The 57,671-nt window shown below is 42.8% G+C and carries 54 protein-coding genes, 2 tRNA genes and 1 other RNA gene (2 of these 57 cut by a window edge); 31 read left to right on the top strand and 26 right to left on the bottom strand.

What is annotated here, in order from left to right; genetic code table 11:
* The 3 genes from O8C65_02195 to O8C65_02185 form a co-directional block, all read left to right on the top strand.
* A protein-coding gene (locus O8C65_02195; protein ID MCZ7355719.1) for a hypothetical protein crosses the window boundary here: on the top strand, positions 1–495 show its 3' portion. It extends 399 nt beyond the left edge of the window; the window shows 495 of its 894 coding nt (coding positions 400–894); its start codon lies off the left edge, out of view; its stop codon occupies positions 493–495.
* Positions 479–832: a hypothetical protein gene (locus O8C65_02190; GenBank protein MCZ7355718.1), complete on the top strand. Its 354-nt coding sequence runs from the start codon at positions 479–481 to the stop codon at positions 830–832. Before O8C65_02195 ends, O8C65_02190 begins: the two co-directional genes overlap by 17 nt.
* Before the next feature lie 120 nt (positions 833–952).
* Positions 953–2,092, top strand: a complete 1,140-nt coding sequence (locus tag O8C65_02185) for a pyridoxal phosphate-dependent aminotransferase (GenBank protein MCZ7355717.1) — start codon at positions 953–955, stop codon at positions 2,090–2,092.
* A gap of 33 nt (positions 2,093–2,125) precedes the next feature.
* Here O8C65_02185 and mmp10 read toward each other — a convergent pair whose 3' ends face one another.
* A complete protein-coding gene (mmp10, locus tag O8C65_02180) occupies positions 2,126–3,352 on the bottom strand; it encodes a methyl coenzyme M reductase-arginine methyltransferase Mmp10 (protein ID MCZ7355716.1) in 1,227 nt (408 codons plus the stop codon).
* A 201-nt stretch (positions 3,353–3,553) separates the two neighbouring features.
* Between mmp10 and O8C65_02175 the strand changes: the two genes are divergently transcribed.
* Positions 3,554–3,736, top strand: a complete 183-nt coding sequence (locus O8C65_02175; protein ID MCZ7355715.1) for a hypothetical protein — start codon at positions 3,554–3,556, stop codon at positions 3,734–3,736.
* Positions 3,737–4,161: 425 nt separating this feature from the next.
* Here the strand turns inward: O8C65_02175 and O8C65_02170 are convergent, their stop codons facing one another.
* A complete protein-coding gene (locus O8C65_02170) occupies positions 4,162–4,716 on the bottom strand; it encodes a type IV pilin (protein ID MCZ7355714.1) in 555 nt (184 codons plus the stop codon).
* 628 nt (positions 4,717–5,344) lie between these two features.
* Here O8C65_02170 and O8C65_02165 point away from each other — a divergent pair.
* The 6 genes from O8C65_02165 (at position 5,345) to O8C65_02140 (ending at position 13,257) form a co-directional block, all read left to right on the top strand.
* Positions 5,345–6,316: a hypothetical protein gene (locus O8C65_02165; GenBank protein MCZ7355713.1), complete on the top strand. Its 972-nt coding sequence runs from the start codon at positions 5,345–5,347 to the stop codon at positions 6,314–6,316.
* A gap of 50 nt (positions 6,317–6,366) precedes the next feature.
* Positions 6,367–6,825: a hypothetical protein gene (locus tag O8C65_02160; protein ID MCZ7355712.1), complete on the top strand. Its 459-nt coding sequence runs from the start codon at positions 6,367–6,369 to the stop codon at positions 6,823–6,825.
* Positions 6,813–7,265, top strand: coding sequence for a hypothetical protein (locus O8C65_02155; GenBank protein ID MCZ7355711.1), 453 nt, complete (start codon positions 6,813–6,815; stop codon positions 7,263–7,265). The genes O8C65_02160 and O8C65_02155 overlap by 13 nt, the downstream gene beginning before the upstream one ends.
* Entirely contained in the window at positions 7,262–7,705 is a 444-nt protein-coding gene (locus tag O8C65_02150) for a hypothetical protein (GenBank protein ID MCZ7355710.1), read from the top strand. Before O8C65_02155 ends, O8C65_02150 begins: the two co-directional genes overlap by 4 nt.
* On the top strand, positions 7,689–8,420 hold the full coding sequence (locus O8C65_02145) for a hypothetical protein (GenBank protein MCZ7355709.1): 732 nt from the start codon (positions 7,689–7,691) through the stop codon (positions 8,418–8,420). The genes O8C65_02150 and O8C65_02145 overlap by 17 nt, the downstream gene beginning before the upstream one ends.
* A 151-nt stretch (positions 8,421–8,571) precedes the next feature.
* On the top strand, positions 8,572–13,257 hold the full coding sequence (locus O8C65_02140; GenBank protein MCZ7355708.1) for a VWA domain-containing protein: 4,686 nt from the start codon (positions 8,572–8,574) through the stop codon (positions 13,255–13,257).
* A gap of 194 nt (positions 13,258–13,451) precedes the next feature.
* Here the strand turns inward: O8C65_02140 and O8C65_02135 are convergent.
* The 5 genes from O8C65_02135 to trpD form a co-directional block, all read right to left on the bottom strand.
* A tRNA-Glu gene (locus O8C65_02135) sits at positions 13,452–13,558 on the bottom strand.
* A 162-nt stretch (positions 13,559–13,720) separates the two neighbouring features.
* On the bottom strand, positions 13,721–14,308 hold the full coding sequence (locus tag O8C65_02130) for an aminodeoxychorismate/anthranilate synthase component II (protein ID MCZ7355707.1): 588 nt from the start codon (positions 14,306–14,308) through the stop codon (positions 13,721–13,723).
* A complete protein-coding gene (trpE, locus tag O8C65_02125) occupies positions 14,305–15,882 on the bottom strand; it encodes an anthranilate synthase component I (protein MCZ7355706.1) in 1,578 nt (525 codons plus the stop codon). Before trpE ends, O8C65_02130 begins: the two co-directional genes overlap by 4 nt.
* Positions 15,879–16,523 carry a phosphoribosylanthranilate isomerase gene (locus O8C65_02120; GenBank protein MCZ7355705.1) on the bottom strand — a complete coding sequence of 215 codons (645 nt, stop codon included), beginning with the start codon at positions 16,521–16,523 and terminating at the stop codon, positions 15,879–15,881. Before O8C65_02120 ends, trpE begins: the two co-directional genes overlap by 4 nt.
* A gap of 240 nt (positions 16,524–16,763) precedes the next feature.
* Entirely contained in the window at positions 16,764–17,792 is a 1,029-nt protein-coding gene (gene trpD, locus O8C65_02115; GenBank protein ID MCZ7355704.1) for an anthranilate phosphoribosyltransferase, read from the bottom strand.
* Between the two features lie 100 nt (positions 17,793–17,892).
* Here trpD and O8C65_02110 point away from each other — a divergent pair, with 100 nt between their 5' ends.
* The 7 genes from O8C65_02110 to O8C65_02080 all read left to right on the top strand — a co-directional run bounded on the left by O8C65_02110 (position 17,893) and on the right by O8C65_02080 (position 22,613).
* The gene (locus O8C65_02110) at positions 17,893–18,789 is read left to right on the top strand and encodes a hypothetical protein (GenBank protein ID MCZ7355703.1); all 897 of its coding nucleotides are present in this window, start codon (positions 17,893–17,895) and stop codon (positions 18,787–18,789) included.
* Positions 18,790–18,881: 92 nt separating this feature from the next.
* Positions 18,882–19,250, top strand: coding sequence for a 50S ribosomal protein L7Ae (gene rpl7ae / locus O8C65_02105; protein MCZ7355702.1), 369 nt, complete (start codon positions 18,882–18,884; stop codon positions 19,248–19,250).
* Between the two features lie 4 nt (positions 19,251–19,254).
* Entirely contained in the window at positions 19,255–19,470 is a 216-nt protein-coding gene (locus O8C65_02100; protein ID MCZ7355701.1) for a 30S ribosomal protein S28e, read from the top strand.
* A 4-nt stretch (positions 19,471–19,474) separates the two neighbouring features.
* Positions 19,475–19,669, top strand: coding sequence for a 50S ribosomal protein L24e (locus O8C65_02095; protein ID MCZ7355700.1), 195 nt, complete (start codon positions 19,475–19,477; stop codon positions 19,667–19,669).
* A 9-nt stretch (positions 19,670–19,678) separates the two neighbouring features.
* Positions 19,679–20,128, top strand: coding sequence for a nucleoside-diphosphate kinase (gene ndk, locus O8C65_02090; protein ID MCZ7355699.1), 450 nt, complete (start codon positions 19,679–19,681; stop codon positions 20,126–20,128).
* A gap of 55 nt (positions 20,129–20,183) precedes the next feature.
* Entirely contained in the window at positions 20,184–21,947 is a 1,764-nt protein-coding gene (gene infB / locus O8C65_02085) for a translation initiation factor IF-2 (GenBank protein ID MCZ7355698.1), read from the top strand.
* A gap of 423 nt (positions 21,948–22,370) precedes the next feature.
* The gene (locus O8C65_02080) at positions 22,371–22,613 is read left to right on the top strand and encodes a hypothetical protein (protein ID MCZ7355697.1); all 243 of its coding nucleotides are present in this window, start codon (positions 22,371–22,373) and stop codon (positions 22,611–22,613) included.
* A 179-nt stretch (positions 22,614–22,792) separates the two neighbouring features.
* Here O8C65_02080 and O8C65_02075 read toward each other — a convergent pair whose 3' ends face one another.
* The 3 genes from O8C65_02075 to O8C65_02065 form a co-directional block, all read right to left on the bottom strand.
* Positions 22,793–24,628, bottom strand: a complete 1,836-nt coding sequence (locus tag O8C65_02075) for an HD domain-containing protein (GenBank protein MCZ7355696.1) — start codon at positions 24,626–24,628, stop codon at positions 22,793–22,795.
* A 130-nt stretch (positions 24,629–24,758) separates the two neighbouring features.
* Entirely contained in the window at positions 24,759–25,094 is a 336-nt protein-coding gene (locus O8C65_02070) for a nucleotidyltransferase domain-containing protein (protein ID MCZ7355695.1), read from the bottom strand.
* Positions 25,095–25,132: 38 nt separating this feature from the next.
* Positions 25,133–25,276: a hypothetical protein gene (locus O8C65_02065; GenBank protein MCZ7355694.1), complete on the bottom strand. Its 144-nt coding sequence runs from the start codon at positions 25,274–25,276 to the stop codon at positions 25,133–25,135.
* Positions 25,277–25,395: 119 nt separating this feature from the next.
* On the opposite strand from O8C65_02065, the gene O8C65_02060 reads away from it, so the two are divergent.
* Positions 25,396–28,224: a tetratricopeptide repeat protein gene (locus O8C65_02060; GenBank protein MCZ7355693.1), complete on the top strand. Its 2,829-nt coding sequence runs from the start codon at positions 25,396–25,398 to the stop codon at positions 28,222–28,224.
* Here O8C65_02060 and rnpB read toward each other — a convergent pair.
* Positions 28,219–28,526, bottom strand: an RNA gene (gene rnpB / locus O8C65_02055) — RNase P RNA component. The two genes, O8C65_02060 and rnpB, sit on opposite strands and share 6 nt — an antisense overlap.
* 87 nt (positions 28,527–28,613) lie before the next feature.
* On the opposite strand from rnpB, the gene O8C65_02050 reads away from it, so the two are divergent.
* Complete coding sequence (locus O8C65_02050) at positions 28,614–28,796, top strand: methytransferase partner Trm112 (protein ID MCZ7355692.1); 183 nt, start codon at positions 28,614–28,616, stop codon at positions 28,794–28,796.
* On the opposite strand, the gene asd is transcribed toward O8C65_02050, so the two are convergent.
* Together asd and O8C65_02040 are read right to left on the bottom strand one after the other, a co-directional pair.
* Positions 28,797–29,825, bottom strand: coding sequence for an aspartate-semialdehyde dehydrogenase (gene asd, locus O8C65_02045; GenBank protein ID MCZ7355691.1), 1,029 nt, complete (start codon positions 29,823–29,825; stop codon positions 28,797–28,799). It abuts the gene before it with no gap.
* Between the two features lie 25 nt (positions 29,826–29,850).
* A complete protein-coding gene (locus O8C65_02040) occupies positions 29,851–30,024 on the bottom strand; it encodes a 4Fe-4S binding protein (protein ID MCZ7355690.1) in 174 nt (57 codons plus the stop codon).
* Positions 30,025–30,195: 171 nt separating this feature from the next.
* Between O8C65_02040 and O8C65_02035 the strand changes: the two genes are divergently transcribed.
* From O8C65_02035 to O8C65_02025, 3 genes are read left to right on the top strand one after another with little or no spacing between them, the layout of a single operon-like run.
* Positions 30,196–31,341, top strand: a complete 1,146-nt coding sequence (locus O8C65_02035) for an aminotransferase class I/II-fold pyridoxal phosphate-dependent enzyme (GenBank protein ID MCZ7355689.1) — start codon at positions 30,196–30,198, stop codon at positions 31,339–31,341.
* A 17-nt stretch (positions 31,342–31,358) separates the two neighbouring features.
* Positions 31,359–31,970, top strand: a complete 612-nt coding sequence (gene hisH / locus O8C65_02030) for an imidazole glycerol phosphate synthase subunit HisH (protein ID MCZ7355688.1) — start codon at positions 31,359–31,361, stop codon at positions 31,968–31,970.
* Positions 31,960–33,285, top strand: coding sequence for an AIR synthase-related protein (locus O8C65_02025; protein ID MCZ7355687.1), 1,326 nt, complete (start codon positions 31,960–31,962; stop codon positions 33,283–33,285). Before hisH ends, O8C65_02025 begins: the two co-directional genes overlap by 11 nt.
* Positions 33,286–33,402: 117 nt before the next feature.
* Here the strand turns inward: O8C65_02025 and O8C65_02020 are convergent, their stop codons facing one another.
* Entirely contained in the window at positions 33,403–33,549 is a 147-nt protein-coding gene (locus O8C65_02020) for a hypothetical protein (GenBank protein MCZ7355686.1), read from the bottom strand.
* 165 nt (positions 33,550–33,714) lie between these two features.
* Complete coding sequence (locus tag O8C65_02015; GenBank protein ID MCZ7355685.1) at positions 33,715–34,548, bottom strand: DUF4349 domain-containing protein; 834 nt, start codon at positions 34,546–34,548, stop codon at positions 33,715–33,717.
* Positions 34,549–34,754: 206 nt separating this feature from the next.
* Between O8C65_02015 and O8C65_02010 the strand changes: the two genes are divergently transcribed.
* The 5 genes from O8C65_02010 (at position 34,755) to O8C65_01990 (ending at position 40,712) form a co-directional block, all read left to right on the top strand.
* Positions 34,755–35,426, top strand: coding sequence for a PGF-CTERM sorting domain-containing protein (locus O8C65_02010; protein MCZ7355684.1), 672 nt, complete (start codon positions 34,755–34,757; stop codon positions 35,424–35,426).
* Between the two features lie 146 nt (positions 35,427–35,572).
* Complete coding sequence (locus O8C65_02005; GenBank protein ID MCZ7355683.1) at positions 35,573–37,111, top strand: PGF-CTERM sorting domain-containing protein; 1,539 nt, start codon at positions 35,573–35,575, stop codon at positions 37,109–37,111.
* Positions 37,108–38,640, top strand: a complete 1,533-nt coding sequence (locus O8C65_02000; protein ID MCZ7355682.1) for a hypothetical protein — start codon at positions 37,108–37,110, stop codon at positions 38,638–38,640. Before O8C65_02005 ends, O8C65_02000 begins: the two co-directional genes overlap by 4 nt.
* Positions 38,615–39,931 carry a hypothetical protein gene (locus O8C65_01995; protein MCZ7355681.1) on the top strand — a complete coding sequence of 439 codons (1,317 nt, stop codon included), beginning with the start codon at positions 38,615–38,617 and terminating at the stop codon, positions 39,929–39,931. Before O8C65_02000 ends, O8C65_01995 begins: the two co-directional genes overlap by 26 nt.
* Before the next feature lie 43 nt (positions 39,932–39,974).
* Positions 39,975–40,712 carry a hypothetical protein gene (locus O8C65_01990; GenBank protein ID MCZ7355680.1) on the top strand — a complete coding sequence of 246 codons (738 nt, stop codon included), beginning with the start codon at positions 39,975–39,977 and terminating at the stop codon, positions 40,710–40,712.
* A 592-nt stretch (positions 40,713–41,304) separates the two neighbouring features.
* Here the strand turns inward: O8C65_01990 and O8C65_01985 are convergent.
* Positions 41,305–41,691: a hypothetical protein gene (locus tag O8C65_01985; protein ID MCZ7355679.1), complete on the bottom strand. Its 387-nt coding sequence runs from the start codon at positions 41,689–41,691 to the stop codon at positions 41,305–41,307.
* A gap of 164 nt (positions 41,692–41,855) precedes the next feature.
* Positions 41,856–42,620, bottom strand: a complete 765-nt coding sequence (locus O8C65_01980) for a 50S ribosome-binding GTPase (protein MCZ7355678.1) — start codon at positions 42,618–42,620, stop codon at positions 41,856–41,858.
* Positions 42,621–42,993: 373 nt separating this feature from the next.
* Here O8C65_01980 and O8C65_01975 point away from each other — a divergent pair, with 373 nt between their 5' ends.
* Positions 42,994–46,221, top strand: a complete 3,228-nt coding sequence (locus O8C65_01975) for a PAS domain S-box protein (protein MCZ7355677.1) — start codon at positions 42,994–42,996, stop codon at positions 46,219–46,221.
* Complete coding sequence (locus O8C65_01970) at positions 46,218–47,012, top strand: response regulator (GenBank protein ID MCZ7355676.1); 795 nt, start codon at positions 46,218–46,220, stop codon at positions 47,010–47,012. Before O8C65_01975 ends, O8C65_01970 begins: the two co-directional genes overlap by 4 nt.
* A gap of 362 nt (positions 47,013–47,374) precedes the next feature.
* On the opposite strand, the gene O8C65_01965 is transcribed toward O8C65_01970, so the two are convergent.
* From O8C65_01965 to O8C65_01940, 6 genes are all read right to left on the bottom strand, one after another.
* Positions 47,375–47,578 (bottom strand): hypothetical protein, encoded by a 204-nt coding sequence (locus O8C65_01965; protein MCZ7355675.1) that lies wholly within the window; start codon positions 47,576–47,578, stop codon positions 47,375–47,377.
* A 462-nt stretch (positions 47,579–48,040) separates the two neighbouring features.
* The gene (locus tag O8C65_01960; GenBank protein ID MCZ7355674.1) at positions 48,041–49,057 is read right to left on the bottom strand and encodes a class I SAM-dependent methyltransferase family protein; all 1,017 of its coding nucleotides are present in this window, start codon (positions 49,055–49,057) and stop codon (positions 48,041–48,043) included.
* Positions 49,054–50,052, bottom strand: a complete 999-nt coding sequence (locus O8C65_01955) for a homoserine dehydrogenase (protein ID MCZ7355673.1) — start codon at positions 50,050–50,052, stop codon at positions 49,054–49,056. The genes O8C65_01960 and O8C65_01955 overlap by 4 nt, the downstream gene beginning before the upstream one ends.
* The gene (locus tag O8C65_01950) at positions 50,049–50,561 is read right to left on the bottom strand and encodes an amino acid-binding protein (protein MCZ7355672.1); all 513 of its coding nucleotides are present in this window, start codon (positions 50,559–50,561) and stop codon (positions 50,049–50,051) included. Before O8C65_01950 ends, O8C65_01955 begins: the two co-directional genes overlap by 4 nt.
* Before the next feature lie 32 nt (positions 50,562–50,593).
* Positions 50,594–51,067 carry a hypothetical protein gene (locus O8C65_01945; GenBank protein MCZ7355671.1) on the bottom strand — a complete coding sequence of 158 codons (474 nt, stop codon included), beginning with the start codon at positions 51,065–51,067 and terminating at the stop codon, positions 50,594–50,596.
* Positions 51,068–51,349: 282 nt separating this feature from the next.
* On the bottom strand, positions 51,350–51,673 hold the full coding sequence (locus O8C65_01940; GenBank protein ID MCZ7355670.1) for a DUF5658 family protein: 324 nt from the start codon (positions 51,671–51,673) through the stop codon (positions 51,350–51,352).
* 548 nt (positions 51,674–52,221) lie between these two features.
* Between O8C65_01940 and O8C65_01935 the strand changes: the two genes are divergently transcribed.
* On the top strand, positions 52,222–52,836 hold the full coding sequence (locus O8C65_01935; protein MCZ7355669.1) for a hypothetical protein: 615 nt from the start codon (positions 52,222–52,224) through the stop codon (positions 52,834–52,836).
* A 131-nt stretch (positions 52,837–52,967) separates the two neighbouring features.
* Here the strand turns inward: O8C65_01935 and O8C65_01930 are convergent, their stop codons facing one another.
* The 3 genes from O8C65_01930 to O8C65_01920 form a co-directional block, all read right to left on the bottom strand.
* Positions 52,968–54,134: a hypothetical protein gene (locus O8C65_01930; protein MCZ7355668.1), complete on the bottom strand. Its 1,167-nt coding sequence runs from the start codon at positions 54,132–54,134 to the stop codon at positions 52,968–52,970.
* A gap of 710 nt (positions 54,135–54,844) precedes the next feature.
* Positions 54,845–54,958, bottom strand: a tRNA-Gly gene (locus O8C65_01925).
* A gap of 183 nt (positions 54,959–55,141) precedes the next feature.
* Positions 55,142–56,431, bottom strand: coding sequence for an ArsB/NhaD family transporter (locus O8C65_01920; GenBank protein MCZ7355667.1), 1,290 nt, complete (start codon positions 56,429–56,431; stop codon positions 55,142–55,144).
* A 389-nt stretch (positions 56,432–56,820) separates the two neighbouring features.
* Between O8C65_01920 and O8C65_01915 the strand changes: the two genes are divergently transcribed.
* Positions 56,821–57,671 carry the beginning of a S8 family serine peptidase gene (locus O8C65_01915; GenBank protein ID MCZ7355666.1) on the top strand. 2,602 nt of this gene lie beyond the right edge of the window, so only the first 851 of its 3,453 coding nucleotides appear in the window; it begins with the start codon at positions 56,821–56,823; its stop codon lies off the right edge, out of view.

The following is a 57,671-nucleotide window of genomic DNA, read 5'->3' as shown; positions in this document are numbered from 1 at the left end:
GAAAAGGAGAAAAGAAAATCCCTTAGTACCATTTTCCAGGAATTACGCAGGCTCGGAACCGCCGTGATCGTCCTTGAAGAACCCGTGGATGGAAATCACATACCCGAAGGTTCAGCAATGCCTCTGTATTTAGCCGATACGGTAATATACCTTCAAAACCTGGGTTTCGGCGAAATGTATGACAGGACATTGAGGATAATGAAACACAGGGGTTCCAAGCACGGCGACGGACTATATCCGTATTCTATAGAGACCGGGCTTGGTATTGTAATTCAGGCGTCGGAAAAACAGATATATCGAATAAAGCCGAAAAACAAATTCGATGCCGAATTTAAAGAGTTTATAAAAGAAACAAAATCCATGGGTAATTTAGGGAAAATCCTGTCATCAAGGATTGAAACTTTAAAGAAAAATTGGACGCGGGAAGAAGACCCATCACAGATCCTCAAACTTGTTATTAATGAAGAGAAGAAGGGGCATGGCAAAAGGACTTGAGGAGACCCTCGATGAGCTTTATGAAATCGAAGGGGTAGAGGCATGTATTCTCTACAGGATAGATGGAGTGCCAATAACTCTCAGGACCCCCGGATACAGAGAGCATCTTTTGGCGACCATGTTCTGGCTGGAGAAACATATCAGAGATGTGCTTGAAGAGATGAACCGGGAAGGATTGAAGGAGTCGATCTTTTATTTCAGGAAAAACAGGATCCTCATAGCTCCTTCCTCAAGATCAACCGTACTTGTGACAATTACGGAAGCAGAGGCAAATCAACAGCTCACTTCGCTTGAAACTCTTCGTGCCACAAAAATCATCGGGGAATGTGTGGCCTAATGTCTTCGAAAATATTCACTGCTCATTCCTGATCCTGGACTGCGTTTTAACTCAACAATATTTTCATGGACACTTTTCCAATAGTTTATGTGAACTATGATACTCTAGACCGCAGAAAGTATGTTCTCTAAGAAATCCCAAAACCTTCCACCTTTCCATGTGATGGAAGTCCTCGAACGAGCTCAGGAACTTGAATACGCAGGTAAGAACATAATACATCTTGAGATCGGCGAACCCGATTTCCCTACAGCACCACATATCTGCGAAGCTGCGATAGATGCACTGAAAGCCGGTGAAACAAAATATACACACAGCTTGGGCCTGCCGCAGTTGCGGGAAGCAGTAACGGATCATTACAACCAGAAGTTCGACCTCGATCTAAACCCCGGGCAGGTGATCATCACGTCAGGAACAAGCCCGGCACTGCTCCTGCTCTTCATGGGCCTTCTGGAGCAAGGCGATGAAGTTGTGATGTCCAACCCCTATTACGCCTGCTACCCCAACTTCGTGGAATATCTGGGGGGAAAACCAGTCTTCGCATATACGCATGAAGATAAAGGGTTTGACATGGAACCCGGGGCAGTAGCAAGCGAAATTTCCCGAAAAACGAAGGCTATTCTGATTAACTCACCATGCAATCCCACAGGTTGTGTGATGAATTCCGAAGTATTGCGAGGTATCTCTGAAATAGCAGGCGACATACCCATAATCTCGGATGAGATATACCAGGGCTTGATCTATGAAGGCAAAGACCACTCCATCCTTGAACATACCACCAACGCTTTTGTCCTGAACGGCTTCTCCAAGCTGTATGCCATGACAGGATGGCGCCTTGGATATATGATCGCCCCGCCTGAGTACATGAGGCCGCTCCAGAAGTTACAGCAGAACTTCTTCATCTGCGCCAACAGCTTCGTGCAGCATGCCGGTGTGGCTGCGCTTCTGGGTCCGCAGGAGCATGTTAAGGAGATGGTCGCCACGTACGATAACCGCAGGAAGTATATCTTAAAAAAGCTCATAGATATTGGCTTTGGCCTGAAAAGCGAGCCCAAAGGTGCCTATTATGTCCTTGCCAATGCAAGCGATTTTAATCCTGATTCCCTTGAGTTCAGCAGATGCATCCTTGAAGATGCGGGAGTGGCAGTGACCCCCGGGATCGACTTTGGGGATGGAGCCGAAGGATACATTCGGTTCTCGTACGCCAACAGCCTCGAAAATATCAGAGAAGGGCTGAACAGGATCGAGAATTATCTCAAATGAGACCGTATGTAAGATCTTTCGAAGATGGACATGTCACTTCGGGACGGTTCCAAGCACATTTATCATCTGGATAAATTCAGTGAACGCCTCTAACTCTCTGGCAAGGACTTCGTCCCTCGTCATTGAAATGCTCATTTCTCCATCCACGGTGAGCATATCCGGACCCCTGCGAACAATCCTATCGATTCCATCGCTTGTAAGTACTTTCTTGATCTCGGGATCATGGACGAAAGCCCTGCCCGGGAAGAAAACAGTTTCCTTTATTTGTTCGATATCCAGTGCTTTTATATCTTCGATAGTGATCAGGCAGCCAATATCTTTTTTCACGGGGATTACGTTTACCAGCCCGCCAAGCTTATCAAAAATTTCCCCAAGTAATGGCGCTGCGACTTCACCCGTTATCACAGTTGCTTCTTTCGTCACAGCCGGGAGCCTTGAAAGTGAAGCCTTGTCATTTCTTATAGCGAACGGTGAGCCGGTTTCTGGGTCATACAATGGCGTTCCTGTGACACGGAACGGGAATTTATTGTCAATGTCATCCACGATTGATTTGAACTCAGAAAGAGTATGGGGGACTACACCTTCGATTACCTGGGCGTTCCCGAGGATCAAGCCCTGCTCCGGTTCATTGGCAAAGCGCATCAATATGAGACCTTTGACCCCCATTACCCCAAGGTCAGAACAGGTTTTTAAAAGTACAGCGCCATCGTTCACTCCCGGAATAAGTACCGTAGCAGCATAAACATCGCATCCTCCTGCCAGGGTGCGAAGGGCTTCAAGCGAATCTTCGGCTGTTTTATCATTCATGTATTTTCGGCGAAGTTCCGGGTCGGTTGCGAAAACTGTAAAAGTTACCTCGGTAACACCATGATCTATGAAGAAAAGTGCATCTTCCTTACTAAGCCCTTTCCCGCTTGTATAACCAAGATGTATTGGTTTTTTAAACTGTGAGAGGAATTTCACTAGGGATTTAAGCTCCGGATAACAGCTCACATCTCCGCCACCGCTCACATTGAATTTTGATACGTTCTTATTAAAAAAAACTGCCTGGTTCACTTCCTGTGCAACCACGGCTAAAGGTTTAAAGCCCGAATAAATTTCTCTTACGCTTTTCGTGCAGTAGTTGCAACCTTTCTGGAATGGGGGACAGTGCTTGCATCCAAATGCAGGCAGGTCTTTAACCCCCTTGAAATAGCAGTACCTGCAGAAACCGCGGCAATCATGCCCCGGGCGACCTCCTATGTCCGCGAGTAATTCCATGCATGTACGAAATGTATGAGAGTCTAATAAATCTATTGCAAAAAAATGTGTGCTCGATAAAATCGATACTTTTATGTACTTGGATATGTATACAAATGGTCACAATGATACTAATGATTATGATACTAATCATAATTATTAGCAACATTCGAACTGAAACGGAAAATTGAACAAACAAAGAAAAACGTGGAGGTTGAATGTATGAAATATTCTATAGGTGACATCGTCAAATTTAAACTTGAATCGGGTGAAATTGAAAAGGGTGATGTTCAATTCATCGAAAAGAAACGCCGCGAAAGAATATTGTATATTAACGGTTTCAGCAGGTGGGCGTATAAAGTCCCCGAAAAAAGGATCATATCCAGGGTACGTGTAAAGAAGTGACTTCCAACCTTTTTGAATTTGGTAAAGAAGTACTCCGATCGGGAGCCTACAAGAAAGGCATATACTCCTATAACTCATATTTAGGAGGTGATGACTCAAAAAGTGGATGATATTCACGGCCACGATAGTGGTTTTACAAAGGCAATGGGGCGCTTAGAAGCTGTAGCGACTTCTCAAGGTTTTACTGGATACGATGGTAGGTTGCTTTGAAGATGCTCTTAACAACTGATCGTTATCTGGAAGAGCAGGGATTAACGGGAAAAAAATGCCTGTCTCTGAAAGAAATGGTTGGTTAAGTAGTTTAATACTATGCCAAATTGATTATTATTTTTTAATTTTTTAAAAAAAAGTTGGTGACAACAATTCCCGAAGGAAATACCTAAATCCCAAGCTTTAGAAGTAAATCTTTTGATTAAATTATAAAGCTATCTTTTAAACTTGGGTAGAACTGTGTCAAGTACCATAGTTTTGGAGGGGTAGACCATAATTTTGACATCGTATTCCTGGCCAAATGATAATCTCGCAGCAGGACTATCGCCACTAATGATATTAACGCCAGTATTGGTCACATTATAAGTGGCTCCAGGAAAATCTGTTACATATGCGGTTATTATCTGGTTTCCTTCCACAAAATCGCTGCCCGGACTCGAAGCGATATAGGCGGGTGGATGTCCGACAGGAACAATGGATATCTTCCAGTCCCCACCTGCTAGTCTATCTCCACCTCTGTGTACTATTTTCATGTCAGCGATTCCTATGGTACCGGGAATGTTTGCTACGGTTATACTCGCAGTAGGTACTTTTAATTCTGTGATACTAAATCCGAATGCAACTGTAGCAATCACGGTTGACAGTATTGCGATTACTGCCACAATAATGATTCTCATAAGAGTCGACGTTGCACTTTCATTTTTACTTAGCCTGTTAAATCTTCCGCTGTTCCAGGCTCTAATATTTCCATCCTTGATTTTTTCCATCATATTGCTTTGCCTCCAGAAATTATTATTCTTAAATCATCTATCGGGTACACAAAAGGATAGTTCAAGTTGTCACAAAAGTTATCAACATTAAATTGACGTTTGTGCATCAAGATTATTAAAATCTGAATGAAACTCATTTAAGCGATCAAGATAGTCAAATGCGAGAAATAAGTGAACGAGACGTTAATTTATGTATCACATCCAGATATCACCACCAAACCTACCCATTTATCCACACCTATATTGAATCATTTTTTCTTAAGATAGGAATCAGTACGTAATCAATGCTTTTCGAGAGATGAAAGAAAAGCTGATTTCTAATTACCCACAACAATGCTAAAGAGGTTTTCGTATATAACATAATAAGCAAGGATACGAAGTGGGGCAAATTCTTGACGTGCTCTGAAAAGCTCTTTATTATGAGAGATGCTTTGGGGTTTCACACAATCAGGCGTACAAAACGTCAATGGGCCTGTGGGCGCGTAATAATGAAAAAGGGTATTTTCCCCCATTTAGTATGAACATCTATGATAAAATGAACTACTGGATGAACTTTTTTAAAAAATTGTAATGCAAAAACGATGAATAGTTTTATATATAACAGAATCTTATTATCATAATAATAATCATGATTTTGACTGATGAAGGGCAAATTAGTGTTGACTTTCTAATGGGGATTAGTCTATTTCTTCTCACATTTGCGTTCGTAATACAGTTCATTCCGAGTCTTTTTATATCAGTGTCAGAAGAAGGAAGTCTAAACTCAGTTGCCTATCGAACAGCCAACATACTCTCAGAAGACCCTGGGTGGTGGGAAAATAGTACTCTAAACGGTACGGACTGGGAGATGCACACGGAAAATATAAGCAGAATAGGCCTGGCTGCGGATATAACACCCGGCACAAGGCAGACAGAGACACCAAGAATGCTGAATAAGACAAAAATACAGCATGCTTTAAGATTGAATGAAATCGTTCTCACAAGAAAACTTGGCTTATACGACAAAATAAGCGGCTCTCAAGTGGATTACGGCTACAACATAACCCTTCAACAAAGTGGCAATATTATGGTCATGAACGGTTCCGTTATATCTTTTGGAGAGGAACCCCCCGTATCACAGGACATAATCAAAATAACAAGACAGGTACTGGTGGAAACAGGCAATATAGCAAGCATCAGATTTGATGAATTAACTAATGAACCACCGATAGCGGATGACAACGCACTTATTAACATCAGTGGACCCCAGAGTGAGGATGTGATAATACAGATAATAGATTTTAATATAGCAGATCCTATTACTGCCAGTTTCAAAAGGGCAAAATTGAATGGCAGCGACCTCAACATAACCTCTGATTACATCGCGTACAAGAGAACAAATATCAGTGATTTTTTTACCTACTCAGATCCATTGAACCATACAGATACGTTACGCTTAATCTTCAACCACACCTTGTTTCCATTCAATACTACTTATCAGTTAGAGCTCAACTTCGCTCAAATGAGCTTCATTCGAACAGGGCCTCCATATATCGAATATACAGCCAAAGTCGAACCGCTATATGAGCCGGCGTCTCTCGTGCTGGAGGTGTGGAAATGAACGAGGAAGCTCAGATTCACACTATTGAAGGATTTTTTGCCGCATCTCTGATGGTTTTAACAGTAGCGCTTATAGCTAAAAGTTCAGTTATCGTCACTCCTCAAAGCGGGCTTGCCATGGATGTACAGCTTAAACAGATTGCAGCGGATACCCTGGCGATGCTTGACATGGCGCCAGGAACAGCCCTCCAGTTCAACTTGACAGAACTCGTGGCAGGGTGGAATATGACAGAAGCAACGCCGCAAAGCAACAGCCTCCTGGCACTCGACACTGAGATAGACAAACAGCTAAATGGTGTTATTTACAATATTGATTTTGCATACGCCGAAAACGGTACCCTTGCAGTAAAGCATGCTATAATACACGGTGCACCTGTTGAGAATTCCGTGGTTACCACCCGCCTTGTAACGCTATACAACTCTACGGTGATACAGGCTGGCGGTGCATGGAACGTATCATCAGATGATCTAAAAGTGGTAGAGGTGAGACTTATAGCATGGCGAGTGTAATTGATGATACTGATGGTCAATGGATAGCGCTTTCGGGTCTCGCAACATCCCTATCGCTGGTTCTGGTTGCAGTGCTTATCAACCAGGCTGCGGTAACAGACTACTACTCATCCTACGCGGCCCTTGAATTCCCCAAAGAAACGATAAGAGAGATCACAGCGCAAACACAAGAAAGTGCGAAAAGTCTTGCACAACTTGCATGGGAGCTTAACCATACAGGCAATGAGACTGTACTCTCCAACTTCACTGTGCTTCTCAGCAGTTACAATGCACAAGTGAGCATGATTTACGCCATCCACGGTGAAACAGTAGACATCACCTTATCAAAAGCCGTATTCAATTCCAACCACAATATCGACCTAATATGGTTGAACATAAGCTACAATGACGGTATTACACGTTACGCTTCAGAGCCTGAAATAATAGAGATGAAACAATGAAATCATTTACCAAAGGCGAAGATGCTGTTTCTATGACTTTGGCATACATCCTGTTTTCTGGAATATTCATGGTTTTTAGCGTAATAGTTCTTCTAAATGCGAATGATATATTGATAAAAGGTCCAAGCAACATTGTGGTGAAAGAACAATACAGGGGCATAGGCAATCTGATAAGTTCCACAATTACGGACATGTATCTGATAGCTCCAGAGAACGGATATATTGAAACAGAATATAAAATCCCGTCAGAGATCGGAAGAGAAACATACATAATTAACGCCGATTTGGCGGGAACAGACGAGATTATTGATGTCAACTCTACAACAACAGAGAAAAGTGTTAGTGTTACAATAAACGGTATTGCAAGTTCAATGCTTATAAACGGCACTGCATATAGCAGCAATTCAACTCACTGGATAAGCTATGATTCAAGAAGATGACAAAAAGGAAGCCGCCGTGGTTGAAACCATAGGATTCGTCTACATATTTGCAATAGTGATACTTTCCATGAGCCTGATATATGTAGCAGGCTACCCTATGCTTCAATCAAGTATGGATTCGAGTATATTCGAAAGTACAGAGCAGAGCTTCATACTCCTCCAAAGTGACATTAAAATGGTGGCGTTTGATCATATACCAGTGAAAAACCTGCAAATTCAACTCCAAGGAGCAGCCCTCTTGGCAACAGAGAATTCAAACATCACTATAGAGTATGCTGATGAAACTCTACACCTGGTTAGCGGAGAGATAGAGTACCAGAGAAATGATAAGTTTCTAACCTATGAAAATGGAGGCGTATGGAAACGATACCCTGATGGAAGTGTAATTGTTTCAAGTCCACGCATTTATACGAGCTCGATGAACGGAACCAATATAACCACCATAGGCGTTGTTTTGATACAAGGAGATTCAGTAGTAAGCGGCAATGGTATTGTCACCCTCAACTTGAGATACAACGAAAGCATTATTAATAAAACCTCAAGCTTGGTGAATGTAACGCTTAAAATCAACAGTACTTATGCATCAGAATGGAGAAGCTATCTTGAAAACATAGGTTTTACCACAACAAATTCCACAGACTCTAGCCTTATAGCAAGCCGAAACAACACCATGCTAGTCGTAGGACGGCACTTGGTAGACGTAGATATTACCTGATTAAAATAAACCTAGGTTTGGTTTGATATTATCAATATGATTATTTATGATAATGCTTATTATGAGCATGCAAAAGTATTTATGAGCACAAGGTAACAGTAAAAGAAGGAGACTATGTGTTAAAATAAATCCCAGATAGAGGGTATTGTCCATGCATACTATTAAAAATCTCTTTTTCACGCTCACTTTAACAATAATGCTCACTGGATTGGCTGCAGGCGTAGATGTGGAAATCTCATCTTACCCTTCCCAGACAACAGTGGATGAGAGTGTGAACATATCTGTACAAGTCCTGGATAACTCCACTCCCCAGGACAACACCCTTATCAACTTCACCACAACTCTCGGCAGTCTAGGCACGACATCGGCATATACCGATTCGTCAGGTATGGCCACGACAAGGATTAATTCAACTATTTCCGGTGTAGCTACTATAAACGCAAGTGTTGGAGCTGTGTATAATACCACAAATGTGACTTTCTTTCCAGGAGAGCCCGCTTTCATAGCTGTTAATGTCACTCAAAACCCGCTTGTAGTAGGCAATGCCACAGTAGTGAATCTATCTGCATACGACCAATACAATAACACAAATTCTACTGCGAATATGACACTTAATATTCAGATATTTGACATTCTTGGAGAAACAATAAACCAGGTGAACATTACAAGGGCATCCTTTGCACTGACGCACCTTGTTGCTGACCGGAGCAGTGTGACCCTTGTAAATTCCACATCTAACTCCTCAAGCATACTTCTGAACATCAATTCCACGGTAGCTGGGAATATTACCATTACAGCAAAGGTGGGGAACACAACAAACACTTTCAATATAACATTCACGCCGGCTGCGCTTTCCTACATATCAGTGGATTATTATAAGGAATGCACGGTGAATACATCTTCAATAATAACTGTGGGTGCATGGGATATGTATGACAACCCCATAGGAGATGCTGCTGTGATCTTCAATGCTACGCCACCCCCTGCTACAAAATATAATAGCCCAATTGAATATAATTCACTAAATCTCACTCCCGAAATCAATATCACCAATCTAAATGGGTTTACTTCGACCGTTTTTAGAGCAGATAAGCGTGCGGGCGAAAACCTCATAAATATAACAGTCGGGAACATTAATACATTTATTACCATCGAAGGAATTGCAGATGATGCTACAGAAATTCTTCTTAGCCATACTCCTGATGCGGTTCATGCCAATAACAAAGATGCATACAGGCTCACAGCACAGGTCGTTGATGAGTTCCTCAATCCCGTATTTCCAAGGAGCGTTCCAATTACAAAACAGGTACTTTTCACCACTTCATTAGGTTCCGTTATAATACCCTTGAATAATAATGGGGCTGCTGTAACTCTTATAGGACCAACACCCTATGTAGAAATTGTAACTGTCACAGCCCGTTATGAGGATGAGACCGGCCCCACCAATATAACCGGTAGTATCAACTTGAGTTTTGTTGAAGGAGACCTTAATAGAATTGTTATTTATTCTTCCCCGGATACCTTGCTCTCCCAGAATATTAAAGGCAACCATAACGCTTCTATTATTCTTACATCACTTGATGAATGGGGGCACTCCATTCCGGGCATAAATGTAACACTTAACAACACCATCCCAGCCCTTGGAAACCTCACGGTTGCAGGTATTAACGCCACGGATATAATCAATTCAACAACTGATGCAAATGGTATGATTCAGGCTGTTTTTACAAGCAAAACCCTAGTTGGAAATGCGACTATTATCGCGTCCAATGGCACTGTAAACTTTTCGGTGAATATAGGCATAAAAGATGTGCCATTCCTGAGCGTTAACATAACTTTTGAGCCTACAAGCATAAACTCGGGCGGTAATGTCAATGTTACCACTATTATCTCTGTCGAGGGCGAGCTGCCTTTTTCACGACCTGCCGCAAATGCCATGCTTGTACTTGACACATCAGGAAGCATGGATCCTGATTATTATGCAGGAACTCCATTGGATATCATGCTCGTAAGCGATACTTCGGGAAGCATGGATGATCCTATTGTCAATACGACTAAAAAAATAGATGCCGTTAAAACAGCAGCAAAACAATTCAATAGTAATATGATAAGCAATGACAGGGTCGGGCTGCTCACATTTAGCGGAACTACTACTAAACTATACGATTTAACATATGACATGACCAGCATAAATCAAAAAATAGATGCCCAAAGTGCAAGCGGCGGGACACCGACAGCGCTGGCGATAAGGAATGCAGCGAACTATCTTAAGAACAATACTCGTCCGGGCGCCCGTCCATACATAATCCTGCTATCAGACGGGTTACCAACATACGATCTTAAAGGGAACTATTGCGATGACAGTTACCCTTCCTGTTCAAGTCCAACATACGATGCATTAAAAGAAGCAAATACGGCCAAGACCACATTCATCAATAATAATTCTTTTATCAAGATATACACTATTGGTTTCGGCAGAGATGCCGATAACGCAACTATGTCGGCGATAGCCAGCCCGGGCAGCTACTATTATGCGGCAACGCCCGGCCAGTTACAGGACATCTATAATAATATCGCCCAGCAAATAAGTGATTTTGATATCACTACAAGGCAATACGGAACGGATGGATTCACATCATATAGTTATGCGGCCAGTGGAATTGCAAACAGCACAGTAAATTGGACAGATACCATAACGCTCAACGACATTGTTACGGATTTCAAAGTTTTTATTGATAATGTGAATTTGAATTTTACTCTAACATCTCCAAATGGCACAAAATATCCCAAATCTATCGAGTCGGGTTTTGTCAATCGTACCGGTTATTACAATTCAGGCATCGGTAAATATGTCTGGATTGCACCAGTCCCGGGGGTATATGACCCGGTGGAGGACAACAACAACACGATTCTAACGGGAAACTGGATCATATCAGTCAATGGATCAGGCGCATTTAATATAACTACCTATATCGATAAGAAAAGTGCTGTCAAATTAGCTTCCCATTCATTTATCTCAAGTTTTGATCCAATTAGAGGAGATAGAGTAGGTCTTGCTGCATACAGTAGCGACCCTAATCCACCCAATATTACCAATAGTGGCAATCAGACCAGCTACATCCGCAACGGTAGCACGTGGGTGGGGTATTTCACAGGCGGCAACACCATGAGCACATCCTGGGCTGTGAAATATCCAAGTTCAGGTAACTATCCAGATAATCAAAATTTAACCTGGAATAAAACAGTTCCTGGCGCAAGTCAAATTCGAGTGCATTTTACAAAAATTGACGTAGAGGGGGATCATGATTTTGTAAATATTTCAGATGGAAAAAATAATCTGATAGCCAGTTATACTAACTATGGTACATGGCCTGGAGCTAATATTAGTGACGTCTGGAGTCCATGGGTAAAAGGAGATACTATTAAAATAAGATTTACCTCAGATGCATCATATCATGTATCAGGTTTTCAAACGGATACCGTTGAAACACTAACCAACTATACCTTCAATCTTACATGGCCAGATGCTAATGATAAACTTGCACTGTATTTATTCCAGAGTGCAACTCTGATCAACCAATCCCACAACCATTCTGGATTTGAAACATTAAGTGCTCCAATTTATTCTGGAACGGATTACAATATAGAAGTTGATGGAGTTAATATATCCTCTGAAACATCATTTAATATTGCCGCAAGCCAGAATTTGAACTGGAAGCAATACTCAGGACGCGTTACGTCCACTCTCAATGATTCCTATCCGACATTAGACCATCTTAATAACTCTGTAGACACAATAACATCAGTTGGACTTACAGCCATAGACGAGGGGTTATATCAGGCAAACAACGAATTCTCCAATGTCTCGGGCAACTCCGCAATTGTGCTTATGACAGATGGCCTTGACAATGCCGGATACCATTCCATGCTTCTTGAGGCGCAGAGTGCCAGAAAGCATAACACTACGATATATACGATTGGTTTTGGCACTAACGAATCTGAAGTAGATCCCGGACTCTCTGATATTGCCAATATTACAGGTGGACAATACTATTTTGCACCAAATACCAGCGTGCTACAGAATATATTCCGAGGTATTGCATCAAATATAACAAATTTCTCAGCGCATGGTCCGACACTGAATTTACAGATACCGCATAACTATGTGACCGGTCTATCGCTGGCAACTGCAACCTACATATCCAACAGTAGCAATGCTACAACAAATATTGGCACAAACTTCACAGTCCCTACCTATCCTGCAAAGGGAAATGCGGAGCCGAATGTGACAACTGTTGGAAATGTAAGCACACTCAGCTGGGTACTGCCAAGCCTGAATCCGGGTGAAAAATGGGGTGTATGGTACCAGCTAGGCGTGCAAGGCGCAGGTTATGTACCTCTCATTCTTCCCACTTCAAATATCAGTTATACAGATCTGAATGGAACGTTTATTACTGTGAACATAATATGGTCTGGAGGTGCAAATCTTGGTGGTGGCGGCGCAGGCGTGAATTACATAGCATTGGGTGATATACAGCTAAGTGCAAATCCGCCTGTGGTGTTTACCGGTGAGCCATCCAATATAATGGTAACTGCGACATATGTCGATGGCAATCCGGCAATTGCAAATGTGACTTTATATACTGATCTGGGGTATTTCAACAACTTACAAAATCCTTTAGATGGCATGACAGTGAGCGGCTCAGGTTTTGCTAATTTCGTAAGTGTCACCGCTGGCCAGGCGCTCATAAAAGCCGTCGGCAGCAATGGAAACAATAGTGTGATGGGCAGTATAGTAATAGTTGTAAAACCCAAAGGAAGAATAATTGTAAGCTAATTCTGGACTGCGCCCCTCATGGCGGACAAGTAATTGCTAAGGTCACTGTGAGGGAATTACATGGGAAAAAGGACAAGGAGAAATTATCCTAATTCGTAATGACATAATCCGTCCCCCCTGACCCGTGCTCTCTTCTATTCTACGATTTTTAACAAAAGAACATCCAATGGAATGGAGCATCAAAAGAATTTAAGTGCTCCGATCGGGATTTGAACCCGAGTCTCTGGCTGTCTTTATTTCAGCGTTGTGCGCGCATAAAACTTGAAAGGCCAGAATGATTGGCCTGCTACACTATCGGAGCGCAGATGGCTTAATATTACACTACTATATTTAATGGTTTGGGAAGCAAACCTCTTTTTCGGAATACGGATATTTTTTCAAAATTTTTTACAGGGAGATAACAGCATAATTCTAATCTTTGCACTGATTATGATTGAGAATTTATAATATAAAATTCAATTAATTATTTTGATGGTGGTTGTTTCGATGCCAGCTTCAAAAAATTCTCCACGATCTTCAATCCATCTGGCGTCAGCACGGACTCGGGATGGAACTGCAGCCCGAAGATAGGTCTTTTCCTGTGCTTTACTCCCATAATGATATCATCTTTGGTTCTCGCTGTCACTTCAAGCTCTCGCGGCAACTTTATTATTGCAAGTGAATGGTATCTTCCCCCGATAAGAGGGTTCGGCAATCCCTGGTATATGCCGCTCCCGTCATGGTAAATCTCTGCTGTCTTCCCGTGGAGCGGTCCGGAAGGCGAATGACTCACTTCTCCCCCGAAAGCCACAGCAATTGCCTGGTGTCCAAGGCATACTCCAAGGAGAGGAACGCTCGATCCTCTTATGATCTCAAGACAGGTTCCGATATCCTTCGGGTTCTCAGGATGCCCAGGGCCCGGGGATATCACGATGGCATCAGGGTTGATTTCTCGGACTTCTTTCAGAGAAATGGTGTTCGGGACCACAACAGTATCGGGTTCGAATATGGACACGTAATCCACAAGGTTCCACACGAAAGAGTCCTTGTTGTTCACGAACAAGACCTTCATGTTCCTCCAATCGCTTTTATCATCGCTGCCATCTTGCGCTCGGTCTCGTTATACTCGTATTCAGGGTCGGAATCGGCAACTATCCCGGCACCCGCCTGTACGATCGCCTTCTTCCCGGTCTTGATTATCGTTCTTATCACAATGGCAAAATCCGCATCCCCGTTCCAGGAATAATAACCAACGCCCCCTCCATAGATTCCTCTTCCGTCTTTCTCAAGCTCATGTATTATCTCCATGGCGCGTATCTTGGGCGCACCCGAGAGAGTGCCTGCTGGAAAGATTGCCCGTGTGGCATCGAATTGGTCGCACTCATCACGCAGCACGCCAGATACTGTGCTCTCGATGTGCTGGATATGGGAATATTTCAGCACTGACATGAAATCCTCAACTTTTACCGTGCCTCCCTTTGATACCATCCGGACATCATTGCGCCCAAGGTCAACGAGCATCACATGCTCTGCACGTTCTTTCTGGCTGCCCAGCATCTCTTTTGCGAACTCCAGGTCCTCCTCCTCTGTCTTACCCCTCGGGCATGAGCCTGCGATAGGATTGATGATCACTTTCCGGTTATGGACAGAAAGCAGGGTTTCGGGGCTCGCGCCGATGATGCTTGTCCCATCGAACTCGAAAAGGTACATGTAGGGGCTTGGATTTACGGTCCTGAGCGCGGCATACAGTTCAATTGGCGTCTGGTCAGTGATCACCTCATACCTGCGGGAGAGCACCACCTGGAAAATATCGCCATCAACTATATGTTTTTTAGCTTTCCTGACGGCATCTTCATATTCCTCTTTTTTCATATTGCATGTTACGCTTGTGAGGGTGTTCTCAGGGATCTTCAATGGTTTTGCCCTGCTTATTCTGGAGACAAGTTTTCCAGCCTCTGATTCCGCAGATATATATACTTCTTCAGGATCATCCCCTTCCAGCACAAGAGGCGTCATGACCAAGAACGTATCATCGGTCAGGTGATCGAAAACCACGGTCTTTGTTGTGATCGCAAACTGTGCGTCGGGAGTATTTACTTCCTTAGCCTTCAAGTCGAGCCAGCAATCGTACACCATATCATATGCACAGAAGCCGATCGCACCGCCCAGGAAGGTCTGCCTGCCAAAACCCCTGCCAATAAATTTCACGCCCGTTGCTGCAAACGCCGACCTGATTGCATCCATTGTATCATAACCGTTCTTGATAATGCCCACTGTTTTTGAACCGATTTCCATATTTGATAGACCGATGGGATTTTTCCTTTTTTTGCCGGGCCTGTTAAAAATGCAGACATTTGAAAGGGAGGACATAATAAGATCTATCAAATTCGATTCATTAAAGTAATCCAGGGTTAACACGCGGCCCTTGATAGTGACAACGGCGTCGGGTTCCGCCCCTACGAACGAAAAACGTGCGTGCTTTTTCTCTTTCTCAACCGATTCAAGGAGGTAAGCGCAATCCTTGTCCAGTGAGGCATACAGGTCAAGGGGAGAACATGCTGTTTTCACCTTGGCCATTAACTGGATTATAACCGGTTTTTCTCCGGCAAGCTGGACAAATTCCTCTCTCCCTATATCGAATTTCATGCCATCCTCGCATTGCTGATGAAATCAACGACTTTTTTCTCATCCTTTCTGCCATCCGTCTCAACGCCCGAAGCCGTATCTACGGCATAAGGTCGCGCATTCCTGACCGCAGCTTTCACATTCTGAGGGTTCAGCCCGCCTGCCAGTATCACGGGTATTCCCGCGCGAAGGATCACTTCGGAACTTATCTTCCAGTCATGTGGCAATCCCGTTCCACCGGATCTCCCATCCTGCATTGTATCGAGAAGTACCGCGTCGGCTGTCCCTTTGAGTTCTGCCACTAGATCCATGAGCAATTTCGGGTCTGCATCAAGAGATACGGGAATCGTCTTGATGAGCTTTACGCCAGTTTCCCTTATTTTCTTAAGTTCAGGCAGCGGAAGCGCATTATGTATTTGAACAGCACCGGGTTTAGCTGCATGGACCATGCTGACTGCCTGCTCTGCATTTTCCGGCATTATGACAAGCACGGGGGTTATAAACAGCGGCACCTTTGAGATCAATCTTGATGCATCGGCCAGACTTATTTTCCTTGGTGAATCCACAGGCACTTCTGTGATGAAGCCAACTGCATCAGCCCCCGCGTTCACTGCAATCGCAAGGTCCCGCTCAGTTTTAATCCCGCATATTTTTACTCTCATGGTAGTTATTATTTTAATATATCTGAGTTCATCCTGACAAATCCGCGTTCATTGGCGTCATGCCCGCCGCAATGCATAGACACGTATGCCCCTGTGGGGGCATACGTGAATGCGCCGCTCCGAAACCCTGCGGGTTCTCGACTCCGCACACGCATATGGCAACGCCATATGCGGATACGCCCTCCCGAGGCGTGACTCGGGAGGCCCGCGACTCTGGGCGCCTTTATCTGCGGTTTTTAATCACAAAAACCGTGCAAGCTTTTCCGGGTCACCTGCTGCGTTCACAAAGTCTTTCAGCTTTTCCAGGGCTTTGCCGCTATCGATAGCCTGATTCGCCAGTGCTATCCCGGACGCGAGGGTTTCTGCTTTTCCACTGACCAGAAGAGCTGCCCCCGCATTGATAGCAATGATGTCCCGTTTTGGACCTTTCTTACCCTTCAATACTTCTACGATATCCTTCGCATTCTCCTCAGGGGTTCCGCCAGCTATCTCGCTACCCGAGGCGCGCCTTATGCCAAGCTTCTCGGGCGTCACAATAAATTTTGTCAGCCGTCCCCCGTTCAATTCCACTATCTGAGTTTCACCTGTGTTCGATATCTCATCCATACCGCTTCCGTGAACTACAAGCGCTCTTTCAGTTCCAAGAATGCCAAGCACGTTCGCCACGGGTTCGCACAGGGACTTGTCAAAAACACCGATTACCTGTGCCTTTGCGTTTGCAGGATTGGTGAGCGGTCCCAGGATATTGAAAACCGTTCTGAATCCAAGATCGCGCCTTATCTGTGCCACACGTTTCATTGAGGGATGGAACACAGGGGCGAGCATGAACCCGATGCCAACCTTTTCGATGGTCTTCTGCACTTCCTGCGGAGGAAGGTCTATCTTTACCCCGAGTTCTTTGAGCACATCGGCGCTCCCTGATTTTGATGTGATTGAGTAGTTCCCATGCTTGGCGACCGGGACGCCGCAGGCCGCTGCCACGATAGCTGCCCCGGTGCTCACATTTATGGTACCTGTGGAATCCCCTCCTGTGCCGCAGGTATCCACGAGAATGCCCTTAACTTTCGGGTTTATCATGTTGGCAGCTTTCTTCATACCGAGAGCAAGCCCCGCGATTTCCGCAGGTGTCTCCCCTTTCATCTTCAGCGCAGTTAAGAATGCCGCTATCTGTGCATCTGTGGCCTCTGTAAATATCTTTGACACCGCAAGCTGTGCTTCTTCTGTCGTCAGGTTCTGCTTCTGGACGAGTTTCTGGATATATTGTTTCATAATTATCATTTGTACATCTTTGTACATTAATGTCTAAATGAGTACATTGTATATAAAAGTTGCGTGATGCTTTAATATGTGAAAAGCATTAAGTGGGTGCATGAAAAGGCAGGATGTATACAAATTACTCGCAGCATTAATGATTCTGATCATGATAATTGTGCCTGTGGCTTATGTTATTACAAGCCCCAGGACTGAGGATACGCAGACAACTAATCAGGCTGTTTCGAATAAGTTCAATCCTGAATTATGGACAGTCAACCAGCCATTCTATTCCATTTCGGATGCTCTGAACCTGACACCTCCCGGGGCAGAATCGGCAAGTTTTGCAGACCTTGAAAGCATGACACCCATGATGATCCAGTGGGTTCGTCAGGATTTGCCGCTCATCGGTGAAGTGGATTCCCTGTATAAATCAAATACGACCAGGATTTATTATACCAATCTTTTCGATGGAACAAACAAATCATTCCTGCTCCTCTCGACAATATATCCAGAGATAAATGATTTTGACTATATCGAATTACCAAATACTTATCCCCCCGTTCTTCAAAGGCAAGACACAAGCTGCGGTGGCACGAAGCTAAACCCAATACCATGCATAAACATGTTGGGAACCCCAATAGTCTATGCGCCACAGGGAACGGCCGTATATGTGTATGAGATCATTAACAGCCTCAATAAGACCGCTAATGCCTATGATCAATATGCTGGGCTGCTGAGCAAAGTGGAACCTGCGTCATTCCAGACGATCAGTTCCAACGTAAGTTTCGCAAAACAGTATTACATGGGCATAAAAGAAAGCGATGGCAGTTATGAGAGAACGGTTGCCTACCTGAATATTAATGCAAGCACCATGAAAAAACTCAACCAGTTAAAGATCAATGGTACGCAGAGCGGTTTTACGCAGTACAACATAACCAGCAGCGGCAATTACACGATCGTCAGGATTGCCACGCCCAACCTGTTGAAGGTGTTAAGCGAAGCAAGTTATTAAGCGCAAAATATATAGCATTCTATGTTGTAGAGAAGCCGTTACTTTTAACAAATGAATAATGAAGGAAATTAATCCTGAAGGAGTTAATTAATATGGCACAAACGTATATTAAGTTTGAAGTACCCGCAGATTTAGCCAATAAAGCATTAGAAGCGTTGGAGATGGCACGGGATACTGGAAAGATAAAGAAAGGAACGAACGAAACCACAAAAGCTATTGAACGTGGTATTGCAAAACTCGTTTTGATCGGTGAGGATGTCAACCCACCAGAGATTGTCACTCATATACCTGCTCTTTGCGATGAGAAGAATACGCCATACATCTTTGTCAAGAAACAGGTAGAATTGGGCGCAGCCTCCGGATTGAGCGTGGGAAGCGGTGCAGCCGCAATAATTGAGCCCGGAAAAGGGAAGGAACTGGTCGACGAAGTGGCACAGAAAGTCCAGGCATTGAAGAAGTGAGAATATGGCAGATGAAGAAACAGGCTATCCTGCTGAAGTAATAGAAGTTATCGGCAAGACAGGAATGCATGGTGAAGCAATGCAGATACAGTGCAGGATACTCGACGGAAGGGATAAGGGAAGGATAATCACACGAAATGTGATAGGGCCCGTAAAAAATGGCGATATCCTGATGTTGCTTGAGACCTCCAGAGAAGCAAAGAAATTAATGTCAAGGTGAAGTCATGGAAAGAAGGAAATGCTCGTTCTGTGGGGATGGTATAGAACCCGGAACAGGCAAACTCTATGCTAAGAAAGATGGGACTGTGTTCTATTTCTGTTCATCCAAATGCCAGGGAAATTCTAACCTTGGCAGATTACCGCGTAAGGTAAGATGGACCGAGGCGGGACGCAAGGCCCGCGGTAAAACCGCTAAGTAAGGTGAAAAATTGGAGCGCACCTATGTTATGGTCAAGCCCGACGGCGTACAGCGAGGGCTTGTGGGTGAAGTAATAGGCCGGATCGAGAAAAGAGGACTTAAAATAGTCGCTTTGAGGATGAATTCGATTTCGATCGAATCAGCAAAGAAACATTATGCTGAGCATTCCCAGAAACCTTTTTTTAAGTCTCTGATCGATTTCATAACATCAGGTCCCTCTGTCTCAATGGTGGTTGAGGGAAGAAATGCAGTCTCTGTTATGCGCTCTATAAACGGAGCTACAAATCCACTGAATGCGGTAACAGGAACAATCAGGGGAGATCTTGCCCTTGATACCGGACGCAATGTTGTACATGCCAGTGATTCACCGGAATCCGCAGAAAGGGAGATTAGTATTCATTTCAGGGAATCAGAGATAGCGGGATACTCGCGTATCGATGAAACCTGGATATACGAATAAATAACCACGCCGCATCTTGAGAACTTATATACTTTTAGCTTAATCTAAGTAGATTATGGCTCAGAATCTGCGCACCCCAATCGTATGTGTGATGGGGCATGTGGACCACGGCAAGACCTCTCTGCTTGACAGGATAAGGGGTACCACAATCGCAGAACGGGAAGCGGGTCTGATCACGCAGCATATCGGAGCGACTGAAGTCCCGCTTGAAGTAATAAGAAGAGTATGCGGACCGATTTTTAAAGGGGAAACCAAAGTACCAGGACTGCTGTTCATCGATACGCCGGGGCACAGGGCGTTCACAACGCTGAGGGCAAGAGGGGGCGCACTGGCAGACCTTGCTGTGCTTGTTGTTGATATAAACGAAGGATTCCAGCCCCAGACATTAGAAGCTGTTGAAATTCTCAAGAGATTCAAAACACCGTTCGTGGTCGCTGCAAACAAGATAGACAAAATCTCAGGATGGAATACGCAACCAGGGCAGCCCTTCATAGTATCTTACCCAAATCAGGCAGAGCATGTGAAAACAGCGCTGGATAAAAAAATATACATAATAATTGGCAAACTCTATGAAATGGGATTCAGTTCCGACAGGTATGACAGGGTTCGGGATTTCCAGCGGAACATAGGTGTGATCCCGCTAAGCGCAAAGACGGGTGAGGGGATACCCGACCTGCTCATGGTATTGATGGGGCTTGGCCTGAAGTTCCTTGAGAAAGACCTGGAATACAGAGCCGTAGGGCCCGGGATCGGCACAGTCCTTGAAGTGAAAGAGGAAGTGGGCCTTGGCACAACTCTGGATGTTATATTGTACGACGGGGAGATGGATGTTGGTGACACGATCGTGGTGGGAAGTCTCGGTGCGCCCATCGTGACCAAGATCAGGGCTCTTTTAAAACCACGACCTCTTTCTGAAATGCGCGCCGAAGAGAAATTCAAGCAGGTGAAGAAAGTAGTGGCTGCATCGGGTATCAAGATCGCAGCGCCTGGCCTTGAAGGTGCGCTCGCAGGCTCACAGATAAGGGTTGCTCTGGGGAACATCGATGAAATAGGTGCGCAGATAAAATCTGAAATAGATGCTGTCAGGATCGAGACCGAAGCTAACGGGATTCTTATAAAAGCCGATACCCTCGGTTCACTTGAGGCACTGGTGAACGAGTTAAAGAAAGAAAATATCCCGATACGAAGGGCAGATATTGGTGATATATCCAAGCGAGATGTTGCCGAAGCCAAGACTGTGAAAGATCCGCTTTTTTCTGTCCTGGTGGGATTTGATGTGGATGTTTTGCCAGATGCCAAAGAAGAACTTGCGATCTCAGATGTCAAGTTATTCATAAACGATGTCATCTACCGGCTTATCGAAGATTATAAGAAATGGGTTACAGAACAGAAACAACTCATCGAGAAAAAACGTTACGAGACCATTATCAAGGCTGGACGATTTATGATATTGCCGGATTGTACATTCAGGCAGAGTAAACCTGCTGTCGTAGGTGTGCGTGTCATGGGGGGCGTAATTAAAACCAATCTTGAAGTGATGAAGGATGACGGCATGATAGTAGGGAAGATCAAAGGGATCCAGGAACACAATGAGAACATAAGCGAGGCTGTCGCAGGGAAGGAGGTGGCCGTGGCGATAGAGGGACCGACGGTGGGCCGACAGATAAAAGAGGGGGAGATCCTTTATATCGATGTGCCTGAGAAACATGCGAAAATCGTGGAACAGGAACTCTTTGAGGCCATGAAGGTCGAGGATAAGGAAGCTCTCATGGCGTTCATGGAAATAAAGCGCAGGGGAAAGCCGTTCTGGGGAAAATAGAAGATATCAGGATTTGGCCCGGCTTGCTTTTCTTTATTGATTCTTTAAATTAAATCATGGTATTCTGTTATTTACAGAGGATAAGCAAAAGATGGGCAGGTTGGGGAGTGGGGGTTAGTGTATTAAAAAAGATTTCCTGCCCATCGGTACCCAACACAATTTCATTATACTTAAAACTAACGGGATGAAAAAATGAGGATTGATTGCATGGTTATCAGAATTTAATAAGTACGAATTAGAGTAAAGTGGGCAGGTTGGGGAGTGGGGGTTAGTGTATTAAAAAAGATTTCCTGCCCACTAGCATCTTACAATAAGTTCATCATATATAAAACTAACGGGACGAAAACCCATAAGATTGCAATATAATTTTCATGCATAACATTGATAAGAGTCTGGATGCATTTACGCCGCTGGTGATAAGTTATGAGTGAATGTTTTTTGTGCCATACTGCTCTTGACCCGGTCAACGATGCTGAGATCGAGGGTGTAAATCTGTGTGTGGATTGCTGTGAAAACCTGGATGTGATTGTGAGGGATTACTTAGCCTCAAGCCCTGGAGGTCTGGATCTGGTTCTGGACATAGTCGCAGATGATCTTTCAAACCCTGAAAGCCGGCTGAGAGATGCCCTGAAGCAAATTATCAAAGAGGAGATGTCTGGAAAATAAATAATTTTTTTCTCTCAATGACTGAGGAACATCCATCCAACAGCCACTACGATCAGAAACACGACAATAATCGCTATCACTATTACGAGATCGTCCTTATCGAGATTTAATTCTTTCATGGTCCTCCGCTGAATATCAGTTCTACTTTTTTTATGGTATATAAATTCATCCAAATAATTTCAGGGAACATCTGATATGCGAGAGTTCGACGCTTCTCTTACTTCTTTTCCATACCTTTGTGATGCGATGCTGACCATGTCCCTTGGGATCGAATGTTTGTTAAGGCTCAGATAATCCTCGATCATCTTTAATTCATTCTGATATGCCGGGGCGATCAATTCCGCATAGCTCAGACCATCAGAGGTCAGCACATACTCATACCGCTGTTTCCACCTGCCGCTATTTTCAAAATACCGCAGGTCTTCATCCACCATCCCCATGGCAACAAGAAGCTGGATATCCTCAAAAAGCCTGTCGCTATAAGGGAACCCGTATCGGGTATGGAACCTGTAATCAAACAGGTTGCGCAATTTCTCGATATTCCCAAGCTCTCTTGCGAGATAATATATCTTTGCAATATTGCGAAGTCTTGGCATAGTGATCCTTCCTTCCGCTTCCCTGCTGAACATCCTGTGCGCGCTGTAAAAGATAAGGAGAATTCCTTCTATGGGCAGGCTCGTTTCATTCCTGATAAAGTGCAGGAGCTTCGGGGATAGGTTCTCGATGTCGAGAAGGAAATCGTGAGAGGCCTGAGAAAGCCTGGCGTCGTCCTCTGTTCTTGAGAATACACATAACGATATTTGACGCGAGATGGCCCTTACAAGACCATTGGCCAGCGCGGATTCATCATATAAGAACCCCTCATAATCCCCTATTTTTATCCGTGTGCTTCTGGGGATCCCGCTTGCAACATCAAGGTCAACAAGAACGGATGCCCCGTATTTCTTTGCAAAACGCCTGGAAAGCTCCTCCTCAAACATCTTCTTCGCAACTCCATTCCTTGCGATCGTGGAAAGTGCCATACGGGTCCTGGGGTTAAGATTCTTGTGAGTGAAACGGACAACAGCGCTGCAAATATTTGCATGGCGGATATGGTCTATCAGATTTTTTGCGCTGGCATCTCCGTGAGCTTCTATGAAATTCAACAGGTCGGTGTCGGTATAGGCGGTAAAAAATTTCAGTACCACTGCTTTTACGTCGTTTCCCGTTTCTTTGTAGCGCGCAAGAGCTTTATCGAGAGCCTGGAGAAGCATGACCCTCGCCCCCTGGGTTTTCGGGTTGTGAATTATCGCAGAGTAGTGGTGGGCCCTGGCGATAAGCATGGATTCTGCCGCAGTCAGAGACATATCCTCATCGTAACTTAGTGAGCCTCCCAGAACTATCCTTCCGTTGCTCAGCGATAAGCTTCCTACGATCTGGTCCACATCTACAAGTCCTAGGGAGACCCCTGTATGATACGAATCCCGCAGCAGGAAATCGATCCTGTCCGCATCGAGATCGTCAGAGATGATCTGGGCAAGATATGGTTTTGAGAGGCCATCGACATCGCCAGTCGCCATTTTTGCGATCTCTTCAAAAAATGATTTGGCATCCACCACCAAAGATGCAATTTCTGGTTTTGTATGAAATGAATTAGATATTATGTATCTTGTGAACATCTCATGTTTCAGAAATCTCCTGCCATCGATCACAGGCTGGTACGCAGGGTTCCGTTTAAGTACGCTTTCCACCACATGCGAGAATGCGCAGTGCCCGATATCATGGAGCAGGGCTGCAAGCCTGACTTTTGCTACCTCCTCCTGTGAAAGACCCAGAGCCTTTGCCATTTTATCCGCAATAAAAAGTGTTCCAACACTGTGCTCAAAACGTGTGTGGTTCGCCCCGGGGAAAGCAATGTCAGCAAGACCGAGCTGCTGTATCCGGCGGAGACGCGCCATCTCAGGCGTGCTGATGATGAGCTGCTCAAGTCTGTTTATTCCCACGTGGCCGTAGATAGGGTCGATGATAGAGGGCATGGTATGTTAGATAAGATCTGAGAGTATTAAAATGAACCCATATTGCACCGCATTCATATTATTTTCAAAATCGAAACATTCTTTGTCCTTTTGAATACTGCGTCCACGATTCATTTGATTTTATATCTTTTCAGATAATCCTTATTCCCTTTCTAATTGCCTCATTAACGATGCTGATTTGTTCCCTCTTTCGTGCAAACTCATTAGGAGTATAGCATAAAACATCAACCGCTTCCGCATTTTTATCACCTAGCAATCCAATCGTTTCTATGAACTTGTACATTCTTCGTATGAACTTTATATCCGAAAACTTTCTTGACACTACGATAAGGTCTATATCGCTGTACTCTCCAGGGCTGCCGTATGCCCTTGACCCCCAGAGCCACATTTCGTCCGGTGCGTAAATTGATTTTATCTTACCTAGATATTTATTCAAAAAATAGGATACCTTTCTGTCAAATGCCATTTAATCTTCTTTACGTGGTCGTTCTTTAAATAACTCTACTATCTGTTCATCTTTATTAATTCCATCTTCGGCATCTTCGTAATCAACGTCTTCATATGGTACACTATTACCAACATCAGAATATCTAAAACCAGATAATACAGATCAAGCCCTGCAACCGTTTTTAATACTTCGTCTGGCATTTCTGTCAAATCAATATTGATTTTTCAGCTAATTGATTTGTGCTGTGGAAAGGAAACTGTAACAAATATTTCACTTAATAAAGATTATATAACACAACCGCTATAATTTCACGACGTAAATGGAGCGAAATGTGGTAAGTAATATTATCTATTCAATCTTAGAATTTTCTCGCAACCATGTGGAAGCTTCTGTAGCGATTCTAATTGCTGTAATTTCTGCCTATGCATATCTTGTAAGTTTTACTATCAATGAATACAAACGTTTGAATAATATCTATGTAGTTCATGGGAAAAAATCCAGTTCCATTAAACCAGAAGATCTTTTCAGGCGACCCATGCTTGCATATTATGAATTAGATGAATACCGGTCGCTCAAAAAAGTAATTGATAACGGAGATCATGTTTTGGTTGTCGGTGCGCCGCTTTCTGGAAAAACGAGAGCGATTTATGAAGCCCTTAAGACCATGAATCCTGTTTCCAATGTTATAATTCCAAGAATTCAGGATATTGATTTAGAAAAATTTGAAGTACCACTCAAACTTACTTTCTGGAGAAAAACCATAGTTGTTCTGGATGATATTGATAAATTCATTGAAAAACAAAATTTTAGGTATCTGGTTGAAGAGTTTCTTAAAAATAAAGCTGTTATAATCGCTTCATGCCGTTCAGGTATTGAGTTTGAAAAATTGCAAAAGATGGAGTGGCTCAACTCTTTATTTAAGAAAGAGAACAGTATAAGCTTTCCGGAAGAAATTCCAGATGAAAAAGGAAAAGAAATTGCAGCGAAAATAGGGGTCGAGTGGAAACCATTAGAATTTGATGGTAAAATAGGTTCGCTTGTAATGCCTCTCGATATAATGATAGCAAGGTTCGGAGAAAGCAGTCCAGAAGAGAAAGCAGTTCTAAAGAGCATAAGGTCACTTTACAAAGCAGGGATTTATCAAGAAAAAGAGAAATTTTCTATAAAACGAATTCTTCATCTTGGCAAGGTTTTGTTCGGTATAAACTTGGAGAAATACCGAATAGATGTTCTATTTTCGAATATTGAAAAAAAGAATTTTATAAAAATTATAAACGATGAAGTCATCTGGGCAGAAGAAGCATATCTTGACTCTGTAATAGAGCCTGATGGAATTGAAGCAGACAGAATCAGCTTTTTCACGAAAATCGCTGGCTTCTTTTCGGGTGATGCAGAGGCTTTGTTCAGTCTTGGAAATAGAGCTTATGGTATTGGAATAGTAGACATTAATAAAAAATATTATATGAAGGTGTCAATAGCTGCTTATGAAGAAGCGCTCAAAGTCTATACACTTGACCTCTTCCCCATACAGTATGCTACCACCCAGAACAATCTAGGCATTACCTGTGGAACACTTGCTGAAGTTGAGAACAAAGCTGAGAACTGCAAGAAATCAATAGCAGCTTTCGAAGAGTCGCTTAAAGTCAGAACGTTTGACCGCTTCCCCATGCAGTATGCTACTACCCAGAACAATCTCGGTACTGCCTATGGAACTCTTGCCGAGGTAGAGAATAAAGCTGAGAACTGCAAGAAATCAATAGTAATTTTTGAGGATACGCTGAAAATCTATACACCAGACCGCTTCTCTATGGACTATGCTAGTATCCAGAACAATCTCGGCAATGCCTTTCAAACTCTTGCAGAGGTTGAGAACAAAGCTGAGAACTGCAAGAAAGCAATAACAGCGTTTGAAGAAGCGCTGAAAGTCTATACTTTTAAGGATTACCCTATGGATTTTGTGATGACCCAGAACAATCTCGGCAATGCCTATCGAATATTTGCAGAGGTTGAGAACAAAGCTGAGAACTGCAAGAAATCAATCGCTGCTTGTGAAGAGGCGCTGAAAGTCTATACACTTGACCGCTTCCCTATGCAGTACGCTACTACCCAGAACAATCTCGGCAATGCTTATCAACTACTTGCAGAGGTTGAGAACAAAGCTGAAAACTGCAAGAAGGCAATTGCAGCTTATGAAGAGGCTCTTAAAGTTACAACACTAGACCTCTCCCCTATGGGTTATGCAATGACCCAGAACAATCTCGGCAATGCCTATCGAACGCTTGCTGAAGTAGAGAAAACGGCTGAGAACTGCAAGAAAGCAATTGCAGCTTGTCAGGAAGCCTTGAAGGTCTATAATCTAGACCGCTTCCCCATGCAGTATGCTGCTATCCAGAACAATCTCGGCAATGCTTATCGAATACTCGCTGAAGTAGAGAACACGGCTGAGAACTGCAAGAAATCAATTGCAGCTTATGAGGAGGCGCTGAAGGACTACACACTAGACCGCTTCCCCATGCAGTATTCCATGATTCAATACAATCTCGGCACTGCCTATCGAATATTTGCAGAGGTTGAGAACAAAGCCGAGAGCTGCAAGAAGTCAATCGCTGCTTGTGAAGAGGCGCTGAAAGTCTATACATCAGACCGCTTCCCTATGCAGTATGCGATGACCCAGAACAATCTCGGTGCTGCCTATCAAACTCTTGCCGAGGTTGAAAACAAAGCTGAGAACTGCAAGAAATCAATTGCTGCTTATGAAGAGGCGCTCAAAGTCAGAACACTTGACCGTTTCCCAATGGACTATGCAATGACGCAGAATAATCTCGGTACTGCCTATGGAACTCTTGCCGAGGTAGAGAACGAAGTTGAGAACTGCAAGAAATCAATCGACGCTTATGAAGAGGCGCTCAAAGTCAGAACACCTGACCGTTTCCCAATGGACTATGCAATGACGCAGAACAATCTCGGTACTGCCTATGGAACTCTTGCCGAGGTAGAGAACAAAGCTGAGAACTGCAAGAAATCAATCGACGCTTATGAAGAGGCGCTGAAAATATATTCAAAAGAGGAATTTCCTGAGGCTTATCGGGTAATTTCAAGAAATCTCGAAAGAGCAAAAATCTTCTGTTCCCAGAATAAGTTTGAGTGAGGAGAGTAAGCCCCTTTATGTTCAGCGCAAGGGGCAATGCCGTGCAGCATTCAGCTATGCGCCGTACTCGGACAGGTCTGGACTGCCCTTTCTGTCCTATTTCGGCTTGCACCCGCGGGGATTCGCCGTTCCATCCGCAATACGCATGACCTCGCTCTTTCGAGCTCATCGCATTTCTGCGCAGCGGTATCGTTTCTGTTCCAGAGCCAGGATTCTCACCCTACACACTTGCATGTGTCCGCGGTCCAGATGGTGAGGGGACTTTCCTCAGCGTTGCCGCCGGTAGCCGCCCTTCCTCTCTCGCGCGATTAAACGGCGTGTTATCTTTTATAATTACCGATAACTTGATAATAAAAGGGGCGTTTAAGGAATAAAAAGGTGCAAATAAAATGAAAAGAGACCTTATGGATATCCTGTGCTGCCCCATGTGTAAAGGAGACCTCGTACTTGAAGTCTCGGAAGAGAATGAAAAAGAGATAGTGAAAGGAACGCTTTATTGCGGGAAATGCAAGGAGTATTATCCCATCGACGACGGCATTCCTAACATGCTGCCGCCGGATCTCCGGGAATAGTTAAAGTTTTCCTTTCTTTTTTAGAAGTTCTGCATTCAGGACGCTAGCGCCGGCAGCGCCTCTGATGGTATTATGCCCCATGCAGATGTAGCGTATCCCGGGGCGGATGCGGCCGACCGAAACGGTCATCCCGCCTCCGATATTCCTGTCCATACGCGGCTGAGGGCGGTCTTTTTCTTCCTTGACCTCTATCACAGGTGTGGGTTCTGTCGGCAAATCCGACAATCCCGGGTCGAAATCAAGGAATGCCTGTTTAACATCTTCAGGCGAGGGATCATCTGTCATTTCAACCCACACTGCCTCAGTGTGGCCGTCCATAACCATCACCCTGTTGCAGCTTGCGCTCACTTTGAACGGTGCATCGACGATTTCGCTGCCGTTAAATTCCCCGAGGAGCTTTCTGGTTTCGGTCTCAACTTTTTCCTCTTCCTTCTCGATATACGGGATCACATTGTCCAGTATGGCCATTGAAGCCACACCATCATATCCCGCGCCTGATATCGCCTGCATTGATGCCAGGTATATCTTCTCGATCCCGAATTTCATGAGCGGCTTTAGTGTCACTGTCATCATAATAGTTGTGCAGTTAGGGTTTGTGACCACGTAGCCGTCCCATTTTCGCCTGTCCTGCTGGACATCGATGAGCCCGAGATGCTCCTCGTTCACTTCAGGGATGACGAGAGGAATATCCTCCACCATGCGCATGGCACTGGCATTGCTTGCAACAGCAAAACCGGCTTTTGCGAAATCGGGTTCCACTGTTTTGGCAAGATCGGCAGGAAGCGCTGAAAAAACGATATCTGCATCGACTTTCCTGGGGTCGACAGGTACAACGGTCATATCTGCAGCATCCAGCGGGATCTTGCTTTCAAGCCGCCAGCTTGCAGCATCGCCGTATCTCTTACCTGCACTTCTATCAGAGGCTGCCAGTGATGTAAGTTCAAACCAGGGATGTTTGCTCAGCATCTCGATAAATCGCTGGCCAACATTGCCTGTAGCACCCAGTACTCCTGCCCTTATCTTTGCCATGTATGCTCTTTCTGCTATTTTTGATTTATTCCATGGTGATCGCACTGTTAGGGCATGAATCAACGCATGTGCCGCATTCAGTGCACTCATCCTCGTCTACCTTTGCCTTTTCATTTTTCAATGTTATTGCTGTTGCGGGGCACTCATCAACGCATATTCCACAGCCTGTACAATCTTCAGTTTTTACTTTTGCTACCATTTAGGTCACCTTTTCTTCTCCCATTGAACAAGTCAAATATAAGATTAACGGTTTAAAGTTGATTTCAAGTTTGCAATATGTAATTATTTTTAATTATTTACCGGGATATGATTTCAGAAATCGCAAATTACGAAATATAGATATATCTCCTGGTCTTCTAAATGTCGGTCCATGTTATCAAGAAGAGTTGATCATTTTGTAGAGTCGGTCATTCGTGATATGACACGACTTTCAATAAAGCACGGAGCAATCAACCTTGCCCAGGGCTTCCCGGATTTCCCCGCGCCTCAGGAACTGAAGCGCGCTGCAGCCTCGGCCATAATGGAGGACTACAACCAGTACTCGATCACGTGGGGCGCAAAAGATCTAAGAGAGGAGATAGCAAGAAAAGCGATTAATTATAATTACATTGATGTCGATCCGGAAAGCGAAGTCACGGTTACTTGCGGATCGACCGAAGCCATGATGGCTTCAATGCTGGCTTTGATAAACGAGGGAGATGAGGTCGTGTTATTCGAGCCGTTTTACGAAAATTATGGTCCTGATGCTGCGGTATCGGGCGCTGTCCCGCATCTCGTTCCTTTAGACGGGGACAACAATATCGACGAAGATGCACTTGTTTCTGCTTTCAATAAAAAAACACGCGCTCTCATCCTGAACACCCCAAACAACCCATGCGGGAAAGTTTTTTCGAAAGATGAATTGTCATTGATCGCGGATCTCTGCGAGGAGCATGATGTCATCGCAGTCACTGATGAGATATACGAATATATCCTGTATGATGGCAGAAAGCATATCAGCATTGGCTCGCTGGACAAGATGAAGGACAGAACGATTACAATCAGCGGGTTCTCGAAGACGTACAGCGTCACTGGCTGGCGTATAGGTTACGCGCTTGCAGAAAAAACCCTGACCTCAGCGATCAGGAAGGTGCATGATTTCCTGACTGTGGGGGCGCCTGCTCCGCTTCAGCATGCATGTGTGACCGCCCTGCAATTCCCGGATTCGTATTATGAGGAGCTTGCCAGAATGTATGATGGAAAGAGAATGCTCCTTTATAAAGCTCTAATAAAATCCGGATTCAAGTGCAAGCTGCCTGAGGGTGCGTATTACATACTGGCAGATATACCTGAATGCGCGGGAATGGATGATATGGCTTTTGCCAAATACCTTGTAAGCGAGGTGGGCGTGGCAGCTGTCCCGGGGAGCAGTTTCTACAGGAGCGAAACAGGAAAGCACAAGCTGCGATTTACGTTCTCAAAGAAAGACGAGACTTTGATGGAAGCTGCCAGGCGCCTTGAGGATTTAAGTATTTAAAAACTAATTGATGCAAAATGAAAATCATCATAATTGACTACGGTCTTGGGAACCTTCGCAGTATAGAAAAAGCCCTCCAGTACATAGGTACCGATGTTGAGATCTCAAATGAGCCCTCGGCAATCGATAACGCCGATGCACTGATACTTCCCGGCGTGGGGGCATTTCGCGATGCTATGATGCATTTTTCAACACTTCAACGCGTGGTTAAAGACGCAGTGGACGAGGGCAAGCCGCTCCTCGGGATTTGCCTTGGCATGCAAATGCTGGCATCTGAGAGCGAAGAGGGAGGATTGCACAAGGGTATCGACATAATCCCGGGAAGAGTGATACGGTTCCAGGCATCTGAATTGAAGGTCCCCCACATGGGCTGGAACTCTCTCATCATAAAAAAGAATATACCGCTTCTGGAAAAGGTAGAGAACGGCTCATTCGTGTATTTCGTGCATTCATACTATGTAAAAGCCCACGAAAAATATGAGGCTGCGGCTTGCGATTATGGGATAGAGTTCCCTGCGATAATAACCAATGAGGCGGGAAATGTTGTGGGAACGCAGTTCCATCCTGAAAAAAGCGGCGCAACAGGGCTTCGTATGCTTCGGAACTTTGTGGAGAGTTATGGATCTTGAAGGCTATGCCAAGCGGGGACTCCGGCGCAATGATCCGGCTCTTCGGGAAAAGCTGGCAGAGAGGATACTTGAGATAAAAAATATCTCACGAAAGCACGCCCGGGAGATTGCAGACGCTGTCATCGTGGAGGCTAAAGCCACTCTGGATCCCAGAGGCGAATTGCTAAGACCGATAAACTCAAGGATCACGATGGGAGAATTCGGCGTCGGATCACGCGGCATGGGTGATTTTTATACACATGAGAAAATCGCGCAAGTGATCGGCAGAACCTCTGCTGTCGTGGATTCGTCCCATCTTGACGATTCCGGAGTGGTGCGTGCCGGAGGAAAATATCTTGTGGTCACTATCGACGGCATGCATTCACGCCTCTCGGATTTCCCGTTCCTTGCGGGTTTCCATGTGGCGCGCGCAGCGCTTCGGGATGTGTACGTGATGGGAGCGCGGCCAGTTGCCATGCTTTCGGATATCCATGTGGCTGACGACGGGGATGTAGGAAAGATATTCGACCATATAGCTGGTATCACCGCAGTGTCGGAACTGACGGGTGTACCACTGATAACCGGAAGCACGCTTCGCATTGGCGGGGATATGGTCATAGGGGAGAGGATGACTGGCGGTGTGGGCGCAGTGGGCGTTGCCGAGAGTCTCACCGCGCGTATCCAGGCAGAACCCGGTGATGTAATACTTATGACTGAAGGCGCGGGAGGCGGGACTGTTTCGACGATTGCGCTTTATTACGGGATGCACAACATCGTGGATGAGACCATCAACCTAAAATTCATAGATGCGTGCGAGGGGCTGTTCGATGCCGGGGTGATCGCAAAGATACATGCAATGACCGATGTTACCAATGGCGGGGTGCGCGGGGATGCAAAGGAGATCTCAAGGACTGCGGGGGTCAAACTTATTTTCGAGGAGGAAAAGCTGCGGGCGCTCGTGAACAGTAAGGTGCTTGCGATGCTCGATAAACTTGAAATAGATTATCTTGGCGTCTCGCTGGACGCTCTTTTAATAATAGCCCCTACTGAGTATTCACAGGAAATACTGGATTGCGTCCGCAGGAAAGGTGTGGCTATCGATATCGTAGGAAGGATAGAAGATGGGGAAGGGGCGGAATTGATCATCAATGGGGAAGTTCGCGATTTTACCCCCAGGTTCCGGGAGTCCGCTTACACACCTATCAAGAAGCTTGTGGGGGAGAAAACCCCGGGGGATTTTGAAGAGATGAAAAAGGCTGTGGATAAGGCGGCGGCGCAGGCTATTGAGAAGAAAAGACGGATAATTGAAAGGATAAAAGGCAGAAAGACTCTCTGAATCTGTATTGATTATTTTCGCCCTGCTCTTCCAACAGGCTCATAGATAACGTCTCAGAGTATCAGCTATGGATGGAATGGTAAAAAGAAAGAGCTTCGCCATGACAGGCATACGGTATCATTGCTGAGTGACCATTTGGTTTTCGCCCCCAAATACGGGGAAAGATACTGACAGGTGAGGGTCGCCCAGGGCATAATCTGCAAGACCTGCAAAGAATTGGATATTGAGATCATCGAGATAGCAGTCAATCCTGATCATGTCCATATCTTATTCAGATATCCTCCGAAGTATTCTTTGAGCTATATAGCGAAGAAAATAAAAGGTGTGGTTACTCATTCGCGTAGTGCTTGCAGCAAAGTTGTTAGTATGTTCTGTCAAGTCTTCGGTTGATGACTAATTTCGCGGCATTGCATAGAAAACTTTATTTATCTATTGTTTCAGCCACGGCAGGACTTTCCTTTTAACCCACCTTGCCAGCAATACCATCAATGCAATAAATACCACTATCGGTAGAATGTACCCGGTGAACACGATTAACCCATTTACACTCCCGATAAATCCAATTACGGCCTCCCTGAGCGCTTCAGTTATCCCCCATCCATCGCCTGCTATTGGCGCCGGTTCCATAACATTTACTGTAATAGTGGACATTTCAACGCTCTGGTTTAGATAGTTCATCCTCCCGGTAAGGCTTTCTATTTCCCCGCGCACCCGTTCAAGCTCACGCTCGACTTCAAGAACATCCTTAACCGTGGATGCATTTTTCAATATTTCCTGGAATCTTGATTCCTGTTTTTTGAAGTTATCTAGGCGGGCCCCCACGTCTATCCACTCTTCTGTTACATCCTGGCCTGAAATCTGCCTAGATTTTTCGGTTCCCAATGCTTCTATTTGTTCTATGGTTGAGTAAAAATTCTTCTGAGGAACCCTTATAGTCATCTGGCCGTTTTTGCTCCCCCCCGAATCGTAGGTTGATGAATCTGATATAAAACCCTGGCTTGCCTCTACTATTTTCGTTATTTCATTAGAAGCCTTTTCTACGCTTTTTACCTCCAGTGTAACGCTTGCGGTTGAGATAATCTTCCTGTCGATGATATTAACTGCATTTCCTGTGTCGCCTGTTACCTTTCCCTGTAATGGCGATTCGAATGATTTTGAAGGCGCACCTAAATTATTCGGTCTTGGGGTTTCATTAGACCCCACACACCCTGCTGTTATTACAAGAAGTAAAACCACAAATAATAGTAAGGTTTTATTTTTCATTATTAGTCTGATAATAATCATGACAATATATAATGCTTACTACATCTCAATTATTTATGGTTGAAAAATATCGAGAATTTTATTTTATATTCCTATAATTAGACAATATTGAAGAGTGAAAAGGTATATATAATAATTATAATAATCATACATAGAGGTGTTTTGTGAAAACTTTAAAACTTTTATTTGTAAATTTGTTACTTTTTGTGATCTTGGCAACTCCTGCGCTATCACAAAATGAAACAACGCCTGCTCAAACGACAACAGCGCCTACGGTGGTAGCTACAACCGCTGTGCCGACTGTTGTAGTCACTACAGCTGCGCCCACAGCCACAACAACTCAAGGGAAATTCCGCGTAGGTCCGTCCGTTACGCTAAGACCTGTAACCGATGTGATAGAAACAGACCAGGATGGAATTGTGGAATTGTTTATGAACAACCCGTCTTTGAACGATGTGACGCTAAACGTTGATGCACGCATCAGTGTACCCGCCGGTATACATGTTTACGGTCAAAGTTTCGGAGAGGCGGCAGGTGCAGGAGTGGTATCAGGTACGTTCAGTGTTCCACCTGGCACGGCAAGGACAATAGCAGTTGTTATAAAAGCAGATAAATCAGCAAGGATAGGCTCGCATACTATTCAGTTTACAGGGTTGTATTATCCTGGCGACAATAAAGACGCTTATCAGCCTTTGAGTCTTACATACTCTGTAACCGTCAAGGCAGCGTCAAAGAATCCAGAGAGTGCCGAACCTACAAATCCCAAAGCGGTTCCAACAGGGGCAGAGACACCCAAAGTACAATTACCTGGATTTGGTGCTGTACTGGCTATCTTTGGTGTATTTGCAATTGCACGAATACTTTCAAGGAAAAAATAGATAGATCGAAAACGATTCAAGTTCAGCTGAAATATATTTTTTCCAGCTGAACGATTTATCTACCGATATCCGATTTGGGCGGAAAGAAGAGTATCATGAAGCGCACATGTAAAATATTTAAGATTGTACTATACGGTATACTTTTATTGTTGGTTGCTGGCAATCAGGCTCTTGCCCTGGGCGACACCTGGACTACCAAAGCCCCTATGCCTGTTCCCTTAGGTGGTGTTGCAGCAGCTGCTATCGATGGTAAATTATACGTTGCGGGGGGGCGTGATGTTTCCGGTACCGCTGTTAATATCTTGCAGGTGTACGACCCGGCAACAGACGCATGGACAATAAAGGCTCCGATGCCCACGGCTCTATCCGAGTCGGCAGCCGAAGTGATTAATGGAATCCTTTACGTCATAGGGGGCACCAGTGGAACGCGCGAGGATCCCTCGCTACAGGCTTATAACCCGGCAACGGACACGTGGACAACACTTGCTCCCATGCCTGGAGGTCGGTATCAGGGAGATGGTGCAGGAGTGATCAACGGACAGCTTTATATCCCGGGTGGATGGACCGTTTCCCCAGGACTTCCCAATAACAACCTTTTTGTCTATAACCCATCAACGAACAGTTGGAGCAGTAAAGCAAACATGCCAACGCTCAGTGCCTGCGGAGCTAGCGGGGTAATTAACGGGAAATTCTATGTCATAACACCGTGCAATGGCTACAGCGGCTTTAGAAACTTTTTGCATGTTTATGACCCGGTAACAGATATTTGGACTAGTCTTGCTCCATCACCGAATGTGCACGCTTATGCGGCTTCGGGGGTAATCGGAGGGAAATTTTACGTTGCAGGTGGCGCGGATAGCTCTGGCGCAACCACAGCCGTACTGGACGTCTATGACCAGGCTACGGACACATGGACAAGTAAGGCTCAAATGTCGGCGCCACGGTCTTCCACTGCAGCTGTAGTAATCAATGGCGAGCTATATGTTGCAGGTGGAAGTAGCGGAAGTACAGTTTTAGGTACATTAGAGGTTTATACTCCTACTACCGTCCAACCCACGATTCAAGCCACTATACCTACCGTTCAAGCTACTACGGTTAAACCAACAGTTGAATCCACTACAGTCCCATCTACAGTTCAAGCTACTACGGTTAAACCAACAGTTCAGGCAAAATTCCGCGTGGGTCCGTCTGTTACGCTGAGACCTGTAACCGATGTGATAGAAGCCGACCAGGATGGAATCGTGGAATTATTTATGAATAATCCATCTTTAAACGACGTAGTGTTGAATGTGGACGCTAGTATAAGTGTACCGAGTGGCTTCCACGTATCCGGTCAAGGTTTCTCCCAGGCAGCAGGTGCGGGAACTGTATATGGTACATTCAATGTTCCGCCGGGTAATGCAAGGACGATAACAGTTACAATAAAAGCAGATAAATCGGCAAGGATCGGTTCACATACTCTTCAGTTCAGCGGCTTGTATTATCCGGGCGATAATAAAGACAATTATCAGCCCATAAGTCTTACATACTCCATAAATGTAAAAGAGCCTTCAGAGGAACCAGGGTTCCCCCCAACAACAGTTACATCCACACCAAAAATACAAATACCTGGATTCGGTGTTGTACTGGCCATAATCAGTATATTCATGATTGCAGGTCTGCTTTCAAGGAAATTAAGTAAATGAAAAAAACAATTTTATTTTTTTTACTTATTGTACTTTTAATTAATAATGCTTCAGCTTATACGTTTACAAATATCGGAGGAGATTTTAAGGTAGTATACCCAACAGGCTGGAATTATATCGAAGAACCTGACGGTTCTGACCAGACTTTTAGCAGCCAGACCGGGCGCGCGTGGGTAAAAGTTGTTGTTGTGCCTTCCGAGGGGATGAGTTTTGACGAAATAGTAGGTGATAGAATAAGATATCTCAACAGTTTGGGTGTTTACCCCTTTAGTGAAAATTATGTAGCAATTAATGGTGTGACCGGTAAAGAATTGATGTTTTATGAAGAGTATCAACAGAAAGAATATAAGGAAAGGCAGGTACTCATTTTATCAGGCAATAATTATTTTGTAATAACAGGGGGTTCACTGACAAGTGACTATCCATTTTTTTCAGATGACCTGGACAAAATTACAAATTCGTTTACACTCATAAAACCCGCTACCGGTACAGCTCCTACTCCAACACCCATAGAAACTGTCAAAGAACTATCCGCAAGCGTTTCGCTTCATAGGGAGAAAATAAATGTGGTAGTCGGGGAGGACGTTCTGTTAAGATTGTCTGTGGTCAATCTTATTACAAAACCTGTTATGAATGTTCAGGTAATTATAAAACCCCCTTCCGGCATGTCTGTTGCTTCAACAGAATTCACTCAGGGTGCAGCAGGGCAATATACTTCGACATACAAGCTTGAACCCGGCGCAACCAGAGATATTGAAGTGAGATTAAAGCCTAACGAAATAGGCGATTTTGTTGTGGAAGGATGGGTTGTATATTATTTTGGGGACGACATAAAGACAAAAAAAGAAGAAATTTTGAAGGAACCCATAACAGTAAGGTCTGCCGGGGAAATCACATCAACAATTACCCCAAACGATGGAGGAACATCCGATGGTTCATCTATAATTTTGGGGCTTATAGCCATATTTGCGATGATTTTTATGGCATATGTAATTTTTAATAAGGTATATAAAACATTTAAAAATATATCAGGGAAAGCTAAAACCCCAACAGCAGTAGAGGTTGGTGCGTCAGAGGTTGATGATTCGCTGCCACCACATATTGAGGAAGGGTATAAGGAAGAACAGGTAAAAATTAATCCAAAGATAGAAAAAGAATCAGCGTTCGAAGCTGAAAAAAGAAAACAGCATAGTCTTTTGCCGCCTGAGAATCTCGATATCGATACCAGGAACTACCTGAGTTTTGGGTTGAATACCGCAATTTCAATGCTGGATGCTGAAATCGCAAAGCCTGAAAACGATGCGTTGCAGATGCAGGGAGCGATAAAGAAAGACGAGAATCTCCTTGGCAATCTCGGAAGCAGGCTTGTAAATAAAGAGATTTCAGACCAGACTTATAATGATTTGAAAAACAAGTATATGAAAAAGATTTCCGAATTGAAAAGCAAAGTCATGAATCTTGAAAGCGATTCAGCGAAACTGAAAAAAATTCGTTCATTTCTCCATGAAAAAGGAAAATATTACGAGTAGAATACAATACGTTATTCTGGTTATTTTTTTTATTTTCCTAACTAACACAGCTTCAGCTATTGAGCATAATTACGTATCTCTTACTTTAACACCGGGAGAAGAACTAACCCAGACTACCAGTTTTACAGGGGCATATAAGCGCTTATTTGCCGCGGCTGACGCTTCGGGTAATGCAGCATCATGGGCCACACCAAGACGCATAGATTTCGGTCCAATCGATCCTGGAGAAAGAATTGAACGGGAGTATACGATAAGTGTTCCCAGGAGTCAAAAACCCGGCTATTACGAGTTGATCTGGAAATATAGCTGCAAATATACGGATGGAACGACCTGCACGTCCATAAGTGATACAGTGCTTCAAATCACTGTAGAAGTGGAGTCCGCACCAACAACATCCCCTAGTGAGTATAAATCTCTTACAGTGGCGCAGGGAGATGAATTAAATGATTATTTATCTTTTTCAGCCAGGAGTGATGAACATGGGTTGTATGCCTGGGCTGACGCTTCGGGTAATGCAGCATCATGGGTCACACCAAGACGCATAGATTTCGGTGAAATTGGCCCGGGAGAGAACCCTCAAAAATACTATACGATAAGGGCTCCAATAAATCAAGAACCTGGTTATTATGATCTTATCTGGACATGGGGCTGTGGATACCAAACCGGAGAAACCTGTAAACCTGTTACAGGCGTCACGGTGCTTAAGATTATCGTAGAGGCAAAGGGCAGACCAGCATTCACACCAGTACAAGAAAGTTCAACTGATCCAATCATTATGGCGTTCAGTTTCAGTTTAATATTATTTATTATCTGGATATATATTATAATCTGGATCGTCAGAGATGCCAATAAGCGGGGAAAAAGCGGAATCCTGTGGGGAATTGCAGCATTCTTCTTATTTTTAGTTGGTCTGTTAATATATCTTATAGCAAGACCAAAAGCAAATCTTGAATTATGTAAATATTGTGGAAAAGAAAAATTAGAAACATTAACCCAATGTCCACACTGCAAGAAATCCACAACATCTGCCTTCATACCAACTCCTGCACCCATGCCAGTCCCGCATCCTGCTATTCCCGAAAAACCCCAAGGGACTATTGACGAATTAAAAAAGCAAAAGGAAAAGCTCAATAAAATCAATGCACTTCTTGAAAAACTGGATGAAAAGCTTGCTCAAGGTGAAATAACAGAAGCCAGGTACACAGAATTATCTGAGCAATACGGAAACGAGGCTGAGAAACTGAAGAATATGATAACAGAAAAAGAGCTTATGAAAGAGGTTGGGCTTTAAACCGATGGTAAAAGGAATTACCGGGAAGATATCAAGTTAAAAAATGCCAAAAGTTGAAAAAAAAATAGGAATGCATACACTTGAAGTCGATTATTCTCAATTGACAAATATTGCAAAAATAAAATTGGACGGTGAAGAGCTACTATCCAAGTTTTTAATACGACCATTTGGAAGGGATCATATAGAAATGGTTTCCGTGGGCAAGAAAAAATATCATGTAAAGTTTGGTGGGATGATGAAATATAATATAATGATTCAGGAGGCGAATAGCAATTCTGAAGAATTGGAAAACTCAGATGATATTAAATTTCATAAAGATAGGCTCGGTAAAATCAATGCTCTTCTTGATAAATTGGATGAAAGGCTTGCGCAGGGCGAGATAACTGAAGCTCGATACAAGGAGTTATGTGAACAATATAGAACTGAAGCTGAGAGTCTAAAGAATCATGTAACAGAGCAGGAGCTTTTGCAGGAGGTTGGACTCAAAGCCGAGGAGGATGAAGAGGTCAAGTATCAAAAGGAAGTGCAGAAAAAAAGTGGTACTCTTGCCGCTTTTCTAAGTTTCCTGATTCCGGGTATTGGTCAAATATATTGCGGCAGAGGGGGAAGAGGGATAGTGATTTTTGTATTGAATATTTTTTTGGTTTACGTGTTCGTATATGGCGTTGTGACAGACCCGAATTCTGATGAGCCAGCCATTCTATTTTTATTATTGCTCTTAGTTTGGATATGGAATATTTATGATGCCTACAAACTTGTTAAGGAATTAGCGAAAAAGTAACACATCTGAGCCTCAGGCAAACCTGACATTACGGCTTGAAATCCTAAAATAAACTTCCGCAAAACCTCATATTCCCAGATATTGTCAATTTAAAGGGATATATTTAAATATCTTCAAAATTTTCTCCAGATGATGGATTTCTAAGAAGACGTTTTCAGAAAAAACACATTGTAGAGGCAGTTTCTCTTTATCAAAGCGGTCTATCGTTAAAAAATAACAGAAATTTCTGAGTTGATTTCAAGTTGAAAATTGTGCCCCTTCCTATTGGCAATAGACAAAACAAAAAATGGAAGAATGGAAAAGGTCATTACCCACTGCCTCATGCTCTCATAGGTTGCTAGAACCATAACCTTTATAGTCCTACAATCTTCATGAACTTGCATATTTGCGCTTGAATTAAAACAGAGTTCAAGTAAACATATTGAAATCCCAAATCCATGAACATTCTCCGGATGCCCCGTTCTTAGAAGGGCGATCGGTGACTGCAGACATTGGGCATTATTTGCATCGTAAGAACGTCTTGATTCATGGTAACAACTAAAAACAAAGGCACTAGTTTTACAAAAAATATATGAAATATGTAAATTTTTCCCTATGTGCTCTTTTTAAGTGTTTTTAACACAGCACCTAATAAAAGGAGTACAGTCCCTGGAAAAGCAAATAGCCCGACACTAAAAAGTCCGAGTATCGATAAAGTGAGAACCAAAAGGCTTCCAATCCATGCCATAAGAACGCTCCGATAACATCCTAATGCAGCTATAGATGCACAAAAAACAAAGAACAGGAAAACTGGATTAAATGCTCCCTCCCAGACTGTTCCTGTAACAATAGTCTTGCTGCCGTTAGCGTATTGAGTCTCCTTAACTTCCGCGTTAGGCAATCCGGCAAAAAAGAAGAAAAGCATTGGAACTGCTATCAGGATTAAACCTAATAAACCGAAGAGTTTGGGATTATACCGAAGCTGTTTCGTTTTATCCATTGCTGATATTCCACTTTACTGAACTCTTTTTGAAGAATCATAAATCTATTTGGGAAATAAAAGTTCTTGTTAATATGCATTAGAACAATCAATAATGGATAATAACTCATGCCCCGATGCCAATTTTTTGAATAATATGAAATTCATAGCCAGAAATTCTCTGCCTAGATCATAAGCAACCCTCTTTGCCAGTCATTGATTATCTTGATAGCTGCCCTTGTTTCATCCACTTCGCCTTTCTTCTTCAGGAAGTTACTCTGTTTGCCTATGAGTTCAAGGACATCATAAGAATTCTGTCCTTCTATTGCGACATGATAGAACGATTCCAGAGCACTTTTGTTTTCAGCGCACATTTTCTCTATTATCTTCATGGCCACGCCGACGGGATCCTCCAGGTGTGATGCACTTTTTATAGAAAGAAGGCCCTGTAAATACTGGTCATTCTCGCCAAAAGGTATCACTCCGGGGGTATCTATGAACATGATTCGCGAACCTGCATCAACAAGTTGAACTCCTTTTGTGTGGCCGGATATCGGGGATGTGCCGGCTTTGTGTTTCCCCGCCACCCCATTGATCACCGATGATTTGCCCGTGTTGGGATAGCCAAGTGAACCCACCAGTATGTTGCGTCCTTTTATGCCTGCGATTTCAAGTATTTTGTGCCTTAACATTGTTGTACCGAACCTTTCCTTGCTGGACACAAAGACCGTGGGTGCAATTTTTGACAGGCGGATTTTGGTTTTCTCAATAGTTTCCTTTGATACAAGATCGCATTTGTTAAGGACTATTATGAAAGGCTTCTTTGAACGCGCTATGTCCCGCTCCACTTCGCTGTTTCGCGTCTCGTCGGGAAACCTGGCATCTACGACCTCAAGAAGGATATCGGCTTTCTTTATAACATCTTTTACCATCACCTTGTAGCTTGCCATGTCATGCGCTACGGCGCACGAGGATATAAGGATGTGTTATGATATTTGCGCTTTTATAAAAAATAGAGAGCAAGCAAACCGACGGAACTGCATTAATTCTGTCACATATGGGATTGCAGACGACAGATTTCTGATTCTTTTACAGGCGATCCAAAACAACCATATTCAATTAGAGGGGGTATTGTATATCCAGCCAATACCCATAAGAGTTACGCTTTCTAGGTCAAGATAATTGAACCATTTAAGTTTCAATGAACCTGGTCTTAGTTTAAAGAATTAAGTTCATATATATTTAAGTTATATGGAATCTGGATACTAATGATAATAACATTGAGGGTTCGTCACAAATATTGAAATTGATTCGGGAAAACAAATGGAAAGATTATCCGAGAGGAAATTTCTGACATCTCAGGTCGACTGGGTGAAAAAAGAGTCAAAAACCCAGGCAAATAATTTTGCTGAACTTAGCCAAAGGGTTGCGCAATTAGAAAAATCAGAAAAAGAGCTCAAGATAGTTGAAAAGATCCTGCAACACCGGATAGCTATGGAGAAGTTCATCACCAGTATTTCAACAAGCTTTATGAACCTGCCTTCTGACAAAATAAACATTGGTATCAACAGAAGCCTGAAAATAATAGGAAATTTTGCAGAGGTTGATCGAAGTTGTGTATTCCAATTTTACGATAACGGGAAAAAAATGGATAATACTCATGAGTGGTGTGCAAAAGGCATAGGACGGCAAATGCAGAACCTCAAGGGATTATTAACAGATGATTTTCCATGGTCTATTAAGAAGATAAAGAAATTTGAGACAATTCATGTTCCGAGTCTGATCGAACTGCCGGCTAAGGCACGTGCTGAAAAAAAAAGTTTTCAAATTCAAGGGATTAAATCCCTCATAATCGTTCCTATGGTCTATGGCAACTCTTCAATTGGATTTCTAAGATTTGATTCGATAAGGAGAGAGAAAACCTGGCTGGAAGATGACATTCGATTGCTCAAAATGGTAAGCAAAATTTTTGTGAATGCACTGATGTTCAAGAAAGTGGGCGAAGAACTTAAAGAATCGGAAGAAAAATATCGAACACTTTTTGATACAATGGTGCAGGGGGTCGTCTGCCAAAATGCTGATGGAGAGATAACCTCTGCAAATCCCGCTGCTCAAAGGATGTTAGGTCTAACGCTCAATCAGATGCAGGGCAGAACACCAATGGATCCTCGGTGGAAGGCGATCCATGAAGACGGCTCGGATTTCACGGGAGAAACTCACCATGCCATGATTGCCCTGAAGACCGGAAAAGAAGTCAAGAACGTGGTCATGGGCGTCTTTGATCCTGAAAAAGAAGAATCCAGGTGGATCAATGTTCATTCTATACCGCAATTCATACCTGGAGAAGACAAACCCAACAAGGTATGTACAACTTTTGAGGACATCACTGAACGCAGGCATGTGGAAGTATTACTTAAGCGGAGCGAAGACCGCCTTTCAGAGACCCAGAGAGTAGCGAGTATAGGGAATTGGGATTGGAACCTGCAAACAAATGAATTATATTGGTCTCCTGAAAACTATCGAATTTTTGGATTCTCCCAGATGGAATTTAGTCCATCAGTCGAAAAATTCCTGGATACGGTTCATCCTGATGACCGGGAATTTGTCAAAAAATCCATTGATGATGCATTAAATATGAAAAAATCTTACGACATTGATATGCGCATAATACGGTCCGACGGCATAGAGCGTATTGTGCGCGCAAAGGGTGAAGTATTTTTTGATGATTCAGGTAAACCCATAAAAATGTTTGGAACAGTCCAGGACATCACAGAATGGAAACAGTCCGAGGCCAGACTGAAGCATTCAGAGGAAAAATACAGGGATCTGTTCGAGAATGCAAATGATGTGATATGCATAATAGATTCTGATCTGAAGTATAAGGATGTCAATAAAAAGACAGAGGAGATGTTGGGTTACACCAGGGATGAAATGCTGAATATGACTGTATTTGACATTATCCCGGCGGAACAAATCCCCATATCTGAAATTGAATTCAATAAATTAATTAAAGAAGGATCGTATGAAAAGTTTGTCGGGAAAGCCCGCACAAAAGATGGGCGACTTATTGACGTCGAAGTAAGCTCATCCGCTATTAAAGAGGGAGATAAAATCATAGGTTCAAGAGATATTATACGTGATATTACAGAGCGCATGCTGATCGAAGAGGCGTTGCGAGAACGTGAGGAGCAATACCGTAATATAATAGAATATTCCAACGATATGATCTGGATTCTGGATCCAGAAGGCAATTTCCAGTTCTTTAACAAACGCTCTGAAGAGATGAGCGGGCATAGATTGGAGGATTGGAAAGCTAAGTCTTTCATTCCACTTATCATTGAAGATGATTTGCCCAACGCTATTGAAGTATTCCACAAAACAATGAGTGGTCAACCTCAGCAGTATGAGGTATCTATTAAAAAGATAGATGGCAGTATACTAATTCTTTCAGTAAATACAGCTCCAATTTATTCAAAAGGAAATGTTGTAGGATCGGTGAGTTTTGGCAGGGACATCACCCAGCGAAAAAGGGCAGAGGAGGAACTGCGGAAGAGGGATCGCCAGCAAAAAGCGATTCTCAATAACATACCTGATATGGCCTGGTTGAAAGATAAGGAGAGCAGATATATAGCAGCGAATGAAGCTTTCGCGGCCTCGTGCGGAGTGAGTCCTGAAGAGTTGGTCGGCAAAACTGATCTTGATTTATGGCCGAAGGATTTGGCAGAAAAATACAGGGATGATGATAGAGACGTCATGGAATCAGGAAAACAAAAACAGCTGGAAGAGCCTTTAACAAATATTGAAGGCAAAAAGACGTGGGTGGAGACGATCAAAACCCCGATTTATAACGATGAGGGTGAGGTCATAGGTACGACTGGAATTGCTCATGATATCACAGAACGCAAAAAAGCAGAAGAGCAAATAGAAAAATCCCTCAGAGAAAAAGAAGTGCTCCTCAGGGAAGTCTACCACCGGGTGAAAAATAATATGCAGATTATCACAAGCCTGCTGAGGCTTCAGTCCAGATATATAAAGGAGGAAGAGTACCGTGAGATGTTTAAGGAAAGCCAGAGCAGGATCAAGTCAATGTCTCTTGTCCACGAGAAACTTTATCAATCCAAAAACCTGGCGCGAATTGATTTCAAGGAGTACGTAGGGGATATGGTAAAAGATCTGTTTCAGTCCTATGGAGCCAATAAAGGAAACATAGCACTAAATATAGATGTTAAGAAAACTTCATTGGGTATCGATTCCGCGATTCCTTGCGGGCTGATTATCAACGAACTCGTTACCAACTCTTTGAAATATGCATTTCCAGAAGGCAGGAAAGGTGAAATTAAGATATCTCTCCGTTCACCTTATAAAAAGGCAATTGAACTGGTAGTAGCTGATAATGGCATAGGTATTCCTGAAGATGTGGATTTTAAAAGAACAAAATCGCTGGGTTTGCACCTTGTTACAATGCTGGCAGAAAATCAGCTTCATGGCGAGATAAACCTGAATCGAATCAAAGGGACCAAATTTAAGATTAAATTTAAGGAAATGAAATGATGGCAGAAAAAAGAATATTGATTGTGGAAGATGAAATTATTACTGCGGAGGACATAAGAGAAAGTCTGCAGGATATGGGGTATATGGTTCTTGGGATAGTATCATCAGGGGAAGAGGCTATAAAAAAGGTGGAAGAGGATATTCCGGATTTAGTGCTGATGGATATTATGCTCCGGGGAGAAATGGATGGGATAGCGGCTGCAAAGCAAATACGTTCCGTTTTCAATATTCCGGTTGTGTATCTCACTGCTTATTCAGATAAAATAATACTTGAACGGGCAAAAATAACAGAGCCATTTGGCTATATCCTTAAACCATTCGATGAAAGGGAATTGCAGATCAATATTGAAATAGCTCTCTACAAGCATAAGATGGAAAGAGAATTAAAAGAGAGCGAGCAATGGCTTGCTGCAATCCTTAGAAATCTGGGCGAGGCTGTGATCGCAACGGATGAAAAAGGAATCATAAAATTTATGAACCCTTTTGCAGAGGCACTAACTAGTTGGAAACGGGAAGATTCCTTGGGGAAACCTCTGACAACCGTCTTCAATGTCATAAACGAGGGAACGGACGAAAAGATAGAGAATCCTATAATGAAAGCAATCAGAGAAGATATTTTCTACGGTCTGGCTGATAATACGCTATTGATAACAAAAGAAGGATTGAAAATACCTGTTGATATTATCGGTTCAACAATCAAAGATGATAGGAATCGCGTTATTGGTATTGTATTGATTTTTTCTGATATTTTCGAGCGTTTAAAGATTGATCAGGCTCTAAAAATCTCCTAAAATTAGGATGAGATTTATCATTGATATCTGTAATAAAAATCACATTAAACCATCGTTGCGAGTTTCTTGAGGAATTCATCAGGCAAAAAATATCCCAAAGATTCAGCTTAATTATCACTTTCTACAATATTGATGTATCAAATATTCAAACGGTTTTCAAGTTCCTGCATGTGTTTACGGGTCGTAATGAATTTCTGGGAACAGATAATTGGCGAAATTGCACAAAGTGTGTAAAATTCTCATTATTTAAATATGCATTCCAGGTATAATCCTCGTAGAGGATTTCATCTTTTTGTAAAAATAAAAAATAACAGCAATGCTGTAATTTCTAAAAAGTGTAGGCAATGTGAATTAATTAAACCTTATCTTGACTTCTTTTTTGCCTTTGTTGCCTTGGTTGATTTCGTTGCTTTCTTCATTTTAATTACCTTTCTTGTCTTTACAGCTTTCTTCTTTTCGATTACTTTTTTTGCTTTACCTTTTTTGATTTTAGCTCTTGTAGCTTTAGGTTTTGCTATACTGGTCAGTATTTCACGTCTTGATTTCCACCATGAAGATACTGTCATTTATTCGCCTCCATCATAATGATTAGTATTATGATATATATAAGATACATATTAATGATATTTATACATATCTGTTATAATTAAGTATTTTGAGGGGAATGCGCGGGCACCCAAGATAGATGATCACTTCGTATGAACAAATGCAATTTTTCATATTTATCTATGAATCTGTTGGATTCATGAATAGTTTCACTCTGCTTGGATCGAGTGCTCATATCCCAAGTGCCATTTATGAAATGAGGTGATCAACATGGATTTATTCTGATGCTGTGTTATCCATCGTGCTTCCGAGCTACGTGGTATGAGAGGAAAAGTCACTTCAGCGGTGTACACGAACGTGCTTTACAGGGTATAGAACAGGAAAAGAAAAGGGAGAGCAAACAGAGTGCAACTGAAATCAAGAATACCTTATCGACATGATCCATGCGTATGTCATTGGGACAATATTGAGAGTGCAATAGCCTATGCCTGAAAGGAGAGGTCTGGAGCATCCAGCTTCGCGTCCACCACTACATGCCATACCCCAGGCGAGTATTTCTTGATTCTCCGCACACCCAGTATCTCCGCCTTCCGATGCATTTTCCCGGCCGCCTCTATTACCCTTTCAACCGAACGGCGCTCGATAGCTTCAGGCACAGCTTCATGGTAATGTAAAATACCACCTGGCAGGAGAGCGCGGATGCCGTGCTCAAGATACATATTTGCCTCCAGATATCCCATGATAACCCTGTCCGCTATCCCGATAGGACAGACGACCGCGCAGTCTCCAATTACAGGTTCAACTATTTCTTCGACCTTATTGAGCTTGACATTTTCTTTCAAGTAATCGAAGGCTACAGGATTAATTTCTAACGCGATTATCTTTTTTGGCGCTGAATGTACTGCCATTGGTATCGAGAAATATCCGATTCCAGCGAACATATCCAGAACGATTTCACCCCGCCCTAATTTGCTCATCCGCCTTTTTTCATTCTGGTTGCCCTGGGAATACATGATCCTCATTGCATCGAGCTTAAAGATACAGCCATTCTCCTTGTGTAAAGTTTCGGTGATTTCACCCAGGATTATTTCCCGTTCAGGTTTCCTTGTTTGCCCGGCTATTCCCCTGTCAAGAAGCACCGTTCTGCATCTTGGATAAATGGAGAGTAATGCCCTGCCTATCTCTGTCTTCCGGTTCTCAAGCCCTTCTTTGAGAGATACGATGATAATATCCCCAAGAACCTGCCATCCAGAAGGCAAGAGTTTTTTCTCATGTTCTGGTATATCGAGAATTTCGTCGAGTGTCTTTTTAGGAAGATAGAATTGCGGATTTTCCTGCTCTATCAGTGTGAGATCCTTGGTTACATAAGATCCCCTTACCGGGATCTCAACAAGACCATTATTTTTTACGAGTTTTCTTTCCTTTTCAACCGCATCCTCTAAGAAAAGTCTCTGCCTGACGGCTTCTGCTTCCTCTTTCCTTGCAAGAACCGCTTTCATGAATTCTTAACTATATACAATATATCACTCAGGATAGAGCTTGCAGTTTCTACCGAACCCGCGCCCTTCCCGCTGATTGTGATTCTTCCCGCAAGGTCTGTCAATATAGAAGCAACGTTCAGAGTACCCCCCACTGCGAGCGGATGGCGCTTTGGAACAAGGCGCGGAGCGACAGTAAGGTTTCCATTCCCGGCCTCGCAGATAAGTTTCACGACATAATTGTTCTTGTTCGCAAGCTCAAGGGCTTCAGGTATGATCTTTGTGATACCTGTGACATCAACATCCCGATGTGTGGCACATTTTCCGAAGACCGAGTTCGCGATTATGACAAGCTTGCATGCCGAGTCTATACCTTCCACATCATAGGTCGGGTCGGCTTCAGCTATGCCCAGTTCCTGCGCTTCCTTCAGCACAAGCTCATAAGGCAGTCTCTCCTCTGCCATCCGCGTAAGGATGTAATTGGTTGTGCCGTTGAGTATGCCTTCTATCCCGATAACCGAATTTCCAGCAAGAGCCTCATGAATCAGGTTGAATATCGGGACTGCTCCGCCCACTGTGGCTTCATACCTGAACATCATCCCATTATCCTCTGCTGCTTCTTTCAACTCCGAAAACCGAAGTGCTAGAGGGCCTTTATTGGATGTGACCACATGCTTTCCCGATTGGAATGCTGCCAGCATATTTCCAAGTCCGGGCTCGCCGTTTTCGATATTGGTAGGAGTTGCTTCAACTACGATATCATGTTCCACCCCGGCGATGAGCGAACGCGTGCTTTCCCGTCCGGTTGCGACAGTACCGGTCTGTTTTTTTCTTTCAATAGCCCTTTCCAGGTCTATTCCCCGCGGATCTATCTCACATCCGGCTGAATCCGCTATCCCTATTACGCGAAGGTCAATCCCCTGTTTCTTTAGATACTCATTTTTTTTCTGGATGGATCTGGCTACACCCTGACCTACGGCGCCGAACCCGATGATGGAAAGCCGCACTTCCCTCATGCTGCCTCCGAGTTAAGCTGGATCGGTTCTATCATCAACAGATCTTTTTTATTCGCAACACTTCTTAGGATCTCAAGCGCTTTCTTGAGTTCTTTTTCTCCTACCGCATTGATCACGAGGTATGCTGAAGAAGTCTTCTCTATTGCCGGCATAGAAAGCGAAAGATCAACAACCTCTGCAAAACCCGTTGAATCTATTTTATCAATGGTATCTCCGATGTCCGAATGGATAATATGCCCGATAAGAACAACTGAAACAGATGAACGAAGCCTCTCTTCCCCGACTCTTGCCACTTTGACACCGCTATTTTCAAGGCGTTCGATGAGGTAATGAAGAACCTTCTGGTCTATCTCAAAAGTGATTTGGACAGGGATCGTTCCTCTGGGAGTTTTCTCTTCGTGTTGATGCACAACACTCATAATATTCCCGTGTAGTTCCGATATCGGTGAAAGCGCCAGAACAAGCTGGCCGGGAATATCCTTGAGTTCAAGAGTCATGGAAACAATCATAATCCTCCACTATGCAGAGGGGATTAATAAGTTTATTTAGTCAGGTCGCGCCACTCTATGAGCCCGCCTGCGGCGGTAACTATGCCTCCGATCACAACTGCATAGAGCCCATATCCAACACCGGCCTGTATTACTTCCCCAAAGATGGAACCTGAGAATAGACCGATATCACGCAGGCTCCACAGGTTTACAACCCCGCCGCCAATTATCAGGATCCCGCATGCGATCATCGCTGAACTTCGGATCTTGTCGCGAAGAATGAGCGAAGCCGCGATACTTACTATCCCAAGAGCCAGGACGCCGAGCCCCTGGAATCCCCAATTTGAATTCTCTCCTACAAGCCGCAGCAACATCCCGCTCCCACTTGCAGAAAAGAGACCATTGACCGATAGGCTTGAAGTCGCACTTGTTGCATGGAACCACGGGAGAAATATGCTTATTATGGAGATAATTCCCCCCATTGTTGTTAAAATCTGACCGCTCGAAAAACCTTTTTTTGTACCCATAGAATCTTCACACGTTTTTCTAATATAAATAATTATTTCAGGATAATTTTCTAACTTCGGTTTTCCGAGACCTTAAAAAAATGTGGGCAGGATATGGCGGTATTAAAAAAATCTTCTCCCCTCCAGGACCATTCATTTGACAAAAAGCTAATTTCACCATTTAAGAGCGATGGTTTTTCCCTATGATACTGTACACAATCTTCACATACCTGGTACCCTATGTACGTATTATTATACCCCCACCATCGCAATGGAAGCCATTCTGAAGATATGTCATTGGATTTAATTCACCACCGCCAATTTTGAAAAAATTGAAAGAACATTATTAAACAATACTAAATTATAGAATATAATCAAAGCGAAATATCCAAATTTTTCTCCAAGTCTAAAATATCTGTGACAGAAATAGATGATCGCTGACATATACAGTATCTTGAAAAACAAAGCTATCATAAATCCGAAATTATCAAATAAATAATACATTAATCTGTTTGCTTCGTGAAGTTTTAAGATTTCAAGGGCATAATAAGTAAATCCAACATCAAGCACTTGAAAGCCAGTAACTATGCATAGAGCTTCATCATACCTCAATTTCAGCAAATTCATAACCTAGTCCTCCTATAGACCGCCGCTTTTCAAGGGACGTAATCTGCGACCTTAGAATTAACAATAGTTTTGCACAACAGCATGATTAATGTTGAGAAAAAGATTGCCAAGGAGATTTTTCATTGATGATATGGATTGTTTACCTTCGGGAAGTAAGTATCACTTTTCTTATAATCGCATGCCATTTTCGATTTGTTGCAATCGGTTTGCCTCTCAGCTTTCTAATCGATTCCCAAATGGGTATTTACAACTTAGTAAAATATTTTTTCAATATAATTTTATTTTACTTACTATAACTTTTTAATGGGTTGATCAAAATAGACTCAAGTCGCAAATTGCCAAATATGATCAAGACTTCTGCACATTTTGCTGGGCTTGCCGTAATTATGTCCCTTTCCTGTAGATTGCAATTAAGTTTGAATATAGATTAAACCTCTCGTAATAGACAGGTAGTTTTTAAGCTAAACCCTTACTGACTGTTAAAGCCAGACACATAATATTTAAGTTTGTGAAATAAATAAGAGTTATGTTATTTGAACGGTGAAACAATGAATGACGTCCAAGGTTCAATGATGGAAGGGTTTTACTCGCATTTCTTTGGTCGTGATCTTGTTTATCTCATTGCTGGTGGACTATTTATCAGTATTTTTAACTATACATTATGGGGAGAGATTGATCTTCCGCAACTATCTTCAAAATTAATTGGTTTCTTGGCGATTTTTTATATAGCTGGGGTAGCACTACATCGCATTGCGACTGAGGTAATCTGTCCCATTGAGAAGGATTCTATAAATACCCTCTATAAATCCCCCTATGATTATAAAAGTCAATATACTATCTTACAAGATTTGATAGATAATTACGATGAGAAAGTATTAAATTCACTTGAAAGATTGACTTACTTTTCTGTATTAGAAATGTCTATAGGGTCTGCGTCTTTACTTGGAGGATTTGTGATGTCAATAGTTGCTATTGTTCGTTTTCTTACCGAAAAAATAAGTCCCTCAGTGTACTATATTTTATTAGCAATTATTTTGCCAATCTTTGGGTATTACATGTTAAAACACGGACACTACATAAGTATAGAGGAACAAAAAAATGAAGTCGCTCTCATTCATGGAATAAAATTGAAAAGGGAACGAACGCTTTTTCCATATGATTGATTAATTGCGTATAATTTTTTGTTTTACGCATTTCAAAATACGGGGTTATGGGTGTGTATAAACTAAATGAAAGGATAGTTTATAAATAATAATTATATTTGAATAATTATAATATATTATCAAACATAGGTTTAAAATTTTTTCTCACTAATATTATAATAATCTTCGTCCAGTTCTGTGGACTCCTTCAAAATTGACCTGATTTCTTTTAACGGGACATAGTCATCTTCACTTAAAGGGAAAAAAATTGAGTCTGGTTCTTCATGGCGATATTCCACCCAAAGATTGGAATGAACCATAGTAAAAGGAATTTTTACATCTTCAGCAAGAGATTGAAGTACTTTCGCTACAAACTTTTGAACTAACTTATTTGCTCTAATAACATTGACGTTATTGAGATTCATTATGTCTGATGCTATTCCATATTTCTCTTTTTCCTCTTTGCGCTTCAAGACAAGTAAATTTGTATCCTGTTTAATAATATGCTCTTCCATTGCATCAGATATATTTGCATGTAATATTAGATTTCTTGTATTTATAAAATGTTGAATCGCACCAAATAATTCACCATTTTTTTCTAGTGGAGAGCTTTTGAATGAATGGCAATATACATCCATTTCTAAAATTTTTATCGGAAGCATTTCATTTCTAAGCCGTTTGTCGTATATATCATTCCGATATCTATTTTTTAGGAACAGTGTATATACAAGGTTTATAAAGCCTTCTAAACTCAAAAATGTAGTCATAAATGCTGACCTATTTAAGGATGACACAAATTGAGATTTAGCAAAAGAGTCAAGAGTTTTATTAATATCTCTTTCTTTTTGTAAACTCTCTATCTCTTTAATTATCTCGCTAGTCTGTCTTATCAAATCCTCTGTTGTATTACGATACAAAGAATAAGGATTTAAGATAGCTCCTCCAACCTTTAGTTTCTGAATTTGCATTTTTGAAAAATGAATTTTATCTGCCTCTATTAGCAGAGCATCCTGTAATGCAGATGCTTCATTTAATAATTCAATAGATAGCTTTAGATTTGTACTAGCATATCCGATTGACCAATCTCCCTTATAATCATATATTGTCAAAAGACCAGCGTTAGTATAAATAATCCATTCCCAAGTAGATTTGTCTCCTGCATAAGTATTTGGCGGACCAAAAGTTTCGTTCATTAATTTATAAATAATTGTTCTGTGGAATCCACCAGGGGCCCCTGTAAATATTCCTGCGCCACCATAACCCACACTTTCTATTTCTTCTTGCGATGCTAAACGAAAGTCAGATAATTTCCTTGGCATGTTTACTATTCCGTTAATTTAACAATGCATAAATGTTTTTATATCTAATAATTTCTGATAATCAAGTAATTTTTTGGATTTTATACTACTCTCATAAAAAAATCCATCTACCAATTATTGTATATGAGCCAAGACAGGAGCTTGCCGAGAGTATCCACCATATATGATGCTTTTATCCTAAGTTTGACAGATGGCAGTCTTCTTAAAAGAGAATATTCTCTTTTAACAACAAATTTTCCTTATTATTTGAGTGAAAATAACAAAAATATACCATTCTTGTTTATTTTTTTCGAAAATCTACAGCAACTGTCAAATTCCATGTTGTATTTTTTGGTAATTTTCTGTTTAGATATACTTGTCTCACCTGTCAAATAACAGGTCAATAAAAAAAGTCAAAAATCATCAAAACCAAATTCTATCAAAGATAAAGGAACTGTCAAATTGTTGATCTAAAAACAAGTGAAAAATCAAAGAAATCGCATTCAACAAACAGAAATAGAACTGTCAAATTTATGCTTGAAAAAATGGTGAAAAATTCAAAACCACGTTTTATCGTTGATAATAAAAATTGTAAAATCATTCAGTAATAATTAGAACTGTCAAATTTGGGTTTTATAACACAAAGGTTATCTTAAAAAATTCCCGTTACGGAATAGGTGACATTTTGAGGTGACATTACGTATGTTGTGTATGTATCCCCGAATATTAAGTGCGGCTGCCGGGATTCGAACCCGGGTTAGAGGCTATTTCCCTCCTTTTGATCAAGCTTTTGCCTGCAAAAGGCTGTTGGGAAGCCCCTGTCATAGCCGCTGGACCACAGCCGCATATCGTATTTTTTCAATGTTCATTGTCCAATCGAGCCGGAGATATATCCACGTATGGCGCAGCCATACGTGTGTGCGGAGTCGAGAACCCGCAGGGTTTCGAGGCGCGACTCTGGCCGTTCAGCCGCACAAATTATTGACAATTGGACTTAGATTATTTATTAATCGATATATCGTTTATGGTCAAAGCATTAATTCAATCGCCAGCACTATGCTCGATCCAAGTATCGCTATTGGGGTCACGAAAAGGCCTATCTTTAATAGATCAGTCATTTTCGTGCTCCAGCCATAGCGACGCGCGCTCTCAAGCCAGAGTATCCCGGCAAGCGCCCCGAAGGTTGTAAAATTGGCGCCTAGATTTGAGCCTATTACGAGTGAATACGCCATCGCCGTGTTCATCTGGGAAGTAAGACCTGCGTGCTGGACTATCGAGAGCATCATTGCGGTCATGGGAATATTATTGATGAGATTGCATACAAAGGCCGATATCAATGAAAGAGAGAAAGTTGCTGCCAATATGTTTCCGCTCATATTTGCGAACAGAACCTCACCTGCATAATCTGCGACACCGCTCACCTCAAGGCCCTTTACCACTATAAAGAGCCCGATAACGAACAATACCACATTCCAGGAAACCCTTTTAAGCCTATATGAAGGGCGGCGCTCGAATATGAGAAGGATCAAAGCGCCTCCAAGGGTCACGACCGAGAGAGGCAGTTTGTAATAATTTGCGACGCCTCCAAGCACAATGACCGCAAACAGCACTGCAAGACCGAGAGCTACCAGGAATCCGTTCTTTATTGCAGTTCTGCCGTTATCCTGTGATTTGAAGTGCTCCGGTATCTGCTTCCTGAATATGTACATAATCAGATAATAGTTCACAAGTGCAGCAGCAAGAGTCGGAATTAGCATGTATTTCGTGAAGCCGAAATAATCCAGCCTGAAACTATCCCCTATAAGAATATTGGTGAGGTTCCCGATGTACAGAGGCATCGAAAACGTATTTGCTGCAAAAAAGGAGACATACATAAAGGGCTTCGGGTTAATTCCTGCTTTCGTACAGAAGATCAGGATTATGGGAGTTGTGGTCAGGATCACCACATCATTGCCCGCAAAAAGCGATATTATGGAAACCACAACAAAAGTATATAAAAAAAGCCGCTTACCGCTGTTTTTTGACGCATGTATCGCGCGTGATGCGCAGTACTCGAAGAAGCCATAATCATCAAGGAGCGTAGAAATAACCATTAGCGTTGCAAGTATTATTACCACGTTCCACGTTGTCACAAGAGGCTGCGGCATCTCGGGGGTCGAAATGCCCAATGCCTCAAGTACATGCTGCGGCTTGAGCAAAAGAATAATGGTTAGTACCGCTCCGATTAAAGCCGCCTGAGCTTCATTGATTCTTTTAGGCTTTACAACTATAAGTGCGTAGGTTAAGAAAAAAACAGCAATTGCCAGGATCTGAATCAATTGTGCCTATAAGCGTTCTTCTTTGAATTCTTTGCACATTCGATTGGTTTCGTACACATTTTTCTTAGCCAGGGTGCACGAACCATCGTATTGTTCTCGGTTGCTTCCTTTTACTTTTGTTGAGAAGTATCTGCAATCAACACAATACTTCAAGATTCATCCTCCAAAAAAGATTTTTAGACATATTAGTATTTAAAATTTTCTATAAGACAAAACAAATTTAATTTGGTCTTTCTAAAATTTATTTCCCCTATCAAGGCTTTCACTAAAAAGCTGATATAAACAAACTCATTAATAAAGCTTACTAAAGATGGCGTCTGGAATGACCTATTACAATTATTTCATCATGGAAAAAGGTATAACCCTGTAATTATATAAAAAGATCTGCGATGAAAAATAATTCTGGTAGCATGAGCTTTTATAATATACATACAATTAAGCCAAAGGCCGGTTTAACGCAGTCGAAAAAGGTGAAAGGATTTTTGAGATTCGCGACAGGGGTTCTGCTTGTCACAGTCGTGTTCAGCATGCTTGTGGCAAATTCCATAGCTTCCCCCGATAAAATATCTCCTGAAATCAAAATCAGGATGTCTTCAGGGGAGCATGTTCCCGTGATAATAATTCTGAAGGATAACACTTCATTTAATTCCCTTTCTAAAGAGAATATGGTCTCTTCGCTAAAGAGCCATGCATCAGGCAGCCAGCAAAAACTTGCCTTCGCATTGGAACAAGAAAAAAAGGGGGGGAATGCAGATAAAATAAAACAGCTCTGGATAGCGAATGCCATGGCTGCAGAATTGACGCCTGAAGTTATCGAGGAAATCTCACAATGGGATGACGTGGCTTTCATAGAGCCTGATCATGAATATTATATATTGGAGAATTACTCAGCCCTTGTTTCACAGGGGCAGATTGATAATGCAACCCCTAATATAACCCGCATAAATGCCACGAAGGTCTGGGGGCTCGGGATTGACGGCAGCGGCATAAATGTTTCAGTTATCGATACCGGGGTGTACGCTTCACACCCGGACATCGCAGGGCGGGTTTTGAAATGGGTGGATTATGTGAATGGCGGTGTTTCACCTTATGACGATAACGGCCACGGGACGCATGTCGCCGGCACTGTCGGAGGAAACGGGAGCGCTGGAACGACTACGGGTGTTGCTCCTAACGTAAGCATCCTTGCCGCAAAAGTTTGTGACAGCGCAGGGGGATGCAATGTAAGCTATATAATAAA

The organism is Candidatus Methanoperedens sp. (assembly GCA_027460535.1).
Lineage (GTDB): Archaea > Halobacteriota > Methanosarcinia > Methanosarcinales > Methanoperedenaceae > Methanoperedens.
Note: the sequence above shows the minus strand (reverse complement) of the source record. Positions and strands in the feature narration are given on the sequence as shown.

Bases quoted from the DNA above. Each gene is read 5' to 3' on its own strand.
- O8C65_01975 (MCZ7355677.1), top strand. From the start codon at position 42,994: ATGGAAAGATTATCCGAGAGGAAATTTCTGACATCTCAGGTCGACTGG.
- O8C65_02035 (MCZ7355689.1), top strand. From the start codon at position 30,196: ATGTTATCAAGAAGAGTTGATCATTTTGTAGAGTCGGTCATTCGTGAT.
- O8C65_01980 (MCZ7355678.1), bottom strand. From the start codon at position 42,620: ATGGCAAGCTACAAGGTGATGGTAAAAGATGTTATAAAGAAAGCCGAT.
- asd (MCZ7355691.1), bottom strand. From the start codon at position 29,825: ATGGCAAAGATAAGGGCAGGAGTACTGGGTGCTACAGGCAATGTTGGC.
- O8C65_02075 (MCZ7355696.1), bottom strand. From the start codon at position 24,628: ATGCCCTCTATCATCGACCCTATCTACGGCCACGTGGGAATAAACAGA.
- trpD (MCZ7355704.1), bottom strand. From the start codon at position 17,792: ATGAAACAATATATCCAGAAACTCGTCCAGAAGCAGAACCTGACGACA.
- O8C65_02165 (MCZ7355713.1), top strand. From the start codon at position 5,345: ATGATTTTGACTGATGAAGGGCAAATTAGTGTTGACTTTCTAATGGGG.
- O8C65_01935 (MCZ7355669.1), top strand. From the start codon at position 52,222: ATGAATGACGTCCAAGGTTCAATGATGGAAGGGTTTTACTCGCATTTC.
- rpl7ae (MCZ7355702.1), top strand. From the start codon at position 18,882: ATGGCACAAACGTATATTAAGTTTGAAGTACCCGCAGATTTAGCCAAT.
- O8C65_02050 (MCZ7355692.1), top strand. From the start codon at position 28,614: ATGAAAAGAGACCTTATGGATATCCTGTGCTGCCCCATGTGTAAAGGA.
- O8C65_01985 (MCZ7355679.1), bottom strand. From the start codon at position 41,691: ATGGATAAAACGAAACAGCTTCGGTATAATCCCAAACTCTTCGGTTTA.
- hisH (MCZ7355688.1), top strand. From the start codon at position 31,359: ATGAAAATCATCATAATTGACTACGGTCTTGGGAACCTTCGCAGTATA.
- O8C65_01955 (MCZ7355673.1), bottom strand. From the start codon at position 50,052: ATGAGGGAAGTGCGGCTTTCCATCATCGGGTTCGGCGCCGTAGGTCAG.
- O8C65_02020 (MCZ7355686.1), bottom strand. From the start codon at position 33,549: ATGGACATGATCAGGATTGACTGCTATCTCGATGATCTCAATATCCAA.
- O8C65_02100 (MCZ7355701.1), top strand. From the start codon at position 19,255: ATGGCAGATGAAGAAACAGGCTATCCTGCTGAAGTAATAGAAGTTATC.
- O8C65_02060 (MCZ7355693.1), top strand. From the start codon at position 25,396: ATGGAGCGAAATGTGGTAAGTAATATTATCTATTCAATCTTAGAATTT.
- O8C65_02000 (MCZ7355682.1), top strand. From the start codon at position 37,108: ATGAAAAAAACAATTTTATTTTTTTTACTTATTGTACTTTTAATTAAT.
- O8C65_01960 (MCZ7355674.1), bottom strand. From the start codon at position 49,057: ATGAAAGCGGTTCTTGCAAGGAAAGAGGAAGCAGAAGCCGTCAGGCAG.
- mmp10 (MCZ7355716.1), bottom strand. From the start codon at position 3,352: ATGGAATTACTCGCGGACATAGGAGGTCGCCCGGGGCATGATTGCCGC.
- O8C65_02070 (MCZ7355695.1), bottom strand. From the start codon at position 25,094: ATGGCATTTGACAGAAAGGTATCCTATTTTTTGAATAAATATCTAGGT.
- O8C65_02130 (MCZ7355707.1), bottom strand. From the start codon at position 14,308: ATGAAGGTCTTGTTCGTGAACAACAAGGACTCTTTCGTGTGGAACCTT.
- O8C65_02175 (MCZ7355715.1), top strand. From the start codon at position 3,554: ATGAAATATTCTATAGGTGACATCGTCAAATTTAAACTTGAATCGGGT.
- O8C65_01940 (MCZ7355670.1), bottom strand. From the start codon at position 51,673: ATGAATTTGCTGAAATTGAGGTATGATGAAGCTCTATGCATAGTTACT.
- infB (MCZ7355698.1), top strand. From the start codon at position 20,184: ATGGCTCAGAATCTGCGCACCCCAATCGTATGTGTGATGGGGCATGTG.
- O8C65_01950 (MCZ7355672.1), bottom strand. From the start codon at position 50,561: ATGATTGTTTCCATGACTCTTGAACTCAAGGATATTCCCGGCCAGCTT.
- O8C65_01990 (MCZ7355680.1), top strand. From the start codon at position 39,975: ATGCCAAAAGTTGAAAAAAAAATAGGAATGCATACACTTGAAGTCGAT.
- O8C65_02110 (MCZ7355703.1), top strand. From the start codon at position 17,893: ATGAAAAGGCAGGATGTATACAAATTACTCGCAGCATTAATGATTCTG.
- O8C65_02190 (MCZ7355718.1), top strand. From the start codon at position 479: ATGGCAAAAGGACTTGAGGAGACCCTCGATGAGCTTTATGAAATCGAA.
- O8C65_02080 (MCZ7355697.1), top strand. From the start codon at position 22,371: ATGAGTGAATGTTTTTTGTGCCATACTGCTCTTGACCCGGTCAACGAT.
- O8C65_02155 (MCZ7355711.1), top strand. From the start codon at position 6,813: ATGGCGAGTGTAATTGATGATACTGATGGTCAATGGATAGCGCTTTCG.
- O8C65_02160 (MCZ7355712.1), top strand. From the start codon at position 6,367: ATGGTTTTAACAGTAGCGCTTATAGCTAAAAGTTCAGTTATCGTCACT.
- O8C65_02185 (MCZ7355717.1), top strand. From the start codon at position 953: ATGTTCTCTAAGAAATCCCAAAACCTTCCACCTTTCCATGTGATGGAA.
- O8C65_01995 (MCZ7355681.1), top strand. From the start codon at position 38,615: ATGAAAAAGGAAAATATTACGAGTAGAATACAATACGTTATTCTGGTT.
- O8C65_02015 (MCZ7355685.1), bottom strand. From the start codon at position 34,548: ATGAAAAATAAAACCTTACTATTATTTGTGGTTTTACTTCTTGTAATA.
- O8C65_02040 (MCZ7355690.1), bottom strand. From the start codon at position 30,024: ATGGTAGCAAAAGTAAAAACTGAAGATTGTACAGGCTGTGGAATATGC.
- O8C65_02065 (MCZ7355694.1), bottom strand. From the start codon at position 25,276: ATGCCAGACGAAGTATTAAAAACGGTTGCAGGGCTTGATCTGTATTAT.
- O8C65_02145 (MCZ7355709.1), top strand. From the start codon at position 7,689: ATGATTCAAGAAGATGACAAAAAGGAAGCCGCCGTGGTTGAAACCATA.
- O8C65_02170 (MCZ7355714.1), bottom strand. From the start codon at position 4,716: ATGATGGAAAAAATCAAGGATGGAAATATTAGAGCCTGGAACAGCGGA.
- O8C65_01930 (MCZ7355668.1), bottom strand. From the start codon at position 54,134: ATGCCAAGGAAATTATCTGACTTTCGTTTAGCATCGCAAGAAGAAATA.
- O8C65_01970 (MCZ7355676.1), top strand. From the start codon at position 46,218: ATGATGGCAGAAAAAAGAATATTGATTGTGGAAGATGAAATTATTACT.
- O8C65_02150 (MCZ7355710.1), top strand. From the start codon at position 7,262: ATGAAATCATTTACCAAAGGCGAAGATGCTGTTTCTATGACTTTGGCA.
- O8C65_02120 (MCZ7355705.1), bottom strand. From the start codon at position 16,523: ATGAGAGTAAAAATATGCGGGATTAAAACTGAGCGGGACCTTGCGATT.
- O8C65_01945 (MCZ7355671.1), bottom strand. From the start codon at position 51,067: ATGGGTACAAAAAAAGGTTTTTCGAGCGGTCAGATTTTAACAACAATG.
- trpE (MCZ7355706.1), bottom strand. From the start codon at position 15,882: ATGAAATTCGATATAGGGAGAGAGGAATTTGTCCAGCTTGCCGGAGAA.
- O8C65_02140 (MCZ7355708.1), top strand. From the start codon at position 8,572: ATGCATACTATTAAAAATCTCTTTTTCACGCTCACTTTAACAATAATG.
- O8C65_02095 (MCZ7355700.1), top strand. From the start codon at position 19,475: ATGGAAAGAAGGAAATGCTCGTTCTGTGGGGATGGTATAGAACCCGGA.
- O8C65_02025 (MCZ7355687.1), top strand. From the start codon at position 31,960: ATGGATCTTGAAGGCTATGCCAAGCGGGGACTCCGGCGCAATGATCCG.
- O8C65_01965 (MCZ7355675.1), bottom strand. From the start codon at position 47,578: ATGACAGTATCTTCATGGTGGAAATCAAGACGTGAAATACTGACCAGT.